This is a genomic window from Gracilibacillus lacisalsi DSM 19029 (assembly GCF_000377765.1).
GTDB lineage: Bacteria > Bacillota > Bacilli > Bacillales > Amphibacillaceae > Gracilibacillus > Gracilibacillus lacisalsi.
The window spans coordinates 1-57,671 of record NZ_KB898680.1 but is presented as its reverse complement, the minus strand read 5'-3'; the positions used below and the strand labels follow the sequence as shown (position 1 = coordinate 57,671).

Sequence of the window (57,671 nt, the reverse complement as noted above, 5' to 3'; positions counted from 1 at the left end):
ATCCTGTCGTACCAGCTGAACTATTAGATGAAGATACGAAATATTTCATAAATCCAACTGGCCGTTTTGTTATTGGAGGTCCTCAAGGGGATGCTGGTTTAACAGGCCGAAAAATTATCGTTGATACGTATGGTGGCTATGCTCGTCATGGCGGCGGAGCTTTCAGTGGTAAAGATGCAACAAAAGTTGACCGCTCAGCTGCATATGCTGCTCGTTACGTGGCGAAAAATATCGTGGCTGCAGGTTTAGCAGAAAATTGTGAAGTACAATTGGCATATGCGATCGGTGTAGCACAGCCTGTATCTATTTCAATTAATACTTTTGATACTGGAAAGTATTCAGAAGAAGAATTGGTTGCAGCAGTTCGTGAAAACTTCGATCTTCGACCAGCAGGGATTATTAAAATGTTAGATTTAAGAAGACCAATATACCGAAATACAGCTGCATACGGTCACTTTGGACGTACAGATGGAGATTTCCCATGGGAAAACACTGATAAAGTAGACGTATTAAAATCATTCTTGTCAAAAGCATAAAAAATAGATGAAAAATAACGAGCGAAAGGCCAAGTACTTACTTGTACTTGGCCTTTCGTGATTGAAATTTTAAAAATGTGTAACACTATGGAGTAATTCATCGTCAAATAAATGATAGAAAAAATGCTGGAGAGAAGGATGGAAGATGTGCGGTTATATTGGACTATTAAAAGCAGAACCAAAATGGTTAGATGACTCAGAGCGAAAAGAATTTGAGAATCGTAATAATATTATTCGTCATCGGGGTCCAGATGATGAGGGTTATTATGAAGATGAGCATATTATATTAGGTTTTAGAAGATTAAGTATAATTGATGTTGAATGTGGACACCAACCAATTACATATGATGATGATCGATATTGGATGGTATTCAATGGCGAAATATATAATTACCTGGAATTGAGAGAATCACTACAGAAACAAGGAATGACCTTTTCGACAGATTCTGATACTGAGGTCATCATCGCCATGTTTGCTAAAAAAGGCGTCGATACGTTTAGTGAACTTCGGGGGATGTTTTCGTTATTAATTTGGGATAAAGATGAGCAATGTTTATACGGAGCAAGGGATATGTTTGGTATCAAACCGTTTTTTTATAAGGATTCAGATGAGGGAATATATTTTGCTTCTGAAAAGAAAAGCTTACTTACTGAATCAGAGCAAATAGATCAGGAAGCGATGCAACATTACTTCACCTACCAGTATGTACCTGAGCCGATGACTATAAACAAACATGTTAGTAAGATAGAGCCAGGAAGTTATTTTATCAAAGAAAAAGGTATGCCATTAGCAAGCTATCATTATTTTCAACCAGAGTTTAATGTCAAACATTATGAAGATAAGGATTGGATCGAACGTATACAATCTACTTTAGATCAATCTGTTGCAATGCATATGCGCAGTGATGTTCCGGTAGGGTCTTTCTTATCTGGGGGGATTGACTCTTCGCTTATCGTCGCCTTAGCCAAAAGATATCATCCAGAAATAAAGACTTTTTCCGTTGGGTTTGAGCAAAATGATTATTCTGAAATTGATGTCGCAAAAGAAACAGCTGATAAGTTAGAAGTAGAGAACTACTCATATATTATTTCGCCAGAGGAATTTGTAGCGAAACTGCCGAAGATCATATGGTATTTGGATGATCCTTTAGCAGATCCAGCCTGCGTACCTCTCTATTTCGTTGCAAGAGAAGCGAAAAAACATGTGAAGGTAGTGTTATCAGGTGAAGGAGCGGACGAATTATTTGGTGGTTATAATATATACCGTGAACCAGAATCATTACGAATCTTTGAATCGATTCCAACACCAGCGAAAGATTTATTAGCACGTGTTGCCGATGTTCTGCCAGAAGGTGTAAAAGGAAAAAGCTTTTTAGAGAGAGGTACAACGCCATTAAGGCAACGGTATATTGGAAATGCTAAGATGTTTGAAGAGGAAGAGAAGCAAGGGTTGTTAAGGAATTATCGGAAAGAATACTACTATCAAAAAGTAACAGCTCCACTTTATGATCAAATCGAACAAGAGCATCCAGTACATCAAATGCAATATATTGATATGCAAACTTGGTTACAAGGTGATATTTTACTAAAAGCAGATAAAATGACGATGGCACATTCATTGGAATTACGCGTTCCTTTTTTAGATAAAGAAGTATTTAACGTTGCTAGAGAGATACCGGTATCCAAGAAAATAGCAAATGGCACCACGAAACATATTTTACGTGAAGCCGCAAGTGGCATAGTCCCTGACCATGTATTGAATCGTAAGAAGTTAGGTTTTCCTGTTCCCATTCGTCACTGGTTAAAGAATGAGTTATATGAATGGGCAATAAATCTTATCCAAGAGAGTGCAACAGATCATTTGCTAGAAAAACAGATTATTTTCAACTTGCTTGAGGAACATTGTAAAGGTAAAAAAGATAATAGTAGAAAATTATGGACTGTTTTCATGTTTATGTTATGGCACCAGATTTATATCGAGAAAAAATTTGCTATTTCAGAATTACAGGAAGAGGATAAAACAGAAAGCAAGCTTGTTCATTTATAATGAGCAAGCTTGTGTTTCTGTATCACAGATCCAAATCTGATGGCTGAGTCTTTTTATAGATTTGGCCCTTTTTCACATAATCTTCTTGAATGCGTTTCATTTCTTCAATGTCTTCTTTCGTTAATTCCCGAACTACTTTAGCAGGACTGCCAAAAGCAAGTGTACGTGGTGGAATTTTTTTGCCGGGAGGTACTAAACTGCCTGCACCGACAAATGCCCCTTCGCCAATTTCTGCTCCATCTAAAATGATCGATCCCATGCCGACTAACGCATGTTTACGAATCACAGCAGAATGTAACGTAACTTGATGTCCCACTGTAACTTGGTCTTCTACGATCAAGGGCATGTCCGGACTTTGATGGAGTAAGGATAAATCCTGAATATTGGAATAGGAACCTATTTTAACCGGTGCTACATCACCGCGAATCACTGTTTTAAACCAAATGCTGGAATATGCTCCGATTTCAACATCTCCTGTAATGACACAATCTGGTGCAACGTAAGCAGTCTGGTCAATCGAAGGTGTTTTTCCTTTATAACCATATAACATGTATGATAACCTCCTAGTATCTAGTTAAATATATGAAAGAATCAGAAACCGCACTGTTCATGGTGTTTAGAAGCTCTGTTTTAAAAAGTTCCCCCAAAAGCTTCCCCCAATTTGATTTAAACTATCGTTAAATGCGGTAACTGCTTCTCTTCCATTTCCTTAAACGTGTGTCCATAAATATCATACATCATTTGTGGGGTGTTACCCAACCTTTCAGCTATAACCTTTAATCCATGTACAGTAATTTTTTAAAGTCCAGCTTTTTTAATTACTCTATTCAAACTATCTGTACCAGTAACATTGGCGATCCCTTCTCCAGTTTTACAAAACGTATATTGAACTAAAAAGAATTCACCGTGAGTATAGCTACATCATTATGAAATTGATCCCTTCTTTGAAGCATACGAACATTACAAATCTCAATTAAAACAAGTCATTAAAACAATGATAAGAATACATCATGGTTGAGTGGTGCTTATGATATCAATTGATTGATAAAAAGAAAAATGTAAGTGGATTTGTAAATAATTATACTAAGAGTTCAATCAACAGTTCTGAACAAAATAAATAATATCGTCATAAACAATAGCCCCCTTTCAAAATGAAGTTTCGAACGACTTGGGGAGATAGGTAGGGGGGACTCAAACGCGCACCTCAGTTAAAATTTTGGAATTTTTTTATTGTAGTACTTTTCTTGTTGTGTGTACTGCAAATACAGTAATAGCAATTGGCGGAGGGGTGTCACACTTATGTAGTACTACATTTTATTTGTAGTACTACAAATAATGAAATACCTGGTACATAAACGGTTAAGTGAATTATTAATTTTAACTTGGTTAGAGAGGGATTATGTTGATCGAACCTACAAAATATAAATTTCGTCATTTTAAAATGGTGGACGGCAAGAAGGTGGGGTTTGATCCAAGGGAAGATGAATCCTTAGCAAATCGATGTAAGTTAGCAATGGCTTATATGTCAACTGGTAACAATATATTTTGGTTGAAAATAAGTTAAGAGGTTCTAATGATAATAATGAAAAGGAAGAAAATATCTGATCAATTATCAGACGGAAATTATTCTATGGTGCACAATTTGAGCACGAACGCACTTTATTTGATTGCTTCTATGCCAGAACAAGAACGATAAAAAACATGAACTTCTTTCTGACAAAACAAAATTAGTAGAAGAAAAACGGAGATATTTTAATCCGGCTATAAGGAAGAAGGTATTGGTGATAATAGAGGAATTATTTGAAAGTTGAAAACGGGCAACTAAGGTTGTCTTTTTTTATTGCAAAAACTTTTATAATTGATAGTATAACTAGAAAAAACAAACTAATGATAAAGGATAACTATCTAACAAAAGGAGGCGATATAAATGAATACACTACAACGTATTGCTTAGCATTAGTAATTATTGGTGGTATAAACTGGGGGTTGCATCTATATTTGGAGGACAAGATGCTGCACTTTCCAGACTAATCTACACATTAGTAGGAATCGGGGCTTTATGCTGTTTACCCTTATCGTTCGCAGAGGAAAATGAGCTGTCTGAATTTAACAATAAATTTTACTGGGAAATTTTTTTAAAAACACCCCTCTTCTTTTTCTAAAAAAATTTAAGAAGAAGGATGAAGCTTGGTTAGAAAAAGAACCCAAATAATCTTCGTACAAAATCTATTATTAAAAAGATAACTAATAGACCTAATACTATTTGTGAGAGTATAGCCCCTATTTTCGCAAACAGATGATCTTTAAATTTAATCCCAATTGTTGCAGCTAAAATGAGCAGGGTAATAGTGATTATACTCTCTGGTATATTAAGCTGAAGGAAATTAAATACATGTTCACCGAGAGGTTTTTTATTGATTATCGTATTCGACACTGCGATAGCTAAAATAAAGAAAAGTAATGATAGACTACCCACTCCTAATCTTCTATTTTTCTCCAAATTAATCACCTCCTAATAGAAAAAATTGGAAATGGTATTGATAAATGAAACCCTTCAAGTTATTACATACAATATAACATATATGTTATAAAATACCAATACTTAAAAAGGAGTGGTTCTCCTTAATTAAATGTGCTTTTTTCTTCCTGTAACGCAAGATTGCTAGTAAATTCCTATTTAAGCGGGCTGTCTACACTCCATTCGGATACGTAAATTAAATTTATATAAATTAGGACAACCATAGCTGCGACGTTTGATGGTTTTGATTAAATTATTGGTTCCTTCTAAGCGTGCTACTGAAATTGACATTTAACAATTGCGGTACCTTTTCCTTTACATAAGCCGCCCATGCTCATTTTAAAAAGTTTCCTCAACTTTCCCCAATTTAGCACAAAATTTCCCCAAAACACCTTCATTTTTATGCTTTATTATACATTCCTGTTATTTGTTAAATTCTACATAAACGTTGATACGACAGGTGTTTTGGTGTTTGTGAATGTTGGTTTTGCATGTTAAGATTAGTATCTAGTTAAATATATGATATCATATTGATATAGAAGTAATAACAGTAAAGTGAGGGAAAAAAGTTGTCCACAAACGTCCCAACAAATGCACCAATCTTAATGAAAAATGTCTATCAAAAAATATTTCCACAAGTAAAAAGTGAATTGAGATATTGGTCAAAGCGTGCCAAAGAAATACCTAATGAAGAACTTCGTACACAAGCTTTAGCTAGTATTAAGGATAAAAAATTCCACTGTCAGGGTGGCAGTGTATACAGCTTATTAGCTGGAGATATGTGGCGCGAGGCAATTCGATTTATTGTTGCGTATCAAACGATTAGTGATTATTTAGATAATTTATGTGATCGGAGTACGTCACTTGATCCAACCGATTTCCGTATGCTCCACCAATCGATGGAGGATGCATTATCACCGGGAAACGAAATCAAAAACTATTATCAATATCGTGAGGAACAAGCAGATGGTGATTATTTAGTTGATCTGGTCCAAACTTGTCAACAAGTATTACTTAAGATTCGTCATTACTCCATTTTTCAATCCCAGATGGTTCAATTAGAATCACTATACAGTGACTTGCAAGTACATAAACATGTCGTTCATAATGAGCGTATTCCACGGTTAGAAAGTTGGTTTCAGCAACACCAACAAAGATGGCCGATGTTAAGCTGGTATGAGTTTTCCGCTTGTACAGGTTCTACGCTAGGGATTTTTTGTATGGTTTCATATGGACTAAATGATCAAATGACAGAAGAATTGGCAGAAAAAATATTTGATAGTTATTTTCCTTTCTTACAAGGCTTACATATTATGTTGGATTATTTTATTGATCAACAGGAAGATGAGGAGGAAGGAGACTTAAACTTCTGTAATTACTATCAAACTCCACAGGAATTAGAACAACGTCTTGTCTATTTTGTAGAACAGACCAATTACCATGTTCAAACTTTACCGGACCGCGCTTTTCACGAAATGATCCAGCACGGCTTAGTCGGTCTTTATTTAGCGGACCCCAAAGTGAAAAAGATGAAACAATTTGAAACGATTGTCAAACGCTTAATTCGAGTAAGTGGGCGTAAGTCTCAATTCTTTCATTGGAATATTAAAATATACAATCGATTGGCAGGAAGAAATTAACCTGAGCAGATTAGCAGTACGCTCAAGTTGTCTGTTATTTGGTTTCAAAGGAAAGGCCAATTAATCTATTTTGTAACCTTTCTGTTTAAAAAACGACCTATTATATAAAGTGAGACGGCACTGATCATTAGGGAAACTTATCAGGGTGGTGTCTGCTATCTCTCATACTTATCATTATTGTGTTGCTTGACTGTGATAGACGATTGGAGGATGGTTAATGAGGTTAACATACTTTGTCGCTGGATCTATTTTATTCCTCATCGTTATATTATTGGTTTCGGCAAATTCCTCTTCCCTTAGCAATCCAAATGCACGAAATATCTTAAGTGAAAATCCTGATGCCGATATTATCCAATGGGATGGAGTGGTTTATCAAAATGTAACAGATAGAGAATGGCTACCGACAGGTTACCAGACAGGTGAAGTGATCGGCGAAATAGTCAAACAAACAGATCGCCAATGGTTTTATCAAGATCGCTTTGCTACTAAATTAGAAAAAGGTACGATCCTTTATGCCAATAAGAGTAGCGATTATCAGAGTAGTGAGTTTTTATCTACAATACTAGTCGAAAAAGATGGTCAATTACTTGTTTACCAAGCTCTGGTGGAAGGTTGATAAGATGAAGAAGTACTTGTATGTTTCTATTGCTTTAGTTTTCATCATGTTTGGACTATTTATAGGAAAACAGCAACAAGAACAAAGTGCTTTGATGGATGATCTTTTACTGCATCAGCCCATAGATATCGAAGCGGTTGAGGGAATGTATGTCAATCAAAAGGAAATCGATATAAATCAGAAGATTATTAAAGCTTTTAACGACTATCCTGCAACGAAAATTGCAGAAAAAAATATCGACGAGACTGAGGGAGAATTAGTGATCGAACTTCAGGGAAATATCGTAATTAAACTTTTGTTTTCTGATGATAATCTATTTGTGAAGCGAAATGATGTTGGTGAAGGAGAAATAGCGTATCAACTAAAAGAAACAATGGAGCCGGTTGAAGCGCTTTTTTCTAAACGATAGTATTTTGTTCTTTGAAAAAGTAACATTCTTCGTTGGATAAAGGCAGATATTCAAGGAAGACAACCAGTTATCCAACGAAGAGCGGTAATCACAGTAGCTTATTTATGTTTTATTCCACCTCAGCCTTTTTCAGCTGAGATCATTAAAAACATGGGTCTGCGTAGTTCATCCTGCATGTCTGGTAGCATCTCCTCAGATGGGGTGGATTCCTCGACTGCTTTAATACTAAAACCAGCTTCTATTAAACCATTGATATATGTCGAAATAGTCCGATGATATTTGATGACATTATCAGCAAGGAATGTGGTCTGCCGTATACCTTCTGTATGATAATGGTCAACAGGCCAATGTAATCGTTGGCCGTTCTGATCATAATACCAGTCCTGTTCTTCTCTTGCTGTGAAAATCGGGTGTTCAACAGAAAAAAGAAAAGTGCCACTAGGTTTGAGATAATCAAATACTTTGTTACAGATTGCTTGATAATCTTTTACATAATGTAGCGCTAATGAACTGAATACAACATCAAATGTAGCATTATTAAAACGGATGTTTTCTATCGGTTGTTTGATATAAGATATTGCTGAATCATTGGTCATCTCTATTGCTTCTTGCAACATTTTTTCTGAAATGTCTACACCGATGACTGAATTTGCCTTTAGCTCACGTGCATATCGACAATGCCATCCGAAACCACAACCTAAGTCGAGAACATCTTTATTTTGTAGGTTAGGGATTAACTCTTTAACCATATGCCATTCTCCCGCTGCCTCAAGACCAATAGTTGATCTAGGCATACTTTTATAAGCAGAAAAAAACTGATCATTGTCATATTTATTTTGCTTCATCAACTTTCAGCCCCTTACATTATTTAAGCTTTTCAATCGCAATTACAAACGGTGGATTATTTATTTGGTTAATAAATTGATATTGCAAGACTTGATATTGTTTTTGGTCCAATTCTGTGCAAAAGTTTAAGACATGATTTTTTTCTGTAGTACCACCTTTATGTCCATGATATATCACTAATACAATTCGTCCTTTAGATGTTAATAGTGACAGCATGGAGCGGATCGCTTGGATCGTTGTATCTGGTGTCGTAATAATCGAATGGTCTCCTTTAGGTAAATAACCTAAATTAAAAATGGCAGCTGAAATCAACTGTTCTTTTACATAAGAAGCTACGTGCTCATGACCATCATGAATGAGATCGACATTTTTTATTTGGTGATCTGATAACAAGCCTTTGGTTTGTTCAATAGCTTCTTTCTGAATATCAAATGCGTATACTTTTCCTGTGTCACCAACGAGCTTACTTAGCTTTAAGGTATCATTACCGTTTCCACAGGTTGCATCAATAACACTGTCTCCTTCTCTGACAATCTCTTCTAATAATTGATGAGAAAAAGGGATGATTGCTTTCATGTTGATTACTCCTCTGAAAAAAGTGTTCTGTGTTCTTCTGTATTTTAGCAAACAATTGTTGAAAAGTGTATGATATTTAGCGATTGTCATACAATAAATTTGAGGTGATCACGATGGCAACAAGAGATTCGATAGAAAATTTACTTATTGAAGGGCAACATATTATTCAACAAGCGGAAGAGCAGTTAGATATGTCTAATCGTAATCAGTTTTTGTTAAATGAAGATTATACAAACGCACATTTGGAATTAGAGAAATTATCACAGAGCATTGACCGGGTAATGGCAAGTGCGAATGCGCAACAAAGGGAGCAGCTTCATCGGTTTCAGTTAGTCGTAAATGAAAAGTTAAATGATATGATATTGGATGAAATTGATGTTACAAGATATGAATAAAATGGCTTGAGGTACAATCTTTTCTAGATTGGTACCTCTTTTTTGAATCTCTTTGGTGTACAATAAATGGGAGAGGTGATAATAAATGACATTAACTATTCGAAAGATGGAGTATAGAGATATTAAACAGGTACAGATGATTGCGAGAACAAGTTGGTATGCTACATATCAAGGAATTATTCCCATTGAAATACAAGAGAAATTTTTAGCTTCTGCATATAGTGAAGAAATGATGGAAAAAAGGCTGGAAAATTCGATGCTATTGGTTGCTGAAATGGAAGAACAACTTGTCGGTTTTGCCAACTTCTCAACGGTGAAAAATAACGGGGAGGTAGAGTTGCATGCTATCTATTTAATGCCTGCGTATCAAGGAAAGGGAATCGGTACATCATTACTAGACAAAGGCATCCAAAAACTAGATGGTGTCAAGGAAATATATGTGGATGTGGAAAAGGAAAACAGGATCGGACGGCATTTTTATGATGCTAAAGGGTTTAAGAAAGTGGAAGAATTTGATGATAACTTCGATGGACATATACTAGAAACAATACGAATGGTATTATTGCTGTAAAAAGTTCGGAGCGAACCGAGCTTTTTTTATATTGCATCCTTATATGTATTAGTGTACTATTTAGATAGTACACTAATACAAGGAGCGATGGAAGTGAGTATTTACAAAGGGTTATGGAAAAAAGAAATGATGATGATGAGAGGATTTCATGTTTTCATGCTGTTAGTATTTATCGCAGTGACTGGAATCACGATTTATCAAAGGGGACTTGCATTACTTGATGAAGTTACATTAATGGGATTATCGATGATGGGCATGATTCTTTTGCCAGCTACTTTATTATTCAGTCTTAATATGGAGGTTCATCAAATGTCCATATTTCTCTTTTTAAAGAAACAAATCTCCAAGCAAATTCATATAAAATTTTTACATGGAGTATTTTTGACTGGACTCTATTTATTAGTAATGGTTGTAATGTCGATAATATTAAAGCTTTTTGAGATGACTAACTATTCGTTTATTCAGCTTTTTAAATTATTAATGACCGCTTTTTTGTTTAACTTATTTATTGCGATATTGATAACCGTTTCAGTTTATGGTGCATGGGTGATGCACCAGTGGATGAAAGAAAACATTGGCTTTGTTTTTAGTATGTTCGCATTATTTTTGGTGTTTTTCTTAGTTATTAAAAGTTTTGAATGGATTTTGTCCATCCTGTCTTTTTTAGCAGATTGGTGGTTAATAGAAATACAAGCTATTGCCGATATTCCTTTAACTATTTTTATAGTAGATAATCAATTATCCCTCAGCTTAGTTATTGCTTTTGGACTGGTGTTATATGGCTTTTACCGCTTTTTTACATGGGTGCTTGTAAAAAGAGTGGAGGTGTAGCCAATGACTCAGCAATTTCAACGGGATAAGCCGATCTATTTACAGGTGGTCGATACTATTATTCAGGAAATAGTGAGTGGCATAAGGCAATCTGGAGAAAAATTGCCGTCAGTTCGTGAGTATGCGATCGAAGTAGGAGTTAACCCGAATACGATTCAAAGAGTTTATCGAGAATTGGATCAGCGTCAGATCACGATCACGAAGAGAGGACAGGGCACATTTGTCACAGAGGATAGCCGGTTAATTACTCAGGTTCGGGAAGAGTTGAAAAAGCAATATGTTGACCAATTTGTGGAGGATATGGAAGCCCTAGGGTTTAGTAAAGAGGAAATAATCTTAAGTTTAAAAGAGGGGGAGCATGATGCTTAAAGTACAGCATATCAGTAAAAGAAGGAAGTTTCGTAAAGTGTTGCAAGATTGTTCATTTGTGATAGAGACTGGCAAAATCATTGGAATAATCGGTGAAAATGGTAGTGGGAAAACAACCCTTTTAAAAGTGTTAGCTGGTATATTACGAGCTAATCAAGGGACTATTAATCTTGAAAATGACCGAAGTCAACAGATTTCTTATAGTCCGGACCAATCTTATTTCTATGATTATTTTTCCATTGAGGAGTTAATCGAATTTTATCAGTCACAATATCCAGATTTTAACCAGGAACGTGCTAATGCATTGATAGAGTTTTTTACATTAAATCGAAAAGAAAAGATCAAATATCTTTCCAAAGGGCAATTAGGCAGAGTCAAAATTGTAGTAACAATTGCAAGAGAAGCTCCTTTCTTAGTATTAGACGAACCGTTGGCAGGTCTTGATCCGCTAGTAAAAGAAAAAATAATTAAAGGTATTATTCAATTTATCGATTTAGAATCACAGTCATTAATTATAACTACTCATAAGTTATTGGAGGTAGAGCCCATTCTAGATGAAGTAATCGTTATGAAGAATGGAACTATTATCGAACAAAAGCAAGTGGAACAAATCAGGGAGGAGACGACGATTCAGCGTTGGCTTGAGCAACTATACTAAAATGCAATATTCTCACACCCTTTGAAATATGATATAATCTGATTCATTCCATATTGTGTATAATTTAGTATTTTCCGGAGGGTGTACATATGAAGTTTTTTGCTAGTTTAATTATGGTATTTGGAATTGGTTTTGCTGGAGCGGTGTTGTGGTTCGCTTCTTTTTCGACAAAGAGTCAAGCGTTTTATGGGAGATTTATTCCAATTGTGACAATTGGCTTCATCATAATTTCTATTCTACTTATTTATGAAAAATGGAAAAAACGTGCTGTGAAAATAATTAGCATTGCTTTTTTATTGTTAGCCGGAATTGCTGTTGGAAGTTATGAGGGTTATCAATATTATTTAAGAAGTCTAGAAATTGTCAGTACACAAGATGTTGACCTTAGCGATTATCAACCATTTGCAGAGAATACGCAAGCAGTTAAATTTGAGGAAGAGTCAACTTTACAAATAGAAGAGAATTTGCCTCGATTAGATGGAGCTACAGCACTATACCCCGTTTATGCTGCGTTTGCACAAGCCGTTTATCCGGATAAAGAGTATCGTGTAAACAACAGTGAAGTGATATCCAGTCAAACTTCTGGTGCTTTTGATAATCTAATAGACGGAGCGGTAGATATTGCATTTCTTGCCGAACCATCAGAAGAACAATATCAACAAGCAGAAAGAAAAAACGTAGATTTGTCACTCACACCAATTGGTAGAGAAGCATTTGTCTTTTTCGTTCATCATGATAATCCGGTCGAATCATTAACAGTAGAAGAAATTCAAGGAATCTATGCTGGAGAGATTACCAACTGGAAAGAGCTAGGGGGAAATGATGAGGAAATTCTCGCATTTCAACGTCCAGAAGGAAGTGGTAGTCAGTCTGCTTTAATTCGCTTTATGGATGGAAAATCGCTAATGGATCCACCAGCTGATGAGATTGTAACTGGTATGGCTGGTATTATCCGCGAAACGTTGGACTATCGAAATAAGGGAAATGCGATCGGTTATTCTTTCCGTTATTTTTCACAAGAAATGGTGGAGAGTGGTGATATTAAACATGTTGCCGTTAATGATGTAGCACCGACAAAAGAAAATATCCAAAACAATACATATCCAGTCGTTGCAGAATTTTATGCGATAACTGCGGGAAGTGATAATCCGAATGTATCACCATTTATTGAATGGATGCAGTCAGCGCCAGGCCAATCTCTTGTCGAACAAACTGGGTATGTTCCATTACCGTAGGAGGTGTGTTGATGATTACTATCCACGTAGTCGAGCTTCTATCTTATATTCCCGTATGGCTAGTGATTGTATTAGGGGCTATCTATTTTTATCGTAAGAATGAGGAAGAGATGGCGATTTGGAAAGTTGCCATCCTTATTTTTGTTGGAATGTTTACGTTTGATTTTCATTGGAATATAGAAAATGAATGGAGAATTCCTGTTTTACCTTTAGGTGTTTGGATTGTCTATTTTTTTATGCGTAAGGATTCAGAGCGTTGGCAGCGAGCACGTACGTTTGCCTGGTGGGGGTTCTTGTCTAGTTATTTATTTATCTTGTCAGGTCTAATAGCGATATTATTACAATCGATAATTTATCCAGATGATGAAGTGCAAACCTTTCTGGCAAATGTTGAAAATGCAGAGGTAAAGACAATTCATTCTTCGGGAGAATATAATATCTCATTGGACCCAGAAACATTTTCTGAAGCATTGGATACAGCTACAAGAAAAGAACTAGACTTTAACCAATGGCGTGATGAACAAATGAATGTGGAGCAAGAACATACTGAAGAATTCCCTTATTTAGTAGAAGGTGTCAAAGCTAAGTGGGGGAGCGGTTATATTCCTGTTGTATATGTAAGTAAAGATGGTTATCATCTGCTTATTTCTACTCTGGAGCAACAGTACTATTTTGAGACGGAGAAGAGATTGTGGGAGTGACTAACGAATGAAGCATAAAAAAACGGTCATCTTCATTAGTATTTTAATTCTACTTATAGTAGTTTCTAGCATTGGCTGGCATTACTATTTTTCAGAACCAGATCCCTTTTTATCGGAAGACATGATCATAGACCAAATTAATGAACATCATCAACTAGAGGTAGCGGAAATACAGGAAATTATTTTTTTAGATGAACAGCACGTTGTAGTTTTTTTCATCTCTACAGATGAAATGTATGCACAAGCATTTTGGGAATGGCAAAATAATGATTGGTTACTGATGGGACATAATGCGATGGGATCTTATACGGTATGGAATTTGAACGAAAGTGATCTGTATTTAATTTGGAATGTTCGTCCGGACCCCACGTTAAGTTATGTTGAAATAATTGGACAACGAGAGCGACAGTATGGCACAACGCAAGGAAACAATTATTATTACCCAGCATTACAATTAACGAAAAGAATCGATGTAGCAAGGGAAAAATACGGAGTGGAAGAGATCTCAGGTGTTTGGAAAGAAGTGATTGTTGATCTCCAACAAACCTCCGATCAAGTAGATGATTTTTTGACCATTTCATCTCCTCCAACAGAGGTAACGTTTGGTTGGGTACCATATGGATCAAATGAAAAAATATTGTCAGTTGATGACTATACGGTGAGTGAGTTTGGCTCAAGGTTTGGTGGAGGTATTAAGCCAATTCTTCGCCTAACTGAAGATGAATTACAATAAAAATTTGAAACTTTCCTTTCTTTCGTTCGTATTAATTAATAGTGAGAAGAGGAGGAATTTAGAATGATAGGTGTGTTAATTGCAACTGTTATTGCAATGCTTTTATATGTAGTAGGCTTAATCATTACCGTAAGCATTTCTTCGTTAAATGCTTCACGGATTATGAAACATGGTCTGATTATTTTCGTAATCGGTTATGTGATTACAGGTGTCATTTTCTATTTTATGATGCCGGCGATTACTGTACCAAACATGTTGATCGCTAATTTAATCGTAGCAGTAGTGTTATTGCCATTATTATTATATGTGATTCAACCAGGCGAAAAGGTAGAAACTAAGGTATTAAGTCCTCTTATTTTCTTTTTTGGCGTAGGATTAATTGGGGTAATTGTTGTAATTATTTTAGGATTTACGACACTAGATGAAGCCCATCAGAGTATTACCGTTCAAGAAGAAGAAGAGGCAGAACCGTTAACTAAAGATGAAACACCAATCACAGTAGCACCAGAATTTGCTCGAAATAAAATTCAGAAAGCAATGAGTGTTGTACCGAATCCGCAATTTTATGATCTAGGAAAGCTTCAAGTTCAAAAAGTTAAGGAAGAGATTGTTTATGTGGCACCTGTGGAATTTGCAGGCTTTTGGAAGTATCTTAGAGGAAAAGAAACAGCAGGTTATTTTACAATTTCAGCAACGAATGTAAATGCCCAACCAGAATTTCATGATAGCGCCATGCAATATACAAACTCAAGTTACTTTAATAAATATGTCCAACGGGTTATTTATAATAAGTATCCACACTATATTCAAAGTGGTGAAGCACAGATTGAAGTCGATGATGATGGGAAGCCTTGGTATGTACAAACCGTATACCGCCCAATGCATGTAACGAATAAACCGAATTTGGAAGACTTGAAAGTAGTGGTGATCGATCCTACTTCTGGAGATATGCAGATGTTTGATACAAATGAAGCGCCAGAATTTATAGAAGGCTCTGTCAGCTCTGAAATGGCTACTTTAGAGAATAATTACTTTGGTAAATATATTCATGGTTGGTTGAATAGTGTGTTTGGCAAAAGAGACGTTAAGATTCCTAATGAATCTGGTTCAGAATCTGGAGTAACACCAATATTTGATGAGAATGGTGACATGTTCTACTTTACTGATATGACATCACCAAAGGAAAATATCGATTCAGCTTTAGGCTATACGTTAGTAGATGCCAGAACGGGAGAACTCACCTATTATGGTGGAGAAAAGAACAATGGAATTATGGACAGTGAAGGTGCGAAACAAATAGTGAATAAAGAATTCCCTGAGAAAAAATGGGAAGGCTATATGCCAGTTCTTTATAATGTTGATGGTAACCCGACATGGGTGGTCAATGTCTTAGATCCAAATGGATTGCATAAGCAATACGCTTATATCAAGGCGAATGATTCTGATTTTGTTGTCTTTGGTGATACTGCCAATGAAACACTAGATGCCTATCGAATGGCCTTGTTACAAGACCCTGGCAATGTTGGTGCAACAGATGAAACAGTGACAGAGCAAGTAACAGGTGAAGTGGATCGCGTATTAGTTACATCATCTGAACAAGGGCAAATCGTACAATTTTTATTAACAGACGATTCGACCATTTATACAGTAAATGCGAGTAAATCACCACTAGCCATTTTCTTGGAAAAAGGAGACAGCATTGACGCTGAAGTTCAAATATTAGACAATGGAACAGCAACAGTCGAAGAATTAGTAATTGAAGAGTTAACTGAATAATAAAAAGTAAACAATTGCTATAAAGCATTAGCATTGCTTTAAAAAGACTATGCAAGAAAGGTGACTCCTGTGCTATACAGGGGTCACTTTTTTATATTATCAAAGCTCTTTTCCTTTGAATTCGACTAATTACAAACGAGAGCCATTTCGCAATAAAGGAGCAGGATTTCGCAATAAACAATTGCAATGATAATAAAAAAGCGAGCTCTTTAAATGAGTTAAGTTAATATATTTAGCATACACCGGACTAATGATAGACTTACTTTTTACGCGGAAAACTGTTCATTTGCATGGAAAGTTTTCCTCATGAAACGAACATTACCTCAGTAGATTATGAAGTTAAGCGGGTATGATAGGCTTTTTCTAATCAGTATGAACATTTAAATGGATTCAAGTGTCGATCAGCTATTCTTCTTGTTACCTATTCTTAAGTCCTAGATAAAAAGTTATAATTTTCATCTAAAAGTCCCATTACAATCTTCTTGATATGTTGTATAGTTGGAAATGGTGCGTAATGCCTGATTCTTTATATCTATAGAATGCCTGTTTAAGGATAAAACTCCTTATCTTTCACAACAATCAATCATACAGAAAAGGTGGATTATTATGAAATTTAAAATTGCCAATTTATCATTAAGAAACAAGATATCCCTCATTATCTTGCCTGTTGTTATTTTGTGTATAGTAGTATTGACTTGGCTCAGTGTTCAAAGTCTAGAAAGTAATGCACAGGATGACCTGGAACAGGAGTTGCGTAGTGTAGGTATATTAACTGCAATGCAACTGAATGGGGAAACAGTGAGTCAAATGCTTGAAGCTGATAGTGAAAATGATCCAGGCTTCATAGAAGCACAACAAATGCTGGAAGAGATTAAGAATGAACAAGGTATTATGGAGTGGAGTTACATTTGGGAGATGGAAAGTGAAGATAGTATTATTCCTGTAGCATATACAGAAAATTTAAATGAAATTTATAATGCAGGGGAGTCTTTTAATGATTTAGCAGATATTCACTTATTGCATGCTCATCAAGCTATGGAAACAGGAGAGCCGAGTGTAACAGATATTTTTGAAGATCCTTTTGGAACTTGGCGAACCGTTTTTGTCCCTTTAAAAGATGAATCAGGTAACCAGGTTGCCGTGCTAGGTATTGATTATTCAGCTGATTATATCTCTTCAGTTATTAATGGAGCGATCCTACTTCAATCCATTATAGGTGTAATTAGTGTAATTGTATTAAGTGTGCTTATTTACATCGTTATTCGTCAAATGACTAAACCTCTCGATAGGGTGGTTCAAGTAGCTACAGGCATAGCTCAAGGTGATTTGACTCATGAAAATTTAGAAGTCAATTCCAACGATGAAGTAGGTAAATTAACTGAAGCATTTAACAATATGTTAGTGAAGTTAAGAGAATTAATTTCAGGTATTTCTAATACAACGGTAGTGTTATCGAACCAAAGCGAAGAGTTAAATAAGTCGGCAAAAGAAGTACAAGTTGGTTCTGAACAAATTACAACCACTATGGAAGAGTTAGCAACAGGATCTGAGCAACAAGCAGAAAGTGTGGCAGAGCTTTCTTCCTTGATGGAAACATTTTCTGATAAAGTAAAAGATGCGAATAAGAATGGTGATTACATACTCCAATCATCCAATCAAGTACAAGAATTGACGGAAAATGGTAGTTCATTAATGGCATCGTCTAATCAACAAATGGTTAAAATTGATCAAATTGTACAAGATGCCGTTCAAAAAGTTCAAGGCTTAGATCAACAATCACAAGAAATTTCTAAGCTTGTCTCCGTTATTATGGATATTGCAGAACAAACGAACTTATTAGCATTAAATGCAGCAATAGAAGCTGCAAGAGCAGGTGAACATGGACAAGGTTTTGCGGTAGTTGCCGATGAAGTAAGAAAATTGGCTGAGCAAGTTTCCGTATCTGTTACTGACATTACCGGAATTGTTGATACTATTCAAGCAGAGTCTAGTAATGTAGCTCAATCATTACAAGGTGGATATAAAGAAGTAGAACATGGAACAAATCTCATCAAAAATACGGATGAAACCTTTAAAAACATTACAGGTTCTTTATCAGAAATGGCTAGCAACATTCAAACTGTTTCTAGTAATTTAGCAGACATATCTCAAAGTAGTAACACGATGAGCGTTTCAATTGAAAATATTGCCTCTACTTCGGAAGAAGCGGCAGCTGGAGTTGAGCAAACAACAGCTTCATCTCAACAAACTAGTAGTTCTATGGAAAGTGTTGCGGATAGCTCTGAGCAACTTGCTAAATTGTCTGAAGATCTGCGTAAATTAGTAGGTCAATTCAAGTTGTAATAGATTACAAGCAACCATAAAATCAACAGTGAAAAAAAGGAAATTATTCGCTGTTGATTTTTCCTCATGACAAGATAGACAACATCAAATTTTGAAAGAGAACATTACTACTTCGTACAGAGTAAAATATACAGACAGATTGGGGAAAAAGCGTATGATAATATCAATCTTTATTATTTTTATGATAGCAATCTATTATTTAGGGTTTAAAGGCTATAAACGTGTTAATTCCGCAGAGGATTTAATCGTTGCTAACTGGGACCTTCCATTGCCCCTAGTTACATGGAGTCTGACAGCAGCTTTACTTGCAGCACCTTTTTATCTTGGTGCAATTGATTCAGGTTACTTTCTAGGAGGTTGGGAAGCTTTTGCCACAATGGGTGGTTTAGGAACTTGTATGATAATTGGAGCATTTACTTGGGTAAAGCCTCTCAGAAGACTAAAAGGTTGGACAATAGGTGATTATTACGGTCTTCGATTTGCTGATAAAAAATTAGGGGCTTTTGCTGGAACGATTACCATTATCGCATTTGGTTTTTTTAATGCTGGAGCACTAACTGTCGGTGGTGCGTTAATAATTGAAACCATCTTTAATATACCACTTTGGGCAGCAGCTATTATTTTTGTTATTTTAACTTTAGTTTACTGTATTATGGGTGGTTTATGGTCACTAGCGTATGCTGACATTTTGAATGGAATTATATCGGTCATCGGCATTATTGCTGTCACAGTGGTGATAGCTGTCACATCAGATGGAACTATTTTTAACCCTGAGTGGTGGGACCCTAATAAATTGTTCCAAAAAGCAGGAGCAGAATTTTGGTCGTTATTTCTAGTACTAGCGATTGGTGACATAGCAGCAGCCGATTTAGGACAAAGAGTATGTGGAGCCAAAAGTCCTAAAGTCGCTTCTAAATCAATGGTCATTGCCGGTATCGTGGTTTTATTAATTGCGTGGACGCCCGGTATGATTGGGGAAGCTTTTAGGACAATATTTCCAGGTGTAGACAATGCAGAACCTTTATTATTAACTTACACCGTTACGTATTGGCATCCTATCTTTGCTGGTCTATTTCTGACAGCTATGGCAGGTATGGCGATGTCAACTCTTGCTGCGTGTTATATGGCAGCTGTCGGTGTATTCACTAAAAATATTTATTTAGATTTTATTGATTCGAAACCAAAACAAGACCGCTTTCTGCTTATTTCTCGAATTGCAATTGTTGTTTGTGGATTAGTTGCTCTAGTGTTATCAATTGCCTTTGAGGAAATCTTATCCTTAGCATACTTAGCATGGGATATCATTCTTGTAACATTAATTTGGCCACTAGTTATACCGCCATTTTGGAAAGGGGTAACTGGAAAAGCCGTGTGGTGGAGTATTGGTGTAGGGCTCATTGTTTACTTAGCAACAACGATGTTTGGTGTTCCTTTGCCAGGTGAAGGTGGCTTAATTTGGACGCTACTTCAAGTTCCCGGATTCTTTAGTTTTCTTATATCTGGTATTGTTATGTTTGCCGTTTCCTTCTTTACTACCCCTAGTGAAGCAGCTCTAGAGGCTCATAAAGTGGAGACGACACCTTCAAATGATGAAAATATCCCATTAGCTCATGGACAAAACGCTTAATCAATCATAGAAAGGGGCAATTATGATGAAGTTAAAAAATCAAGTTGCACTAATTACAGGAGGTAGTAAAGGGATAGGAAAGGGTATTGCTATTCAATTTGCTAAAGAAGGAGCAAATATCATTTTTACCCATTTGCCCAATGAAGAAAATGTCGATTCAGTTCTCCAGCAGATCCAATCATTCGGTGTAGAGTGTTTAGCTGTTCCAACAGATATTAGCAAGGAAGAAGATATCAATCAACTAGCTAAGTTGACAGAAGATAGATTTGGGAAAATTAATATACTAGTCAATAATGCTGGGACAATTGGAGAGGAAAAACCTCTAGTTGAGATGTCTACAGAGGAGTGGGACCATCTGATGAATATAGATCTTAGAGGGGTGTTTCTCATGTGTAAAAACTTTATCCCTATCATTGATCCGGAAAGTGTTGGAAAAATAATCAATATCTCATCTGAATTGTCGATTAAAGGCAGGGCAAATTATACCCATTATACTGCTGCTAAAGGCGCTGTAAATAGTTTAACGAGAAGTCTTGCTTTAGAATTGGCTCCGAATATTTTAGTAAACACTCTAGCACCTGGCCCAGTGGGTACTGATATGATCTTATCAGATATGGAACCTGAATGGATTGAAAAAGAGAAAGATATCCCGCTTCAAAGGTTAGGGAAAGTGGAAGAGATTGCTGCAACAGCACTTTTACTAGCTTCCAACGAGGGTGACTTTTTCTGTGGTCAGTTTATCAGCCCAAATGGTGGGGCAGTATTTATCTAGGAGGAACTGAGATCTTCCTACCTTTTGGAACTAATACTGTTGGTGAGATTAGAAGAACACATCTATCTCACCGACAGTATATAGTTCTGTATATGCTTTAAAGAAACAGATCGCATGAAAGAAACCACTCTATAAGACGTTTCCTTCTTTTCTCAATCTTCTATATATCTCTATCGTTGCAAGTCCACATAGTATCGCGGTCATGCTGATAAAGAAATAACCTGTTTGCATTCCGATTTTGTTACTCTCTGCAAATGTAGTACCGAAAGAGAGATTTGTTACCCATTCGATGATATAACCAATAATTAAATTGGTTATTACACCACCTATTCCAATAAGAACCACTGTAAACGTAATTGCTGTATCTGTTCCTTTTGTATATTTCCTTGCTAAGAGTGCCATCATTGTTGGGTAAATAGGGCCGATTCCGAAGCCAGCAATTGCAAAGAGAATAGCGAGACGATCACCAGTAAAAATAGGGATTAAACTTAACACACCTGCCAAAAAAGAAAAAACAATAATCGATATCGCATAACCAAATTTGTCGGTTACAGGGCCAAGTAAAAGCCTTGCTAACATAAAAGAAAAGAAGAAAATGGATAACATACCTGAAGCATCTGCAATGGTCCATTCACTAACTTTGACTAAATAGTTAACAAGCCAGGCTGCGATTCCTAATTCAGCTGTAACACCCATTGTTAAAGCAAATACAATCAGCCAAGCAATTGGATCTTTGGTTAATTTTTTGATAGATGTTCGGTCTTCTTCATCATCACCTTCCTCTTTCGGAAAACGACTTAACACAACTGGAATAATAGGCAAAACCGATAAGGAGAGCATGATTAAATACATACCTCGCCACCCTAAAACAGTGGCATTGATTTCCCACCCCATCATTTGTGCAGCAACAATTGGTGCAACTGTTGATCCAAGTCCGTAAAAGAAATGCGATAAATTCAGCATGGTTCCAGTATTTTGGGTGAATAATCGAGCAGCAATGATCGCAAGACTAATTTCAAGCATGCCATTTCCGATATATAGTAAGAAATAAGCTCCTACCAAAGAGGTGAAATTAGTAGAAAAATAGATAAATAGGCCAGAAATCGCCATTAATGCAAAGGTTAGTATACTCGTAGTTTTTGCTCCGATTTTGGCAATCAGCCAAGACGTATATGTACAAGCAAGTAAGAATCCAAAAGCGTTAATTGCTAATAAAGCACCCAATGTTCCATCAGATAATGATAATTCCTGTTGCATATCAGGAATTGCCGGACCTTTTATATTTTCGGAGACACCAAAAATTAAAAAACCTCCGAAAATCACAAATAATAATAAATAAAAATTTGTCTTCTTATTTAAATGCATATGTACAAGTCCTCTCATGTAAGCGTTAAATTTAATCATACAATAATAAAATAGATTTGTAATCTATTGTGATTCGTCCTTTTTTATCAGCAATAGGCGAGAAGACTCCCACCTCAAGGAATGAAAATGATTAGGTGGGAGATGAATTGCCTTCGGACAAGAGATGGCTCACTTGCCATCTCGATTGTTCGACTATTCAAGTGCTTGCATGCTTTCTTTTTTTCCTGAAATGACCGATCCACCATACAAAATATGGTATAATAGATGTATCGTGATACAGAGAGAGGTGAAAGCATTGCTTGTTAACAAAGCCTACAAATTTCGCATCTACCCAATGAAAGAACAGGAAAGACAAAATGCGAAAACCATTGGCTGTTCTCGTTTTGTCTTCAATCATTTTCTAGCAAAATGGAACGATACATACCAAGAAACAGGGAAAGGACTGACGTATAACGCTTGTTCTGCTCAACTACCTCATTTAAAAGAAGAATTGAGCTGGTTAAAAGAAGTAGACAGCATTGCGATCCAATCCTCCCTAAAAAACCTCTCCGATGCCTTCTCCAGATTCTTTAAACAGCAGAACAAAGCCCCACGATTCAAGTCCAAAAAGCATCCTGTTCAATCCTACACAACGAAGCAAACAAACGGAAATATCTCCATGGAAGGGAACCAAATTAAACTACCGAAACTCGGGCTCGTTCGCTTTGCCAAAAGTCGAGAAGTCGAAGGCCGGATCCTAAATGCCACCATCAGACGTAATCCAAGCGGAAAATATTTCATCTCTATTCTTGCAGAAACAGATGTCCAACCATTAGAAAAAACAGAATCAGCTATCGGCATCGACTTAGGTATGACAGACTTTGCGATTCTTTCGGATGGACAAAAGGTGGATAATCATCGTTTCACCACTAAAATGGAAAAGAAATTAAAACGAGAACAAAAAAAACTGTCCAGACGTGCCCAACATGCGAAAAACAATGGGATCGACTTACTCGATGCCAAAAACTATCAAAAACAAAAACGTAAAGTTGCGAGATTGTATGAAAAAGTAATGAATCAACGTGCGGACTTTCTGAGCAAGTTAAGTACAGACCTCATCCAAAACCACGATGTAATCTGTATCGAAGACTTGAACACGAAAGGAATGTTGCGCAACCATAAACTAGCAAAATCTATCGCTGACGTATCATGGTCGAGCTTTGTATCCAAACTAACATACAAAGCAGAATGGTACGGCAAAACGATCGTGAAAATAAGTAAATGGTTTCCATCAAGTCAAATATGTTCTGCTTGTGGATATCACGATGGCAAGAAGTCGCTTGAGATAAGGGAATGGACTTGTCCAGTTTGCCATACTCACCACGATCGAGATGTCAATGCGAGCAAAAATATTCTAGCCGAAGGATTACGAATGGTAGCTTCGGCTTAAACAACCAATAAAACCGTAGGGACTACGGGGATAGCTTGGTAAAGAAGAGAAACCACTGTTAGGGAAGAAATAAACTAATAAGTACGCTCTGTTCCCAAGAATCCCCCACTTCAAACATCCTGAAAGGAGGTTAAGTGGGGGTAGTTCAAATATAATTAATCTGATATTATTATGTACTTTCCCATTTCCCTTTTGAAATTATGTTATGATGGTCCTATAATCATTGCGTTTGTTTTGGTTTGAAATCTGGGAGGAAGATTATGATCGATTTTACTAAAAGACAAAAAGAAATTATGAATATTTTAACAAAGCATGAACCTATTACTGCAGAACAAATTGCAGAAATGCTTGGTGTAAGCAAGGGCACACTTCGTTCTGATTTAGCGGTGTTAGTAATGACAGGGCATATCGAAGCCAAACCGAAAGTAGGTTACTTTTTATCTAAGAATGTAAATCAGACGAATCAACATGATATTTGGAAACAAACGCTTGTCAAAGATATTCAAGGAGTTGCTGTTACTGTAAAGGGTACGACAACAGTGAATGATGCTGTTATATCACTTTTTTTAGAGGATGTTGGAACATTAATCGTTGTAGATGATAATAACCAATTAGAGGGAATTGTATCTCGTAAAGATCTACTAAAGGTTACTTTAGGAAATCCTAAAGCGGCGTCGATGCCAGTGCAATTAGTCATGACAAGGCAACCAAAAGTCTACACGATTTCCCCTGATCAAAGTGTTTACGAAGCAGCGAAAATGATGGTGTATTACGAAGTAGATAGTTTACCAGTTGTGAAACACACTGACAACAGCCGAGTTTATAAAGTGATTGGTCGAATAACCAAAACAAATATTGTAAAAGCATTAGTTAACATGGGATCTGAAGTACAGCATAAAGGGGAGTCTTAAAATGCAAGATAATCAGTCGTTTATTTTTGTGTGTTCTGATGCAGTTGGAGAAACTGCAGAAGCGGTTGTAAGAGCAACAGTTAGACAATTTACTAGTAGAGATGTGCAAGTAAAAAGATATAGTCACATCCAAACAGAAGAAGAAATTGAAGCAATTGTTCAAGAAGTAAGGTCAAACGATAGTTTTATTGCATATACACTTGTTCAACCTGAGTTGAGAGCTAAAATGCAACAAGATGCTATTCGTTATGATATACGAGCAGTAGATGTAATGGGTCCTATGATGCAAGCGTATATTGACACATTCAATGGTAATCCGAAACCAGAACCTGGTCAGCGCCAAGTGTTAGATGAAGAGTATTTTAAAAGAATAGAAGCAGTAGAATTCGCAGTCAAATATGATGATGGAAAAGATGTAAAAGGTTTATTACTAGCTGATGTAGTATTAATTGGAGTTTCAAGAACTTCTAAAACACCATTAAGCATATTTCTAGCACATAAAGGAATTAAAACAGCTAACCTTCCTATTTTACCAGATATGGAAGCTCCGGAAGAGTTATTTCAACCAGCTGATCGCATGATTGTCGGGCTGACCATTGATCCAGGTCACTTATTAAAAATTAGATCCGAAAGACTAAAAACGTTAGGATTACCTGCAGAGTCTAAGTATGCTTCCATGGATCAAATTAAGCGAGAATTAAAAACTGCTAATGAGTTGATGAAAAAACTCGATTGTCCTGTCATTAACGTTTCGGATAAGTCAATTGAAGAAACAGCAGGTGTCATCATGAAAATGCGTGCGGAAGGCTAAAGGGGTATACATAGATAAGCACCATGCATACTTCAAGAATAGTTTACACCAAATACTCAAGTGTGAAGTATAGTGATCACCGGGTGAAATTTAGCTGAGTGCGGACATTTGTTCCGTTATTTATAACAAAAGTGCTGTTTTTAGCGTGGTCGCGGACATCTATTCCGCTATTCATCGAAAATAGTGCTCATTTAAGCCAAAATGAACCAAATAAGGGATTCAATGTCCGCTAACATCGATAAAAGGGTGATTTTTAGTCAAATAACGTACTCAATGTCCGCTCAATAAATGTTAGCAAAAAACTTTCACAGTTTATATCTAATTTGAAAGTGTGACAGGGAGGACCGGCAGAGTTTGCCGGTTTTTCTTATCAGATAGGAAAGCATATAAACCGCGACATGATAGTATTTTTTTGTATCATAGGTGGTCATTTTGAAATGTTATGTAGACGGAAAGCATCGCTCCGGCTGCCAGCTTCCCTTTCCATGGGGTTTGACCTTCAGCTAACTTTTCCAAGCAATAACCGCTTGAAAAAGTGGATCTTCAGGTAAAACAGTTCCCACAGGAGTTGAAGCGGGCGCCCCTCGCTATAAAGCAGCTCTACAACTTAAGTGACAGCTAACTTTTTGAGGTTTTATACAATGTAAAATAAAATGTCCGTACGTAAAAAAATGTAGAACGTTATTTAGCGCAGGCGCCCACTTCGACTCCTGTGGGATCAGCGTGATCTGAAGATCCACTTTTGTAAAGCGATCTTCTTTACAAAAGTTAGCTGAAGACACGCCCCACGGAAAGCGAAGTGGGCAAGCCGTAGCGGTTGTTACGCCCAATATCCATCTCAAAATAACTACTTTATACTATCGTAGATATATTATTTTGGTCAATGAAAAGGACCGGGTGGGCTTCTTCCCGGTTTTTCTTATATGCGCATTTTTCGATTATTCAAACAGTTCGTGATATTATAAGATTAACTTGGTAAATTTAGGAGGTACATATGCGAAAAAGAGTATTAGTCACCGAACCAATTCCCGAGACAGTAAAAAATTATCTGCAAGAACATGTTGAATTAACAACATGGGATAGTCCAGAACAAATGCCTAGAGAAGAACTATTAAATACAATTGGCAACTTTCATGGATTGATAACAGCGAAAGACCGCATTGATAATGAATTACTAGAACAAGCAGGTCAACTGGAAGTAGTGAGTAATATTTCTGTTGGTTATGACAATTTTGATGTCGATGCATTAAAACGTTCAGAAGTCATAGCGACACACACACCATATGTATTAGATGAAACAGTGGCAGACCTTATTTTCGGGTTAATTCTTAGCAGCGCAAGAAGAATTACCGAGTTAGATCAATATGTCAAGCAAGGTAAATGGGATAAAGCAGTTGACGCCCCATTATTTGGTCACAATGTCCATCATAAACAACTAGGAATTATAGGGATGGGCAGAATCGGAGAGAAAGTGGCTAGAAGAGCAAAACTAGGCTTTGAAATGGAGGTTACATACTATAACCGATCTCGTAAAGAAACAGTGGAAAACGAGTTAGGGGTAGTATATCAGGAGCTTGATCCTTTGTTGCAAGAATCTGATTTTATATTACTGATGACTCCATTAACAAAAGAAACATTGCATTTAATTAATGCAGATGCATTTAAAAAAATGAAAACCTCTTGCTTTTTTATTAATGCATCGCGAGGTAAAGTTGTCGATGAAGCAGCGATGATTAAAGCTTTAGAAGGAAAGAAAATTGCTGGAGCAGGGCTGGATGTGTTTGAACAAGAACCTATAGAACCAGATAATCCACTATTGAAAATGGATAATGTCGTTACTTTACCGCACATAGGATCTGCAACCGCAGAGACACGAGAAGAAATGAAATTATTCGCGGCTAAAAATATGTTACAAGGTTTAAGTGGTAAACAACCGGAGGCCGTCATTAAAGAATTACAATAATAACGGAGGGATTATGATGGCGAATATTCAATTGGGTAACACAGATTTATATATCAATCCAATCGGTCTAGGAACTAATGCAGTTGGTGGTCATAATTTGTATCCTGATTTAAATGAAGAAACAGGAAAAGAGTTAATTCGTACAGCAATGAATGAAGGGATTAACTTTTTAGATACCGCCTATATTTATGGGCCGGGAAGGTCTGAAGAATTGATTGGTGAAGTATTAACTGAAACTGGTAAAAGAAATGAAATGATCATTGCCACAAAAGGTGCTCACCGTCCAAAAGGAAATGACATGGTTACGGACAATTCACCAGCTTTTCTAAAGCAGACGGTAGAAGAGAGTCTAAACCGGTTACAGACAGATTATATTGATTTGTTTTATATTCATTTTCCTGATGAGGAAACACCTAAAGATGAAGCGATTGGAGCGTTATTTGAATTAAAAGAGCAAGGAAAAATAAGATCAATCGGTGTATCGAATTTTTCACTTGAACAACTAAAAGAAGCTAATAAAGATGGATATGTTGATGTTTTTCAAGGGGAATATAACTTAATCAACCGTCAGGCAGAAGAAGAACTTTTCCCTTATTTGAAGGAGCATGGTATCTCATTTGTGCCTTATTTTCCACTCGCTGCCGGTCTATTAGCAGGTAAATATAAAAAAGGTGATCAGTTCCAAGATTTACGTCAAAATATGGAACACTTTAAAGGTGAGCGTTTTGAACGAGAATTAGATCGTTTGGAAGAAGTAAAACAAATCGCAGCAGTCAAAGGGGCAGAAACTGCTCATGTCGTACTAGCTTGGTATTTAAAAAATCCAGTCATTGATGCGATTATTCCAGGTGCAAAACGACCAAGTCAAGTTTCCGTTAATTTGAAAACATTAGATGTTCAGTTAACAGATGACGAGTATAACAAAATAGATCAGGTCTATCGTTAAGGTAAATATAAAATGGAAGCAGTAAAAACCCGGTTCAAATGAACCGGGTTTTTACTAATTAAGCACCATTAGTTTTTAACTTATTCATTTGCACGGTTTGCTTGTTCCATTACACGATTCGTTTCCTCAGCTGCTTGATCTAAAGCTTCTTGTGGATCAGTGCCTTGTAATACATTTTCCATGGCGGTAACAACTTGTTGTCTAGCTTCAGGGAAAACGGAAATTAATGCACCTTGTGTTGCATAAGAAGGTTTTGTTTCTTGTAATTGATCAACCGTAACTTTTAGTTGAGGAAACTCTTCCCATCTTTCTTGTACAATTTCTTCATCATACGCAGCAGGGTTAATAGCAAAATACCCTGTATCAATATGCCATTTTGCTTGGCTTTCCGGTGTTTGTAAGAATTTCATAAACTCCCAAGCTGCTTGTTGTTTTTCTTCTTCAATGCCATTAGACATCCAAAGGGAGGCACCACCGATAATAACGCCATTACGTTCAGCTTCTTCTGAATAAGGAATATAAGCAACGCCAACTTCAAACGGTGCATTTTCAACTGTGCCAGCAACACCAGCTGAAGAGTCTAAATACATAGCCGTATTTTCAGTTTGAAATGCTGCACGGATATCATCCCAATTAGATCCAAAGTTACCGTATGTACCAGCTTTGTTCATTTCGTCGATTAACTGGAATACTCGTAACCCTTCTTCACCATTGAATACGGCTTCCGTTGCTTCCTCACTACGACCATTATCATTGTTGACAAAGAGTCCGCCTTGTGTAGCAATTAATTCTTCAATAAACCATCCATAATTTAAAATCGAGAAACCGTATCTTTCTGTGTTATCACCGTCTTTAACTGTCAGTTTTTCAGCTGCTTCTTTGATTTCTTCAAAGGTTTGTGGCGGATTCTCGGGATCTAAACCTGCTTCCTCAAATGCATCTTTATTATATAACATGACTGGAGTAGAGGAGTTAAATGGCATCGAATATAGTTGATCATCGACAGTGTAATAGTTCAATATGTTTTCTTCTAATTGATTAATATCATATCCTTCTTGATCAATGAAAGATTGAACTGGTTCAATAAAACCACTATCAATCATATATTTTGTACCGACTTCAAAGGTCTGGATGATTGCCGGTGCATCTTCTGTTCCGCCAACACTGCGGAATTTGGTTAATGCCTCTTCATAAGAGCCTTGAAATTCAGGGATTATCGTATATTGGTCTTGCGATTGGTTGAAATTATCGACAATTGCTTCAATGGACTCTTGTCCACCACCGGACATCGCATGCCAAAAAACAGCTTCTACCTTTTCATCAGTTGCTTCTTCGTTTGTGTCTTCATTTTCACTACTATCATCAGTTTGTTGCTCTTCACCGGAAGTATCTTCTTCAGGTTCCTCTCCCTCCGCATCATTAGAACATGCCGAGATAAATACTAGTAAACATACTGTTAAAAACAATAGTAATAGCTTTTTCATTTGAATAATTCCCCCTTATTATTTAAGTGCACCTTGGGCAAGGCCTTTTTGCAATTGTTTTTGCCCTAAAAACAACAAGATTAATGTCGGAATGATGACGATAATGACTCCTGCCATAACCACCCCCCATTCTGATGCCATTTCCTGTGTTTGCAACTGCTTTAAACCGATTTGAACGGTTCTTACTTGATCATTGTTCGTCACAAGTAACGGCCATAAATACATATTCCACGTTGTCAAGAATCCATAAGCTCCTAATGTTACAAAGGATGTACGACAGTATGGAATGACAACCTTCCAAAAAAATTTAAAAGAGCGTAATCCGGCGATATCGCTAGCTTCTTTTAATTCTTTAGGTATTGTTAGGAAATGTTGTCGTAAAAGGAACGTTCCAAACGCAATAGCAAAGAAAGGTATCGTTAAACTTTGGTAATTATTAATCCAGTCTAGTTGCTGAATCGTGAGGAAGTTTGGAATCATGGTAGCTTCCCATGGAATCATCATCGTTGAGATAAAGATAAAAAAGACAATGTGTCTACCTTTAAAAGGAATGAATACAAAAGCATAAGCAGCTAACGCACTTACGAGTAATTGTCCTAGCATCACGACAGTTGAAATAAAAAAGCTATTCCATAAATAGTGGGCTAGTGGTAATCGTTCGAAAGCTTTCTGATAATTTTCTAGATGAAAGCTTTCCGGTATGAACTTTCCTTGTAATAGTTCCGCACCACTCATAAAGCTGATCAAGAACGCATATACTACCGGAAAAAAGACGATGACAGCTGTCAATATTAACAATAGATATGTAATGATAGGGCGAAGTATTTTCATTGATAGTGCACCTTCCTTTCTCCAAACTTAAATTGTAGAATCGTTACAATTAAAATACATATAAACAGGAAGATTGATTGTGCACTTGCTGTTCCAAACTGGTAATTAACAAAGGCTTCACGATAGATAGAATAAACGATCAGATTAGTAGATTCAGATGGACCGCCTTGTGTGAGAATATCAACTTGTCCAAACGTTTGAAACGCATTAATTAGTGAAACGGTAATAACAAAAAATAAAGTAGGTGATAGCATAGGAATCGTAATTCTTCGCAGTTGGTAGAAATAGCTTGCGCCTGAAATTTTGGCGCTTTCATAAAGGTGATCATCAATATTTTGTAAGCCACCTAATAAAATAAGAAAAGAGAATCCTATATTCATCCAAATCGTTGTGATAGAAACGGAAACTAATGCCCAATCTGGATGTAGCAACCAATCTATAGAAGTGCCACCTATGGAAGTAATGAGCTGGTTTAAAATCCCCATACTTGGGTGGAATATAAATAACCAGACTACCGCAGAGGCAGCGACGGAAATTCCCATTGTCGAGGAGTAAATGGTTCGAAAAATGCCGACACCTCTAATCTTTTCGTTTGCTAGTAAAGCTAGGAATAAAGAAATAATCACTCCAGTCGGTACCGTGTACAGCACAAACAAAATAGTTGCTTTAATACTTTTATGGAAACTTTCTGCCTGAAGAATATATTGAAAATTTTCTAAACCGACAAAAACATTTGCATTTCCTTGCTGATCCGTTAAAAAGAAACTTAAATACAAGGTTTTTCCAAGTGGATAAAATAAAAAGACACTAAAAAGAATGATGGATGGTAGTAAATATAAGATTGCTGATCTCCAATGTATAAATCGCCACTTTAAATCTATCTTATTAATGGACTTCTCTTGTATTTCTGCTGTGCTTTTCATATGATTCCCTCGCGAATATGCTGATGTTGAATATTTTTGGGACCTTGAAGTAATTTTTCCGTTTGTCCATCATAGATACAAAGCGAATCTGGATCCAGTGTCAATCTCACTGTCTGGCCAACGTGAATATCCCATTGGCCATACCACTTGGCATACCAAACAGAATCATCATTCCATTTAAATTTTAGTAAAGTTTCCGTCCCTAAAATTTCCACATGATCGATTGTTACGGCAAAAGACAGATCTAGGCTAGATGGTTCTTCCTGGATCTTGATGTTCTCGGGACGAATACCTACAAGGACTTGATCACTGTTTGTGTCATTTACAACTAAGCGATCAACAGGTATCGAAATTTCTTTACTAATTGTTATTTTAGAAGAATTTTTATCTACTAATCCAGTTGTCAAATTCATCGGTGGTGAACCAATAAATTTTGCCACAAATGGATTTGCAGGTGTATTGTAAACATCGATTGGTTTTCCAACTTGTTGAACCACACCTTCATTTAATACCATAATCCGATCTCCCATTGTCATTGCTTCCACCTGATCATGTGTAACATAAATTAAGGTAATCCCTAGTTTTCTCTGTAATTCACGAATTTCTGAACGCATATGTGCTCTTAATTTAGCATCTAAATTAGATAAAGGCTCATCCATCAAACAAATAGGGGAGTTAGTAATAATAGCTCTCGCTAAAGCAACACGTTGTCTTTGGCCACCTGATAAATGACGAGGCTTTCTTTTTAAATAATCTGTTAAACCTAGCATGGCAGCAATTTCATAACACTTTTCTTTCTTTTCTTTTTTTCGCATTTTTTTAACATCGAGACCAAATGTAATGTTATCTTCAACAGTCATATGAGGATAGAGCGCATAATTTTGAAAAACCATGGATAGTTGACGTTTGCTGGGTGGGAGATGATCTGCTTTTTTGCCATCAATTAATAGCGAACCTGAAGTTATGTCTTCCAATCCCGCTATCATTCGTAACAGTGTACTTTTTCCGCATCCTGAAGGTCCAACAAGTACAAAAAATTCTCCAGGTTCAATGGTTACGCTGACATCTTTGACAACAAGTTGCTCTTTGTCATAACTTTTATCGACTTGTTTGAGTTCGACAGAATACATGATAGATTCTCCTTTAATAGATTAGCTTGTATGTCACTGCCGATTATAGAGAAGTTTTATGAATGGAGTATTAATATAGTGTAAAAAAATATATACAAAAATTAACAAATATTATCACTAATTAATAAAATTCGAGAAAAAATACTTCCATAATAGACAGAATATTGTATGATAGTAATGGTAAAGAAATCTATAGATAAAAATGTTTATTGTTGTAATGAGGTGTAAATGTGGACATTATAAGAGAAGCAATGGCTTTGCCTGTAGATAATTTTTTAGGACTGCTGATTTATGCTGTGATTTTTATGTTTGTGGCAGGTCTTGTGTTTAGTTTAGCCTTGAAATTTATTCCTAATCGTTTACCATATGCCGTGAAAAGTTTAATCGTTTTTATTGCTATTATTATTAGTTTAATTATTTGGTGGCAAATGATTGTGGAACCAGGGTTGAACCTATGAAAAAATAGCCAGCTATAGTAGCTGGCTATTACTAGTTTTGCCCCGTTAATATGAAGTTTAAAAAGATACCACTTTTTCTGTTTTTGGTTTCTTTGCTTTTTCCGTCACCTCTTCCGTGTTTGGTTCCTCAAGGAAGAACATGCAGAGGAAGCAAACAACAGCTGATAGACCAATCAAGATAAAGAATATGGAAGGACTGACCATTGTAAAGATAGTAAGAAAAATAACAGACCCAATATTACCATATGCACCGACCATTCCAGAAATTTGGCCAGTAACCGGTTTTTTTATCATCGGAACCATAGCATATACTGCACCTTCACCAGCTTGCACAAAGAAAGAGCAGCACATGGTAATGATAACGGCTAACCAGATCGGCCAGCTAGACCCGATTAATGCCATACCGATGTAACCAATAGCTAATCCAGCCGTAAAGATCATAAGGGTTTTTTTACGGCCAAATTTATCACTTAGTAAACCACCGCTAGGTCGAGACATTAAATTCATAAATGCAAAGCTGCTTGCAATAAGTCCAGCTTGTGCTACTCCAAGTGAGAAAGTTTCTTCAAAAAACTGAGGTAGCATTGATACTACAGCTAGCTCGGATCCGAAAGTACAAAAGTAAGCAAAGTTTAGAATAGCTACTTGCTTAAAAGAATACTTTTCCTTTTCAGGTACTCCTTTTCGAAGGTGGTCTTTATTTACGTTCCAAATCTTTCGTAAATTGTATAAAAATAAGGCGATTAGTAAAACAACAATGATTACTAATACATAAGAACTAATGAAATTTAAGTTCCATAATCGGTAGCTCTGAAAGAAAAGGATACCGAAGACGGGGATACTCATCAGCATTAATCCTATTAAATCACGATAACTGGTAACTTCTAGTGCACCGCTTTTCTTTGGTTTTTTATAGGTAACTCCATCCGGTGTATCCTTAACTAATTTCAAAAATAGAATTCCGTAAACCAAACTGATCATTCCGGTTAAACCAACTGCATACCGCCATCCATCTTCTCCTCCAAAAAGGATTGCTAGTGTTGGAAGTGTCATGGCAGCTGCAGCAGAACCAAAATTACCCCAGCCACCATAAACGCCTTCAGCAAATCCAACATTTTTCTCGGTGAACCATTCCGATACTAATCGAATTCCGATTACAAAGCCAGCACCTATAAGTGCTAAAAAGATACGGGAAATCATCAATTGTGTAAATGAGTTTGATAAAGCAAAAGTAAAACAAGGAATACTTAAGATAATTAACAAGCCGGAATATACTCTTTTTGGTCCGAATCTATCAACCAACATTCCAATTAATACTCGGGCAGGAATGGTCAGTGTCACATTCGCAACGGCAAGTAAAGCAACTTCGTCATTTGATAACCCAAATTGACTTTTTAACGTTGTCATAAATGGAGCCATGTTAAACCATACAACAAACGTAATAAAAAAAGCTAAGGTAGTAAATCCTAGTGTTTTAATATTTCCTTGATAACCTGAATTCATTCCTTAAACCTCCTGTAGTGATGTTATGGTTTTATTATAGGAGTTTAGGAATAATAAACAATTAAGTGGTAAAATTCTCTAACAGGGAAAAAATAAAATACCGCAAATTGTTGTAATATTATCTAACAACAATTTGCGGTGATTTTAAATGGCTTTCTCTTTTAATTTCGTACCTTGTAACGCTTGCTTCGGCTGGTTGACATTTAGTTGAGTGGTTGCCAAGAAGCATAATAATAACATAATAGAAATAGTGATAAAAAAGACAATAGGGAAAAATAAGTTTAACACTGCTAGAAAGCAAAGGGAACCGATATTTCCGTAAGCGCCAACCATTCCAGCTATTTGCCCAGTTCGATTTTTTTTCACGAGTGATACCATGGAAAAAATCGCTCCTGAGGCTGCTTGGCTTATTAGTGAACAGCAGATCGTCAGGAACAGTGCCAGGTAAATGGGCCAGTTGTTATTAACAAAGGCCATCATGATATATAGAAGAGAAAGGCTGATTAATAGAAGCATTGTAACTTTCTTCCTTCCAAAACGGTCACTGAGCCACCCACCAGCCGGACGTGCAATTAAGTTCGTAAAAGCAAAGCTACTTGCGATAGCAGCTGCAAAAACGGCATTAACGGTAAACGTATTTTGGAAGAACATTGGTAACATTGAAATGATAGCAAGTTCTGATCCAAAAGTAGCAAAGTATCCAAAACTTAGAATGGCCACATTTTTCATCGAAAACTTTTCCTTATCTGCTAGTTTGTGCTGTAAATAACTTCGATTAGCCTTCCACCTTTTTATCATATTAATAATATAGTACAGTACAATTGCACTGTAGAGGAGTGTTGCTATTAGATTAGATAATATACCAGTTTGTTGTAGTGTCCATACTAGTATCGCCATACCACCATAAATCGGGACCGTAAGCAGTAGTAGAATTATGAAATCATTCTGACTTGTGGCTTTAATAGGATTGACTGTTTTCGTATACTGAAACGTTTTCCACTGTGGTGTGTTCTTTGCTTTTAAATAGAAAACGACACCATATATCAATGCTAGGAGACCTGTTAGACACATTGCATAACGCCAACCGTTTTCACCCCCGAATAAGACTGCCAATGTTGGCAGAGTCAAGGCAGCAAAAGCAGATCCGAAATTCCCCCAGCCGGCATAAATTCCTTGTGCAAATCCGGCTTGTTTTGTCGGAAACCATTCCGTAACCATTCTGATCCCAATTACAAAGCTAGCACCAATTGTTCCTAATATTAGTCTCGAGATGAGTAGTTGCATATACGTGGTTCCCAAAGCAAAAACAAAACAAGGGATACTCATTGTAATAAGTAAAATGGAGAATACATTTCTCGGACCATAACGGTCAACTAATCGACCGATTACAATACGTCCGGGAATACTTAAAGCTAAGTTTACGATCATTAATGCACCAATTTCATCAGTAGACAGTGATAATTGTTCTTGAATCGTTGATTGAAAAGGTGCCATATTGAACCAAACCATCACACTTACAAAAAACGCAAGTGTCGCGATTGTTAGCATTTGCTTTTGTCCATCATAGTCATGTTTACGTGTAGTCATTGTATAACTCCTTGTAAATGTAATCTTTAATTTGCTAATTTTAGGCCTATTCATATACGTTGCTGCTTTACAACAACGCTTTTCACATAAACTGCGAAGTAACTTCGACACGGATTTGCTCTCTTCCATTCTGCATTTTGATGAATGCTGCAATACGCTTCGGCAGAATACTGCGCTTTCCGTGGGCTCGGCTTCAGTTGACTTTGTAAAGGAGACCACTTTGCAAAGTGGATCTTCAGCTCTCGCTGTCCCACAGGAGTCTCCGTATTCTGCCTACGCTGTGTAGATAATTCTACCTTTTATAAGAGGAAATACTCGGAAACTAATACCCGTGTGTTCCTTCTTTCAATAATCAGAACATTACTCTAAGCGGAGGCAAGATACGTAGACTCCTACGACGCAGCGCGAGCCGAAGACCCCGTGATGCACCTGCGTCTTCTAGTAACGCTTCGAAGTGGCTTCCTCGGTGCAAGGGAGCAAAGAAGATAATTCCAAGTAGTTCCCTGGCTAAGGCCGTGCCCGTGGAAAGCGTAGTATCTTGCCGGAGCGTATGTAAGCCCTCAGTAAAAATCAGAATGGAGGAAAGCCTCACCACGGAAAATTTCATTACTTCGCAGTTTATATCTAATGATAATTTAGGTTTTTATTATTCAAAGACGGAGAAGTGTCCATTGTTTGCATGTTTTTTAATTCACTGGACTTAGTCGAACGACGCTCATCTTAAAGCCGGGCATTCGGCAATAGGGATCTAATTGATCAGATACAAGCCGATTGACATTTTGTTTTTCCGTCCAGTGAAAGGGAACAAAAACAGTGTCTTTGCGAATCGTGCTGGACAACCTACATCTCACGATAATCCACCCTTTTTCAGAAGTGACACGTACGAGTGAATCCGCTTCAATACCATACTTTTCCGCAGTTTGCGGATGAATTTCTAAAAACGCTTCAAAATCTCTGGCAGCTAAGGAAGGACTTTTTCTAGTTTGTTCACCTGTTAAATAGTGACTCATTACTCGACCAGTAGTTAAATATAATGGATATTCCTGTGTAATAGTCGGTTTATTATCTATACTTTGATAAGGGATGACAGCCATTTTTGCTTTTCCATTCTCATGGGCAAAAGAATCTTCAAACAGTCTGTTTGTTCCTGCATGGTCCTCTGACGGACAGGGCCAAAGAATTCCTTGTTCTTGACGTAATCTCTCATATGTGATACCAGAGTAATCGGCCTTGCCACCTTTACTGGCGATACGAAGTTCTTCGAAAATTTCTTCTGCCTGATCAAAATCAAAATATTTCCCTTTACCTAGTCTTTGGGCAATATCACAAAGAATCTGCCAGTCATGTTTTGCTTCACCTTGTATAGGATAACTAGCTTCTCTAAGCATTACTCGCCCTTCGACATTTGTTAATGTGCCTTCATCCTCTAAATAAGAGGTGGCTGGTAAAACTAAATCTGCTAGTTTGGCAGTTTCAGATAAGAATAGATCCGAAACAACGAGTAACTTTAGTTTTTGTAAGGCCTTTTTGATTAAATTGGCATTAGGATTGGAAACGATTGGATTGGAACACATAACAAACATACTAGTTATCTCGCCAGCCATAATTTTTTCAAACATTTCATAGGCAGAAACACCTTTTCTAGGCAGATTTTTTTCTTCAATTCCCCAGACATTTGCAATATATTGACGATCTTTTGGATTTTCGATTAAGCGATAACCAGGAAGCTGATCGGCTTTTTGTCCATGTTCTCTCGCTCCTTGACCATTTCCTTGACCGGTGATTGCACCATACCCAGAATTACGTTTACCAATCTTACCAGTAGCAAGTAGCAGGTTTAAAAAGCTTCGGACAGTTTCTGTTCCGTTGATTTGCTGTTCAATGCCTCGAGCGGTAAAGATCATTCCTGATGGTTCACGGCCAAATACAAGTGCGATTTGATATAATTCATCCAGGGAAACTCCTGCTGTTTTGGCAACATCATCTAATTTAATCGATTGGATATATTCTCTTACTTCCGTAAAATCTTCTGTTCGTTGTTCGATAAAAGCATGATCAATTAAGTCTAGGTCGATTAATATTTTTAAAACACCATTTGCGATTGCAACATCTGTTCCAGGTATATTTTTAATATGAAGATCTGCTAAATTGGTTGTACTAGTCTCCCGTGGATCGATGGCAATAATATAGGCGCCATTTTCCTTTGCTTTTTCAAAATATGGCATGATAGTAGGCTGGCAATCAGCAATGTTAGTACCTGCTAAAATAATACATCTGGTATGTGGCACTTCTTGAAGAGTGTTGGTAAAACCTCGATCGATTCCGAATGTCATGTTTGCACCTGTTGCAGCGGAAGCCATACAAAGTCTGCCGTTATAATCAATATGTTTGGTTTCCAGAGCAACACGCGCAAATTTCCCTAACAAGTAAGCTTCTTCATTCGTAACAGATGCACTTCCATAAACAGACAAGGCATCTTTTCCATCTTCTTTTTGAATCTGTTCAAAATTTTCTTGGATCAATTGGTATGCTTCTTCCCATGTAATAGGTTCGAATTCTCCATTGATTCGCTTTAGTGGTTGTTTTAAGCGATCATGATGGAGGGCATGTTGATGGGCGTTCATTCCTTTCACACACAATCTGCCTTGTGAGGTAGGGTTATCTTTACCAACCGTTTTGTGTTTCTTTCTTGATATGATTCGCTGCTCAATTAACTGCATTTTGCATTGCATGCTACAGTATGGACATTGTGTTTCATATATTTGTTCGGATTGCACTTTCTGTTGTTTATCTCGGAAATATTTGAGCATTAATTCGGTCATAAATATCTTCTTCCTTTCTCAAAATAAGGCTTATTATCACAGGCACTACCACCCTGATAAGTTTCGCTAACCTTCAGTGGGACAAAATGTCCCGCTGACGGAAGTCTCACTTTACAATTGGGGATGACGAATCATTAATTGTTTGCGATTTATTTGATCACTCTTTAAATCATCCAAGAGCATTTGTTGTGTTTCTGAATCAAAGAGAACCTCCCGAATATGGACGATCCCAACACGTTCAGTCCATTGTGCGATTTTTTCATTATAATTAGCGGAACGCCGATAATATTGAAGAAATGAAAGTAATACGTTTGTCATTTCCTGTGGGTTAATCGTTGCATATAAAATCCCTTGATCGGTTAAGAACTCCCATCCATTACCGGTTTGTAACAGTGCTAGATCAAAATAATGTTCTGCTAGCATATTCTTACAGCAAAATGCTTTTATGGTGAGAGATGTTGGCAAATTCAAAAATTCTGTTTGTTGTTCTATTTCTTGTACTAGTGTAGAAAGTTCTTCTTTCTCTCTTTTACAGTTACACTCTGGTATTTGTATACTTCGAAGTGATGAAGGATGATAACTGTGTAATGTCATATTTAAGGCGTTACAAACAGAAAGTAGGTCACTTTCCTGAATTCCGTTTATTATAAGGCGTTGATCAGATGATATGGATACAGTATCAATCTTAAAATCTATCAGCGCATCACTAATGCGTTTGAATTGTTCTGTTGTTATTTTTCCGCTGTATAACTGCGGTACAATGGTGTAAGTACCATCTTTCTCAAGAAAAGCATTTGTTTTATGATCTAGAAATAAAAAATCTTCATGCACATAATGTTCTGGATAAATCATTTCCAGATAATAATGAAGAGCAGGACGACACGAAGAACAACCTGTGGCGTTATTCCATTCCAGTGTTTCCATAATCATATTGATAGATGTTAAGTTATACTGTTGGATTGCCCGAACCACTTCATCTTCTGTTAAGGAAGTACATGAGCAAAAACGATTATCTTTTACTGTTTCATGAAAGAAATCGCTCTGTATATAGTCGAGCAATTCCTGTACAACTGGCTTGCATCCACCACATGAGCTAGAGGCTTTTGTGTGTGTTTTCACATCATGAACCGAGTTTAGGTTCTTATTTAACACATTCTCAATAATGCAAGATTTGGAAACACTGTTACAAGTGCATACATGTTCATTTCTAGGAAGGGTGGCTGCATAGGATTCTTCAATTTTAACTGGTTGTAACAGTTCCGCTTTTTGGTGATCTGGTATAAATTTTTGTTTTTTGATCATGTCCAACAAGCTGCCACCAAGTGAGGTGTCTCCGTATAAAACAGCGCCAACTGCCTTGTCTTCGTAAAATAAGACTTTTTTGTATGTTTCTCCAATTTCATCATAGGAATAAATCGCTTTGGTCTGATCGGTTTCGTCTATTTTACCGACAGAGAAAAGGTCGATCCCTGAAATTTTCAGCTGGGTATAAACAGTAGATCCTGTATATTGAGCTTGCTGATTTGCTAGATGTTGTCCAAGCACTTCTGCCTGTTCATATAAGGGTTTTACAAGTCCATATACCATACCGTTATGTTCTGTACATTCCCCGACTGCATAAATGTTCGGAGTACTTGTTTCCATTTGATCATTTACGACAATTCCTCGGTTGACTTCAATCCCAGATTTCTGAGCCAAGCCAATATTTGGTTTAATTCCAACTGCCATGACGACCAAATCTGCATTGATAGATGTATCATCCTTAAAACGCAAGCCTTCAACACTCATATCTCCATAAATTTCTGATGTTTCTTTCTCTAGATAGAAATGCATACCTTGTCGTTCTAGTTCTTTCTTTAATAAGAGACTTGCCTTAGCATCTAATTGATTATTCAAGAGCCGATCAGCAAGGTGAACGACATCAACTTCCATCCCTAAATTTAATAATCCCCGGGCTGCTTCCAATCCGAGCAGCCCACCTCCTATAACTGCTGCTTTTTTATAATGCTTGGCAGCTTCGATCATTTTTTTACAATCATCAATCGTTCTAAATGTCATAACTCCTTCTTTATCTATACCAGGAAGAGGCAAAATAAACGGATTTGAACCGGTGGCGATAATAAGCTTGTCGTAATTTATTTTTCTTTCTTTATCAGTAGCAATTAATTGCTGTTGATCATCTATTTCGATAACCGTTTCATTTGGATATAGGGTAATTTCATTATCTTCATACCATTTCCAATCATGAATCGTAATGTCATCGAACGTTACATCACCCTGTAAAACAGATGACAGCATGATACGACTATAGTTGGTGTAAGGTTCAGATCCGAAAATTGTTATATCGTATAATTGATTCGTTTCTTTTAACAAAGACTCGATTGTTTTTAATCCAGCCATACCGTTCCCTATCATAACGAGGTGCTGTTTTTTCATATAGATAGTTCCTCCCAACTTTGAAACTAGGTAATTCTAGCATCACATGCAGAATATCATGAGGTTTATTTGTTTTCCTTTTCTCTGTTAGAAAATGTTACGTTCTTTTTTGAAGAATAATTTTAATTTTTTGAAAAATGATGTTAGAAAAGTTAACAACAAAATAGAAACTTTTTTTTCAGAGGTGTACGATGAAGTCAAGTTAAATTTCCAAACTCAAATTGGGGGATTAAAAATGGAGAAGAAAAAGCTTGTACTAATTGGAAATGGGATGGCAGGTATTCGTGCCATTGAAGAGATTTTGAAACTTTTACCTGACCAGTTCGATATTATCGTATTTGGTAAAGAACCATATCCAAATTATAATCGTATTCAATTATCAAAAGTATTACAAGGAGATACCGAGATAAAAGATATTACGTTAAATGAATGGCAATGGTATGAAGATAATGGAATTTTACTTTATCCAGGTGAGACGGTGACAAAGATTGATAAAGATAATCAAATTGTATATACCGACAAAGGAAAAGAAACTCCTTATGACCATTTGATTATTGCAACTGGTTCCAATCCATTTATGTTGCCACTTCCAGGCGCGGATAAAGAAGGAGTAACAGCTTTCCGTGATATAGAAGATTGTGAAAAAATGATAGACGCCTCAAAAAACTATAAACGAGCTGCTGTTATCGGTGGTGGTTTACTAGGTTTGGAGGCAGCTCGTGGTTTACTGAATCTAGGTATGGAAGTAGATGTTATTCACTTGGCAGACTATTTAATGGAACGTCAATTAGATCGTCCAGCTGGTGAGTTACTACAGAAAGAACTAGAATCTCAAGGGATGAATTTTTATCTGGAGAAACAAACAGCTGAAATTACAGGTAAAAAACGTGTAACTGGTTTGAAATTTAAAGATGGTGGTGCCATTCCTGCAGATCTAGTCGTAATGGCAGTGGGGATCAAACCGAATGTAGCATTGGCACAGGAAACAGGAATTGAAGTTAACCGAGGAATTGTTGTAAGTGATCATATGGAGACCAACGTACCTAATATTTATGCAGTTGGTGAATGTGCGGAGCATAATGGCATGGTATATGGTCTGGTTGCTCCTTTGTATGAACAAGGCCAAGCTTTAGCAAAACATATTTGCGGTATGAATCATCAAGGATACAAAGGTTCTGTACTTTCTACACAATTGAAAGTATCTGGAGTAGATGTCTTTTCTACTGGATTAATTAATGAAACAGCGGAAACAAAATCAATCAAAGTTTTTGATGAATGGCAAAATACGTACAAGAAGATATTAGTGAAGGATAATAAGCTAACTGGTGCGGTATTGTTCGGTAATACAAAAGAAGGTACCAAATTAAAGAGTTTGATTACGAAAGGTGCTAATGTAGAAGAGTACTTAGAGAGTCAACAGGGTGCTGATGATGGGGAAAGTATTGTTGCTTCGATGAGTGATGATGAAATTATTTGTGGTTGTAATGGTGTATCAAAAGGTGCGATAGTCGATGCTATCAAAGTAGATGGTCTATCATCAGTGGAAGAAGTGAAAGGTGCTACCAATGCATCTCGTTCATGTGGTACTTGTAAAAACTTAGTATCGGAATTATTGACGGAAACGCTAGGTGACGAATATGAAGCAGATACGAAAGAATCGATTTGCGCTTGTACAGACCTTACCCGTGATGAAGTAGTAGCTGAAATTAAAGAAAAAGGTTTAACACATACAAAAGAAGTGATGAACGTATTAGAGTGGAAAACAGAGGAAGGCTGTTCCAAGTGTAAGCCAGCACTTAACTACTACTTAGGTATGATTTATCCGAAAGAACATGAAGATGAACGCGAATCACGTTTTGTCAATGAACGGTTACATGCCAACATTCAAAAGGATGGTACTTATTCCGTTGTGCCGAGAATGTATGGTGGTGTGACGAACGCAGAAGATTTGCGTACGATTGCAGATGTAGCAGAAAAATATGATGTCGGTATGATTAAACTAACTGGTGGTCAACGTATTGATTTACTGGGTGTAAAAAAAGAAGACTTACCAAATGTTTGGAAGGATTTAGGAATGCCTTCCGGTTATGCATATGGCAAATCAGTACGTACCGTTAAAACTTGTGTAGGCGCTGAGTTTTGTCGATTTGGAACGCAGGATTCTACAGGGATGGGAATTCAATTAGAGAAAAAATTTGAAGGGTTAAACACACCTCACAAAGTAAAAATGGGTGTATCCGCTTGTCCACGTAACTGTGCAGAAGGTGGAATTAAGGATGTAGGTGTTGTTGGTTTAGATGGTGTATGGGAAGTATATGTTGGCGGCAATGGTGGTACTGAGCTTAGAAAAGCTGAATTACTTGTAAAAGTTAAATCGCAAGAAGAAGTATTAGAGTATACTGCAGCCTTTTTACAATATTATCGTGAGAATGCTAGTTACCTAGAAAGAACATCACATTACGTAGAACGTGTTGGTATTGAACATATCCAAGAAGTTGTGAATGATGAAAAGCTACGTAAAGAATTGAACGAACGTATGGATGAGGCCCTAGGTATTTATAAGGAACCTTGGAGTGAAGTACTGGAAAGTGAAACGACACTTAAAGACTTATATGAAAAAGTAGCGACGAAATAATGGATGGGGGAAGCAGAATGGAACAAACAGTACGAAAAGTATTTATCGGAAATTATCAAGATTTACCAGTAAGTTTGGGAAAAGCAGTAGTTGTAGAGGATAAAGAAATTGCCGTATTTCGTTTATCTAACGGGAATGTGAAAGCAATCGAAAACAAATGTCCCCATCGCGGCGGGGTGCTGTCAGAAGGTATGGTAAGTGGAGAACATGTCTTTTGCCCGTTACATGATTGGAAAATTAACGTATCAGACGGATTAGTGCAAGCGCCTGACGAAGGCTGTGTTCAAACCTATAAAACTAGCATCGAAGATAACCAAGTATATGTAGAAATTCCAGAAAAATAACCAACGGAAAAGCCATGTATTTGTACATGGCTTTTCTTATAAATAAAGAGATGAGCAATAAACATAAACTACGCAGTAACGTACATGGAATTACTCACCTCCATTCTGATTCTAGTTGAGTGCTAAGTCACCGCTGCGGAAAAAATACTCGCTTTCCGTGGGGAACGCTTCAGCCTCCTCAACAAGCAAAAATCGCTTGTCTGCGGGGTCTTCAGACTGTTCCTTTCCCACAGGAGTCTCGCATTGGCGTTCTGATAAAAAGACAGGAAATCCAAAGAATAGAGTTCCTTAAGTTCCGTTCTTACCATAATCAGAACACTAAAATTAGCGCAGTATTCTGCCGGAGCGTATTTGAGCACTCATCATTAATCAGAATGGGAGAGAGTCTCACTTTTTCAACTTTCATTACTTCGAGGTATGTATCCACTAAAAATTTATTTACAAGAGATTATAAGCTACTAGTTTAGTAATCATGAATATGGAGGGAACAAACATGGGGAAGGTTTATTTGATTGGGGCAGGTCCTGGTGATCCGGACTTGATTACGGTGAAAGCATTAAAAGCTATTCAGCAGGCAGACATTATTTTATATGACCGACTTGTTAATCCGGAATTATTAAAAGAAGCTAAACCTGAGGCAGACCTTATATATTGTGGTAAATTACCAAAGCTGCATCTAATGAAGCAAGAAACGATCAATCATTTGCTCGTCAAATATGGCAAAAAGAAGAAAATTGTAGTACGCTTAAAGGGAGGAGATCCCTTTGTATTTGGTCGAGGTGCAGAAGAAGCAGAAGCATTGGCGAAAAGTGGAGTAGCCTATGAAGTTGTGCCAGGCATCACTTCAGGCATTGCAGCACCTGCATATGCAGATATCCCGATTACACATCGTGAATTAGGTCGTTCTTTTGCTGTCGTAACAGGTCATTGTAAGAACGGGGAACCTTCAGATATTCAATGGGATTATTTAGCTAAATCGGTAGATACGTTAGCTATTTATATGGGGATGAGTAATTTACCTTTTATTACGGAACAATTAATAAAATGTGGAAAATCAAGTCAAACGCCAATTGCAATTATTCAGGAAGGTACTACGCCCAATCAAAAAGTCGTTACAGGAACTTTACAGAATATTGTCCACCTTGTAGAACAACATCAGGTGAAAAACCCAGCAATGATTGTCATTGGTGAAGTAGTTAAAGTTGGTGAAAAACTACAATATTTAAAAGATAGATTTCAAGATCAAGAGACTATTGCTACATTAAAAGCATTTTAGGAGTGAGAAACAATGGAAGCTGTCATTTATATTTGCCATGGGAGTAGGTTAGAAGAAGCCAAACAAGAATCTTTCGCATTAATCGATAAAGTCAAGAAGAATATTAGTGCCCGAATCCAAGAGACTTGTTTTTTAGAATTACAAGAGCCTGATTTAACCGAAACAGTTCGTAAGGTAGTCGATCAAGGAGCGACGAAGGTTGTTATTATGCCGATTCTTTTATTGACAGCTGGCCATGCCAAAAAAGACATTCCAGACCTGATTGCCAAAGAGAAGCATCGCTTTCCGGAAGTGGAATTTGTTTATGGTCGAGCAATCGAAGTGGAACCGAAAATGGTAGATACTTTAGTAGATCGAATCAAAGCCTGTACCGACAACCTGGAAGAGATCGATATTTTACTTGTCGGTCGAGGAAGCAGTGATGTATCGGCAGTAAAGGATACCGAACGAATTGTCAGTATGCTAAGGAGCCATTTTCCTCAAAATCAGATAGAGAAATGCTTTTTAGCTGCGAGCCAGCCAAAGTTCGAGCCATTCTTATTGGATAAGGTGAAGCAAGGTAAATCAGTTCTTGTCCTGCCATATCTTCTTTTTACTGGTTTATTAGATAAGGGAATTAAAGAGCATATCGAGTCATTAGATTTAAAGAAAGGGCAAAAGGTATTGCTGGCTGATTATTTAGGGCACCATCCCAATGTTGTCGAAGTATTAGTAGAAAGAGTGGCAGAAGCGAGAGAAGGAGCGGACGGATATGCAACAATGGCTGAAAGAAGTAGCTAGAGGGAAAAAAGGATCAAAGGATCTAGATTATCAACAAACATTGCAAGTAGCAGAAAGTATTGTATCTGGTGAAGCAACCACTGCCCAAATTGCAGCATATTTGGTTGCAGAACGGATAAAGACGGAAACACATGAAGAGTTATTGGCATTTATTCATACATTACAACAACATACGAAAAGGTTACATTTACCAGATGAAGTCAGAGAGAAAGCAATCGACTTTGCTGGACCTTATAATGGTCGAAACTCTTTTGCTGCAACCATACCTGTATCATTATTGTTAGCAGATTATGGTGTACCGGTATTTCTATCAGCTAGTGATACATTACCACCAAAATATGGGACATCCTTAAAAACGGTTTTTTCCGAATTAGGAGTTGCAGTTGATAGTGATCGTGACGAAATAGAAAAGAAGATGAAGAAAATCAATATGGCTTTTGTGGATACAGAACAATACAGTCCATCACTCGCTAAGTTAAGATCCATTCGTAAAGAGATTGGCGTTCGTACCTTATTCAATACGGTGGAAAAACTTATCAATATTTCTCAAGCGAAAAATGTAATGTTAGGTGCATTTCATCGTACCGCAATTAACAAATTAGAAGGAGTCTTTAAACACCTGGACTATCAACATGTATATATCGTTCAAGGCTTAGAAGGATCTGAAGATGTACCAGTTCATCGTAATAGTTTTGTGTTTGATTGGACACCAGATGGGTTGAATTCTTTTATCGTCAAACCGAAAGATTACGGATTAGAATATAAAGATTTTGAAAAAAACGTCAAACTATCTGCTCAGGAACAAGCAAGTATTATTCATGCTATTTTTTCCGGTGATCAAAAACAGGAACACAGCTATTATTATCATCAAATATTATTAAATGCTGGCTTGCGCTACTATTTATTTAAGGTTACTCGTTCCATTGAAGAAGGGATTGAAATAGCGGAAGAGCAAATAAAATCCGGCAGAGCATTAAAGAAGTTAAAAGAATTGCAGAAAGACAAATGTGAGGCTTAGTCTTCCATCACATTTGTCTTTTTTATTTTTTCGATCCAAATTTGTTGTTCTTTTCGTGAATAGATTGGTTTTTCTACAACTTCATGTAACAGCTTTTTTCGAACGGAAGAAGAGATATTTAATTGCTTTATAAGTTGTCTCGCTTCAAATAAAAAATCAATATATTGTTCGTATTGATCTGGTAATTCTGCTTCTATCGATTTTTTTAATCTTTTTGCTAAGATCGGACTAGCTCCACCAGTCGAAATAGCAATTTGTAATTTACCTCTTTGAATGGTAATGGGAAAGTGCATATTGCCTGCTTCAGCTTGATGTGTAGCGTTTATCCAAGCAGATGATGGTGCATTCTGTACGACATATTGATTTGTCTCCACATCGTTAGTTGCAATAACAATAAGATTTGCTTGTTTAAAATGTTTTAGTTCACATTTTGTCTGGAGCAAATGGATGTTATGTAAACGAATAAGTTGATGTAGAGATTCGGTCAGTATAGGACTAATGATCGTAATATTTTCTTTAAATGGAAGCAGTCGTCTTAAACGTCTTTCTGCTACTTTTCCGCCTCCGATGATCACAATTTGCTTATTTTCTAGATTTAAGAAAAAAGGTAAATAGTTCATGTGTTTATCCCTCCTATTCTTTGTAACTACGTTATCTGCACATTAATGAAAGTCTCCCTTCATTGTAGTATTCGAAAGGTGTCAAGGCAAGCTGATTGACAGAAGATTGCGTAATTTCTTAAACTAAAGATAGCTTGATTATCTGAACGTATTTTGAAGTTGAGATATTCGGAAAGGATGTTTACATGAAACATATTTTTAAAGAAGGTAAAAGTCTACAAGGACCGACACTGTTACTGCTTCATGGTACTGGTGGGACAGAGAATGATTTGCTGCCATTAGCGAATATTATTGATCCTGATGCAAATGTTTTAAGTGTACGTGGGAGTGTCTCTGAAAATGGAATGCCACGTTTTTTTAAACGATTAGCTGAAGGTGTATTTGATGAAGAAGATCTAGTGTTACGAACACAAGAGTTGCATGAATTTTTGGATGAATCTGCTGAAGAGTATGGGTTCGATCGTAATTACGTCATTGCAATCGGTTATTCAAATGGGGCTAATATTGCTGGCAGTTTATTATTCCATTATCAAGATGCATTAAATGCTGCTGTTCTGCATCATCCAATGGTGCCTAGACGAGGTATTGAACTACCTGATCTTGCAGGTGTAAAAGTATTGATAACAGCTGGCCGAAATGATCCATTATGTACGGAACAAGAATCACTTGATCTGGAGGAAATTTTGAAAGAAAATGGGGCAGATGTAGAGGTTCACTGGGAAAATAATGGACATCAGTTAACCCAAACAGAAGCAGAAGCTGCAAAAGAGTGGTATCATAATAAAAATATTTAAGCGTGGAGCTATGTATCTTTTTTATAAGGTGCATAGCTTTTTTTGTAATATAGGAAAGTATAAATTTTGCGCAGATGTCTACGCAAACGCCCAGAAACTAGGCGACTTCACGAATTGCCCTACGATAAAGAAGACTTGCCGATTGGTGAAACCAGAGGCTTAGTCGCACTTATGTCCTTTAGGCGAAAGTCATCATCGGCTCGTAAACTCACCGTGATTCCTTTATCTCAGTTAATTCTGAAGTCGCTACGTTTCTAATCGGGCGCTCTGCGCTTTTCTTGTATGGCAAAATCGAAAAAGTGTATTCGAGAGACTCCCAAGAACAAAAAATACTTCTTGCATTTTCCAAAGTAAGGTATATAATATAACTGTACTAAATATATTAATACAGTTAATACAATTAATACAGTTCACACAGTGGAAAGGGAGGGTGTTATGTTTGAATTGGATTTGCGTAGTCGAAAGCCAATATATGAGCAGCTAGTAGATCGCCTGAAGCAGTTAATCATTAATAATGTCTTGGAAAAAGATGAGAAGTTGCCCTCTGTTCGTGTGCTCGCTCAGCAGCTGTCGATTAACCCTAATACTATTCAAAAAGCTTATCGTGAATTAGAGGCACAAGGCTATATATATTCAGTGAAAGGGAAGGGAAGCTTCGTGAATCATATCATGATGACAGATAATTCAGCTGAAATCAAAAAAGTGAAAGAGCAATTGAAAAAGCAAATAGCAGAGGCGCTTTTTTTAGGAATAACCATAGAAGAGTTAGAAAAATTGATTACAGAAGTGGAGCAATCGGTAACAAGGGGGGATGAAGATGATTCAAGTTCAGAACGTCGTTAAAAAATATGAAAAAGATTATGTATTGAATGACGTAAGTTTAAAAATCCAAAGAGGGTCGATCTACGGTTTGCTCGGGTCCAATGGTGCTGGTAAAACAACCTTATTAAAGACAATTGCAGGTATTATTAAGCAAAATGAAGGGGCTGTAGAACTGGAAAGAAAGCCGGTATTTGAAAATGTAGGACTAAAAGAACGGATGATATTCATTCCCGATTCATTGTTCTTTTTCTCCCACTACACCGTAGCACAAATGGCAACCTTTTATATGAATGTTTATCCCAATTGGAACCAAAAACGTTTTGATCAAATGCAACAGGCACTTGATTTAGATCCCAATCGCAAAATCCAACGTTTCTCAAAAGGGATGCAAAGGCAAGTAGCTTTTTGGCTCGCATTATGTGCAATGCCTGATTACTTAATTCTTGATGAGCCTTTTGACGGCTTAGATCCGGTAATACGTCGGAAAATTAAATCTTGGATTATTCAAGATGTTGCCGAACGAGAAATGACAGTTCTTGTTTCTTCTCATAATTTGGGAGAAGTAGAGGATATTTGTGATGCTGTTGGTATCATTCATCGTGGGAAACTGATGTTAGAAAAAGACTTAGATGAACTTAAGTCAGATATCCATAAAGTACAAATTGCTTTTAAAGATGAAGTAGATCAGACACTTTTTGAAGAGTTAGACATTCTCCATCAAGAGAAGCGTGGAAGTGTTTATATCTGTATTATCCGTGGTGATGACCAGGAAGTAGAGGAAATAATCGACCAGTTTAATCCAGTTGTGTTTGATATTTTACCATTAACACTAGAGGAAATTTTTATCTATGAAATGGAGGGTGTAGGTTATGCGATCGAAAACATCTTACTTTAAAAAAGAATTATGGAAGCAAGCTTTCCGTTCTTTTGGTTGGATTGGCATCGGTTATTTTCTTGCCCTTCTGTTCTTATTACCGTTACAAATTATTATGGTCAAAACAAAAAATGATCCGAATGATATCAACTATTACCGACAAAATATTGACAGTCTATTTGGTCTAAATGGTGAAATACAAGGTGTATTATTTCTTATTATTCCTGTATTAGCAGCTGTATTTACATCTCGGTACATGCATGTGAAAGGGTCAGCAGATTTTATTCATAGTTTACCGCTGAGACGTTCTCAACTTTTTGCTCATCAATTTTTAATAGGTTACATGATGATCCTTATTCCAGTTTGTATCACAGCTTGTGTTCTCTTTGTTTTGTCTGGCGTGATGGACGTTGAGTTTATTTATCAAAGTAAAGACATCTTAAATTGGTTTTATGAAACTTTAACTTTTACAACTTTCTTATATGCTATTGCATACTTTGTTGGTACATTAACAGGTATGTCGGTAGTTCAAGGTGGTTTAAGCTTTATATTTATTATTTTTCCTGCGGGGATCTCCATGCTAATTAACGAAAATTTAAATATGCTATTGGAAGGTTTTAGTGTTCATAATGCAAGTTTCTTTTCCTTTTCCAGCAATTTAACACCGATATGGTGGTTTATGGAACTGTCTAATAAAAGTAACCTCGAAATTGCTAATTGGATATATGGAATATATTGGTTACTTTCCGTTATCTTTATTGGCATATCCTTGATGTTATATCGAATTCGTCCGATAGAATCTGCCAACCAAACGATTGCCTTTCCTTTACTAAAGCCAATTTTTAAATTTGGTATTACGTTTTGTTTTATGTTACTTGGCGGAGTTTATTTTGGTGCAGTTCAGCAGCAGTCTGAAGGTTGGATGATATTTGGTTATATCTGTGGTGCTTTATTTGGTTATTTGTTAGCAAAAATGTTAATCCAGAAAACATGGCGAGTATTTGACCAATGGAAGGGGTTCATGATTTATATAGGAATTTCTATTGTGGTGATATTATCTGTTATGTTCGATTGGTATGGTTTTGAGAAGAATGTACCTGATGTTGGAGAAGTGGAAGGAATTTATTTTGTTGAACAAAACACATTTAATAATTGGTACGGTGGTAGATTAGATCAAAAATTAGAACAATCCAATATTACCAATCCGGATTTAATGGAAAAGGTCATTAACCTACATGACTTTATCCTAGTAAATGATCATATCGGACAGAACCAAGATAATACTTATATGGAGAAATCAACCGATATAGAAATTATCTATCATTTAAAAAATGGAAAAAGAATGGTAAGGCAATATTTTATTCCGTCCATTGATGAAGTAGAGGAATATGTAAAGCCAATTTTAGAATCGAAAGAATACAAACAATCCAGTTTAGATTGGTTAAATGACAAAAACAATCGTATAAGGTCTGTTGCTGTCTCTGGCTATGATTATAGACAGCAAGTAACTGATCAGCAAACCATTAATAAAATTACCGATGCTTTGAAGCAAGATTATTTGGAAACTTCTTATGAAGAAATGATTCAAAGCAGGAGGTATGGAGAAACGAAGTCTCTGGAATTTGAACTAGAATCCGAACGGACATACTTCTACCACTTACCTTTATTAGATAGTTACTCAAAAGTATTGAAAGTTTTAGAACAAGAAGAGTTAGATCGAGGCCTATCCATTCATTCGACTGATGTTTCCATGATTGCCATTACTAACTTACAGAAAAATGAGGAAATCTTTTATGAACTACCTCTTATGGAAGAAATCGATCTTAACGAATGGATGCTTGTGGAAGACCATGAGCAAATTGAAGAATTAATTAGTCTTAACAATGATGTGGGTGGTACTTGGAAAATTGCTTTTTACGGACCATACGATAAAAATTTGATCGATGCTTATCAAGTTAGTGAAGATCAGTTGCCAAGTTATGTAACAGACTATTTTGAATAAGGGAGAGGAGGTGAAATCCATGTTCGCGAACGACTTTTATCAATCATTAGTAGAACAATATCAGTCAATGATGTACTATACAGCATTAAAAATAGTGAAAGATCAGCAGATTGCAGAAGACGTTGTCCAGGAGTCATGGATGAAAGTGATGAAACAACACGCAGAAATGGAAGCTATTGATAAGTGGGGAGCATGGTTACGAACAGTCACCTCAAGAACCGCAATCGATATGTTAAGGAAGGAAAAGCGTCGTCACACATGTTTGTTCGACAATCCATACTTGATAGAAGAATTGACTCTCTGTTCTACAAATGAAGTAGATGATCAGATAAATTGGCAATCAACATTGGATGAATTAGAGCAATGCATAAATAAAAGCAAGAAGCTAAAACATGTTTTTCAGTTAAAATTTAAATTAGAATTAGACGATGATACCATAGCAAGAACGTTAAAGATTAGTCATTCAGCTGTTAAAACTCGCATATTTAGAACTAGACAATTGCTGAAAAAACATTATCAAGTTAATCAAGATTATTTGTTAAAATCAGGAGCTTAAATGTTTCTGGTTTTTTCTTTTATCAAATAGGTTTATAATAGGATTAGTATAGTATGGTTAATCAAAGGATGAATTACATGAGTTACATTATATATGTTGTCTTACCGTGGATATTTTTATGCTTATTTGTGATTGGTGCAGTGTACAGTTTATGGAAAAAGCTTGCCTATTGGTGGGGATTTGTAAGCTGTGCTGCTGGTGTAATCATTTATTTAATTGGCAATGAAGTAGTAGGTGGCTATAATGGTATGAGTCTTAGCTTAATCGGTGCCTTACCGTTCACCATTGGTTTATTTATTTTGTTCTTTCTTTTCGTCGGCAGCAAATTCCAGTAAAACCTACAATAATGCCGATTAGAATTATCTAAACGGAAAAGAATATAGGTGTACCCAATTGAATGGAGGGATACACATGAGAAGAGGAAACAGAATGCTACCTATGCTTGCTTCTATTGGAATAGGAGCATATGCATATTATCAAATGCGCAGAAACAGAACGATTTAATGATTTGGAAAACTTGGCAACTGCCAAGTTTTCTTTCATCTTTGATGTTTGCTATAATAAAATGAGTGGAAATTATGTAAAAAAGAAAGGATTTTGGATTATGGGGAAACAATACATAGGTTATATAGGTTCGTATACGAAGAAGGAAAGCCAAGGTGTTTATCGTTTTACCTTGGATACAGAAGAGAAACAAATAACGAATGTAGAAGTTGCGGCAAATCTAGATAATCCTACATACTTAACAATTAGTAACAATAATCAATATGTATATGCAGTTTCAAAAGAAGGAGAACAAGGTGGCATTACTGCTTTTACGATTAGCGATGAAACGGGAACTTTAGACAGAATAAACAGTCAAGCAACAGATGGTTCAGCCCCTTGTCATGTTAGTGTAGACAGTAAGAATCAGCTGGTCGTAACAGCCAATTATCATACGAAGCAAGTAGAGGCGTTTTTAACTAATGAAGATGGATCACTACAACCACCAAAAGCGATCGAACATGAGGGGAATGGACCACATGAGCGCCAAGAAAAGCCTCATCTTCACTTTGCAGGTTATACACCAGATGAACAATATGTAGTAGTGGTGGACTTAGGTAGTGACACGATAACCACTTACCGTCCTGATGGAGACGTTTTACAGGAAGTAAGTGTATTAACTGTAAAACCTGGAAGTGGTCCACGTCATATTGCATTTCATCCAAAGGCTTCCTATGCATATGTGATGACAGAGCTTAGTAATGAAGTGATCGTACTTAAGTACTATGAAAAAGAAGGAACGTTTGAAGAAGTTCAATATATTTCTACACTTCCAGAAGATTTTAATGAAAATAGTCAAGGAAGCGCCATTCATCTTTCTTCAGATGGAAAGTTTGTTTATGCAGGAAACAGGGGACACAATTCGATTGCGATCTATCGCATAAAGGAAGATTATACCGTTGAGTTTCTGGAATGGACGCACACAGAAGGGGATTGGCCACGTGATTTTGTATTAGATCCTACCGAACAATTTATCGTAGCAGCTAATCAAGAATCCGGCACACTGGTATTATTCGAAAGAGATCAAGAAAAAGGAACACTCACCTTGTTACAAAAAGACGTACAAGCTCCAGAAGCTGTCTGTGTAAAATTTTTAAATTACTGATGGAAAAAGGCCACAAATAACAAAGTGGCCTTTTTTCTATCTTATTCATTCAAGAGTCCTATTATTGAGGTCTACATCGATTAATTCCATATTTTCCTTCGATTCATAACGTGATATAAAGCCATCACCGTGGCATATCGAACAAGTATAACGCCACTCTTCATCATCCATCAATAACCCTGTACCTTCACAAGCTTTACATTTCATATGTTGAGAACCCATTGTTATACTTCCTTCCTATTTTATTTTTGTTTTTGCTTAATCCAGTTGATAATACCGCCTTGCAAAATAATATCGATATGACGTTTCGTTAAGTCATGTCGTACTGGAATGGTATGATCTTTTCCTTTCACCTTAATGTCAAATGTATCGGTTACCTGGATCGTTTCATGTATATCACGGAATTCTAAAATGTCGTCCTGCGTTAGATAATCATAGTCCGTTTCATTTACAAAAGTTAACGGAAGAATACCGAAATTAATTAAGTTTTGTAAGTGAATACGAGCAAAATCTTTTACAAGCACGACTTTTAATCCTAAATATCTAGGTGCTAATGCGGCATGTTCCCGGCTTGAACCTTGACCATAATTCACGCCAGCGACAAGCGCATGACCACCATTATCGCGTTTTTCCATTGCATTATCATAATAGTCATCATCAACGATTTCAAAGGCAAATGTACTGATTTTTTGAATGTTACTACGATATGGTAATACTCTGGAGCCACCAGCTAAAATTTCGTCAGTGGAAATATTGTCACTCATTTTTAACAAAATCGGTAGATCAAAATTATTTTTTATTGGTTCAAAATCTGGGATTGTCGTGATGTTTGGTCCCTTTTCTAACTCCACATCGGCATTGTTTTCCAGAGGGGCTTCCAGCATTCCTTCGGTTGTGAATTTTTTGGGCTCTTGTACTTTTGGGTACCTCATATCTAAAGTTCGTGGATCCGTAATTTTTCCAGTCAGAGCAGAAGCAGCTGCTGTTTCAGGACTACATAAGAACACGCTGTCCTCCCTAGTACCAGATCTGCCCGGAAAGTTCCTTGGCGTAGTCCGTAAACTATTTCTCCCCGTAGCAGGTGCTTGTCCCATTCCAATGCAACCATTACACCCAGCTTGGTGCATTCGTGCCCCAGCAGAAAGAAGGTTAGCGATATGTCCATTTTCCACCAACTGCTCTAATAATTGACGAGATGTAGGGTTAATATCAAAGGAAATACCGGATGCAATTTGTTTACCTTTTACAATTTCACTGGCAATCGCAAAATCACGATAGCCTGGGTTGGCAGATGAACCGATATAGGATTGGTAGATCGTTTCACCTGCTACTTCTGTAACTGGTACGACATTTCCGGGACTAGATGGCTTTGCTATTAAGGGTTCTAACTCTGACAAATCAATGTTTTCTTCTTCATCATATTGAGCACCACGATCAGCTGTCAGTTCCATCCAATCATTTTCCCGGCCTTGCTGTCTTAAAAAGTCTTTGATTTCATTATCTGATGGAAAGACTGTAGCTGTTGCTCCAAGTTCTGCTCCCATATTAGCAATAACATGTCGATCCATTGCAGACAAATTTTTAACACCAGGACCATAATATTCAATGATTTTGCCAACTCCACCTTTGACACCATGACGACGTAACATTTCAAGAATGACATCTTTAGCACTAACCCACTGTGGTAGTTTACCTGTTAATTTCACGCCCATGACTTTTGGCATTTTTACGTAATAAGTTTCTCCAGCCATCGCCATTGCAACATCAATACCACCCGCGCCAATAGCAAGCATTCCCATACAACCATTTGCACATGTATGACTATCAGAGCCTAGTAATGTTTTTCCTGGCTTGGCAAGCTGTTGCATATGGACAGGATGACTGACTCCATTACCTGGACGGCTATAGTAAATACCGAATTTACGTGCTGCACTACGTAAGAAAAGATGGTCGTCTGCATTACGGAAATCCTCTTGAATTAAATTATGATCCACATACTGTGCAGAAGCTTCCGTTTTAACACGATCAATCCCCATTGCTTCCAGTTCCAGCATTACCATTGTACCTGTAGCATCTTGTGTTAACGTTTGATCAATTTTCAAACCGATTTCTTTACCTGGTTGCATTTCCCCGGAAACTAGATGTTTACTAATTAACTTTTGAGCGACATTTTGTTTCATCTCATTTGTCCTCCTAAATTTTTTTCCGACATATTTAGAATGTACCTTACAGTTAATATTACACATTTTAGTTGTTTATAAACTTTCCACGACAAAAAATCAGAAGAGAAGTGCGCTCCTAATTTTTAATCACATACGGAGTATATATTATTAAAGGACCCGATAAATAAACCGATTACTCACAAAAAAAGTCGCAGTTTGGGAGAACTGCGACTTTTTTGTTATCAGACAAGAAAGTATAAAATTTGCGCAGATGTCTAGCTCCGAACGCCCAGAAACTAGGCGACTTCACGAATCGCCCTACGATAAGTCATCATCGGTTCG

At 36.8% G+C, this 57,671-nt stretch carries 55 protein-coding genes (1 of these 55 running past the window's edge); 38 read left to right on the top strand and 17 right to left on the bottom strand.

The features are described from left to right. Positions 1-536 carry the final stretch of a methionine adenosyltransferase gene (gene metK, locus D569_RS0119330; RefSeq protein WP_018934086.1) on the top strand. The gene continues 667 nt to the left of window position 1, outside the view, so only the last 536 of its 1,203 coding nucleotides appear in the window; its start codon lies beyond the left edge, outside the window; its stop codon occupies positions 534-536. Between the two features lie 145 nt (positions 537-681). Then, complete coding sequence (gene asnB, locus D569_RS0119325; RefSeq protein WP_018934085.1) at positions 682-2,583, top strand: asparagine synthase (glutamine-hydrolyzing); 1,902 nt, start codon at positions 682-684, stop codon at positions 2,581-2,583. Between the two features lie 22 nt (positions 2,584-2,605). On the opposite strand, the gene D569_RS0119320 is transcribed toward asnB, so the two are convergent. Further along, positions 2,606-3,133, bottom strand: a complete 528-nt coding sequence (locus D569_RS0119320) for a gamma carbonic anhydrase (RefSeq protein WP_018934084.1) — start codon at positions 3,131-3,133, stop codon at positions 2,606-2,608. Positions 3,134-3,982: 849 nt separating this feature from the next. Here D569_RS0119320 and D569_RS24500 point away from each other — a divergent pair. From D569_RS24500 to D569_RS25105, 3 genes are all read left to right on the top strand, one after another. After that, complete coding sequence (locus tag D569_RS24500; RefSeq protein ID WP_156823013.1) at positions 3,983-4,147, top strand: hypothetical protein; 165 nt, start codon at positions 3,983-3,985, stop codon at positions 4,145-4,147. Between the two features lie 9 nt (positions 4,148-4,156). Then, the gene (locus tag D569_RS25060; RefSeq protein ID WP_281169079.1) at positions 4,157-4,279 is read left to right on the top strand and encodes a hypothetical protein; all 123 of its coding nucleotides are present in this window, start codon (positions 4,157-4,159) and stop codon (positions 4,277-4,279) included. Positions 4,280-4,529: 250 nt separating this feature from the next. Next, a complete protein-coding gene (locus D569_RS25105; protein WP_342662701.1) occupies positions 4,530-4,745 on the top strand; it encodes a DUF378 domain-containing protein in 216 nt (71 codons plus the stop codon). 29 nt (positions 4,746-4,774) lie between these two features. On the opposite strand, the gene D569_RS0119300 is transcribed toward D569_RS25105, so the two are convergent. Next, positions 4,775-5,083 (bottom strand): hypothetical protein, encoded by a 309-nt coding sequence (locus tag D569_RS0119300; protein ID WP_018934081.1) that lies wholly within the window; start codon positions 5,081-5,083, stop codon positions 4,775-4,777. A 177-nt stretch (positions 5,084-5,260) separates the two neighbouring features. After that, positions 5,261-5,392 (bottom strand): transposase, encoded by a 132-nt coding sequence (locus tag D569_RS24495; protein ID WP_156823012.1) that lies wholly within the window; start codon positions 5,390-5,392, stop codon positions 5,261-5,263. A gap of 278 nt (positions 5,393-5,670) precedes the next feature. Between D569_RS24495 and D569_RS0119295 the strand changes: the two genes are divergently transcribed. From D569_RS0119295 to D569_RS0119285, 3 genes are all read left to right on the top strand, one after another. After that, positions 5,671-6,741, top strand: coding sequence for a tetraprenyl-beta-curcumene synthase family protein (locus D569_RS0119295; RefSeq protein ID WP_018934080.1), 1,071 nt, complete (start codon positions 5,671-5,673; stop codon positions 6,739-6,741). Positions 6,742-6,958: 217 nt separating this feature from the next. Further along, entirely contained in the window at positions 6,959-7,357 is a 399-nt protein-coding gene (locus tag D569_RS0119290; protein ID WP_018934079.1) for a hypothetical protein, read from the top strand. 4 nt (positions 7,358-7,361) lie between these two features. Then, positions 7,362-7,766, top strand: coding sequence for a hypothetical protein (locus D569_RS0119285; protein ID WP_018934078.1), 405 nt, complete (start codon positions 7,362-7,364; stop codon positions 7,764-7,766). A 119-nt stretch (positions 7,767-7,885) separates the two neighbouring features. Here the strand turns inward: D569_RS0119285 and D569_RS0119280 are convergent, their stop codons facing one another. Continuing rightward, the gene (locus D569_RS0119280; RefSeq protein ID WP_018934077.1) at positions 7,886-8,611 is read right to left on the bottom strand and encodes a class I SAM-dependent methyltransferase; all 726 of its coding nucleotides are present in this window, start codon (positions 8,609-8,611) and stop codon (positions 7,886-7,888) included. Positions 8,612-8,630: 19 nt separating this feature from the next. After that, on the bottom strand, positions 8,631-9,188 hold the full coding sequence (mnmM, locus tag D569_RS0119275; RefSeq protein ID WP_018934076.1) for a tRNA 5-(aminomethyl)-2-thiouridylate-methyltransferase MnmM: 558 nt from the start codon (positions 9,186-9,188) through the stop codon (positions 8,631-8,633). A gap of 113 nt (positions 9,189-9,301) precedes the next feature. Between mnmM and D569_RS0119270 the strand changes: the two genes are divergently transcribed. The 12 genes from D569_RS0119270 (at position 9,302) to D569_RS0119215 (ending at position 21,199) form a co-directional block, all read left to right on the top strand. Next, positions 9,302-9,583: a DUF2524 family protein gene (locus D569_RS0119270; RefSeq protein ID WP_018934075.1), complete on the top strand. Its 282-nt coding sequence runs from the start codon at positions 9,302-9,304 to the stop codon at positions 9,581-9,583. Between the two features lie 85 nt (positions 9,584-9,668). After that, positions 9,669-10,154, top strand: a complete 486-nt coding sequence (locus D569_RS0119265; RefSeq protein ID WP_018934074.1) for a GNAT family N-acetyltransferase — start codon at positions 9,669-9,671, stop codon at positions 10,152-10,154. A gap of 93 nt (positions 10,155-10,247) precedes the next feature. Then, positions 10,248-10,985 carry a hypothetical protein gene (locus D569_RS0119260; RefSeq protein ID WP_018934073.1) on the top strand — a complete coding sequence of 246 codons (738 nt, stop codon included), beginning with the start codon at positions 10,248-10,250 and terminating at the stop codon, positions 10,983-10,985. Between the two features lie 3 nt (positions 10,986-10,988). Next, positions 10,989-11,354, top strand: coding sequence for a GntR family transcriptional regulator (locus D569_RS0119255; RefSeq protein ID WP_018934072.1), 366 nt, complete (start codon positions 10,989-10,991; stop codon positions 11,352-11,354). After that, on the top strand, positions 11,344-12,012 hold the full coding sequence (locus tag D569_RS0119250) for an ATP-binding cassette domain-containing protein (RefSeq protein ID WP_245548528.1): 669 nt from the start codon (positions 11,344-11,346) through the stop codon (positions 12,010-12,012). The genes D569_RS0119255 and D569_RS0119250 overlap by 11 nt, the downstream gene beginning before the upstream one ends. A gap of 89 nt (positions 12,013-12,101) precedes the next feature. Next, a complete protein-coding gene (locus tag D569_RS0119245; RefSeq protein WP_018934070.1) occupies positions 12,102-13,247 on the top strand; it encodes a substrate-binding domain-containing protein in 1,146 nt (381 codons plus the stop codon). Between the two features lie 11 nt (positions 13,248-13,258). Further along, on the top strand, positions 13,259-13,948 hold the full coding sequence (locus D569_RS0119240; protein WP_018934069.1) for a hypothetical protein: 690 nt from the start codon (positions 13,259-13,261) through the stop codon (positions 13,946-13,948). A gap of 7 nt (positions 13,949-13,955) precedes the next feature. Continuing rightward, positions 13,956-14,681 carry a hypothetical protein gene (locus D569_RS0119235; protein WP_018934068.1) on the top strand — a complete coding sequence of 242 codons (726 nt, stop codon included), beginning with the start codon at positions 13,956-13,958 and terminating at the stop codon, positions 14,679-14,681. 63 nt (positions 14,682-14,744) lie between these two features. After that, complete coding sequence (locus tag D569_RS0119230) at positions 14,745-16,457, top strand: hypothetical protein (protein WP_018934067.1); 1,713 nt, start codon at positions 14,745-14,747, stop codon at positions 16,455-16,457. A gap of 606 nt (positions 16,458-17,063) precedes the next feature. After that, positions 17,064-18,800, top strand: a complete 1,737-nt coding sequence (locus tag D569_RS0119225; protein WP_018934066.1) for a methyl-accepting chemotaxis protein — start codon at positions 17,064-17,066, stop codon at positions 18,798-18,800. Between the two features lie 154 nt (positions 18,801-18,954). Then, complete coding sequence (locus D569_RS0119220; RefSeq protein ID WP_018934065.1) at positions 18,955-20,427, top strand: sodium:solute symporter family protein; 1,473 nt, start codon at positions 18,955-18,957, stop codon at positions 20,425-20,427. 22 nt (positions 20,428-20,449) lie between these two features. Then, a complete protein-coding gene (locus D569_RS0119215) occupies positions 20,450-21,199 on the top strand; it encodes an SDR family NAD(P)-dependent oxidoreductase (protein ID WP_026287395.1) in 750 nt (249 codons plus the stop codon). A gap of 129 nt (positions 21,200-21,328) precedes the next feature. Here the strand turns inward: D569_RS0119215 and D569_RS0119210 are convergent, their stop codons facing one another. After that, positions 21,329-22,564 carry an MFS transporter gene (locus tag D569_RS0119210; RefSeq protein ID WP_018934063.1) on the bottom strand — a complete coding sequence of 412 codons (1,236 nt, stop codon included), beginning with the start codon at positions 22,562-22,564 and terminating at the stop codon, positions 21,329-21,331. A gap of 295 nt (positions 22,565-22,859) precedes the next feature. On the opposite strand from D569_RS0119210, the gene tnpB reads away from it, so the two are divergent. The 5 genes from tnpB (at position 22,860) to D569_RS0119185 (ending at position 28,624) form a co-directional block, all read left to right on the top strand. Further along, on the top strand, positions 22,860-23,993 hold the full coding sequence (tnpB, locus tag D569_RS0119205) for an IS200/IS605 family element RNA-guided endonuclease TnpB (RefSeq protein WP_026287394.1): 1,134 nt from the start codon (positions 22,860-22,862) through the stop codon (positions 23,991-23,993). Positions 23,994-24,253: 260 nt separating this feature from the next. Further along, positions 24,254-24,904 carry a helix-turn-helix transcriptional regulator gene (locus D569_RS0119200; protein WP_018934061.1) on the top strand — a complete coding sequence of 217 codons (651 nt, stop codon included), beginning with the start codon at positions 24,254-24,256 and terminating at the stop codon, positions 24,902-24,904. Position 24,905: 1 nt separating this feature from the next. Then, positions 24,906-25,715, top strand: coding sequence for a pyruvate, water dikinase regulatory protein (locus D569_RS0119195; RefSeq protein ID WP_018934060.1), 810 nt, complete (start codon positions 24,906-24,908; stop codon positions 25,713-25,715). A 994-nt stretch (positions 25,716-26,709) separates the two neighbouring features. Then, positions 26,710-27,678 (top strand): 2-hydroxyacid dehydrogenase, encoded by a 969-nt coding sequence (locus D569_RS0119190; RefSeq protein ID WP_018934059.1) that lies wholly within the window; start codon positions 26,710-26,712, stop codon positions 27,676-27,678. Between the two features lie 13 nt (positions 27,679-27,691). Then, a complete protein-coding gene (locus tag D569_RS0119185; protein WP_026287392.1) occupies positions 27,692-28,624 on the top strand; it encodes an aldo/keto reductase in 933 nt (310 codons plus the stop codon). 80 nt (positions 28,625-28,704) lie between these two features. Here D569_RS0119185 and D569_RS0119180 read toward each other — a convergent pair whose 3' ends face one another. From D569_RS0119180 to D569_RS0119165, 4 genes are read right to left on the bottom strand one after another with little or no spacing between them, the layout of a single operon-like run. Further along, positions 28,705-30,108, bottom strand: coding sequence for an ABC transporter substrate-binding protein (locus D569_RS0119180; protein WP_018934057.1), 1,404 nt, complete (start codon positions 30,106-30,108; stop codon positions 28,705-28,707). Positions 30,109-30,126: 18 nt separating this feature from the next. Beyond that, on the bottom strand, positions 30,127-30,939 hold the full coding sequence (locus D569_RS0119175) for a carbohydrate ABC transporter permease (protein WP_018934056.1): 813 nt from the start codon (positions 30,937-30,939) through the stop codon (positions 30,127-30,129). Further along, the gene (locus D569_RS0119170) at positions 30,936-31,862 is read right to left on the bottom strand and encodes a carbohydrate ABC transporter permease (protein WP_018934055.1); all 927 of its coding nucleotides are present in this window, start codon (positions 31,860-31,862) and stop codon (positions 30,936-30,938) included. Before D569_RS0119170 ends, D569_RS0119175 begins: the two co-directional genes overlap by 4 nt. Next, a complete protein-coding gene (locus D569_RS0119165; RefSeq protein WP_018934054.1) occupies positions 31,859-32,992 on the bottom strand; it encodes an ABC transporter ATP-binding protein in 1,134 nt (377 codons plus the stop codon). Before D569_RS0119165 ends, D569_RS0119170 begins: the two co-directional genes overlap by 4 nt. 230 nt (positions 32,993-33,222) lie before the next feature. On the opposite strand from D569_RS0119165, the gene D569_RS0119160 reads away from it, so the two are divergent. Continuing rightward, positions 33,223-33,450: a hypothetical protein gene (locus tag D569_RS0119160; protein ID WP_018934053.1), complete on the top strand. Its 228-nt coding sequence runs from the start codon at positions 33,223-33,225 to the stop codon at positions 33,448-33,450. A gap of 57 nt (positions 33,451-33,507) precedes the next feature. On the opposite strand, the gene D569_RS0119155 is transcribed toward D569_RS0119160, so the two are convergent. From D569_RS0119155 to nirB (D569_RS0119140), 4 genes are all read right to left on the bottom strand, one after another. Beyond that, positions 33,508-34,953 carry a nitrate/nitrite transporter gene (locus tag D569_RS0119155; RefSeq protein WP_018934052.1) on the bottom strand — a complete coding sequence of 482 codons (1,446 nt, stop codon included), beginning with the start codon at positions 34,951-34,953 and terminating at the stop codon, positions 33,508-33,510. A 144-nt stretch (positions 34,954-35,097) separates the two neighbouring features. Beyond that, positions 35,098-36,540, bottom strand: a complete 1,443-nt coding sequence (locus D569_RS0119150) for an MFS transporter (protein WP_018934051.1) — start codon at positions 36,538-36,540, stop codon at positions 35,098-35,100. Positions 36,541-37,226: 686 nt separating this feature from the next. Then, a complete protein-coding gene (nasC, locus tag D569_RS0119145; RefSeq protein WP_018934050.1) occupies positions 37,227-39,362 on the bottom strand; it encodes an assimilatory nitrate reductase catalytic subunit NasC in 2,136 nt (711 codons plus the stop codon). A 111-nt stretch (positions 39,363-39,473) separates the two neighbouring features. Then, complete coding sequence (gene nirB / locus D569_RS0119140) at positions 39,474-41,798, bottom strand: nitrite reductase large subunit NirB (protein WP_018934049.1); 2,325 nt, start codon at positions 41,796-41,798, stop codon at positions 39,474-39,476. Between the two features lie 235 nt (positions 41,799-42,033). On the opposite strand from nirB (D569_RS0119140), the gene nirB (D569_RS0119135) reads away from it, so the two are divergent. From nirB (D569_RS0119135) to D569_RS0119115, 5 genes are all read left to right on the top strand, one after another. Further along, entirely contained in the window at positions 42,034-44,433 is a 2,400-nt protein-coding gene (nirB, locus tag D569_RS0119135; RefSeq protein WP_018934048.1) for a nitrite reductase large subunit NirB, read from the top strand. Between the two features lie 17 nt (positions 44,434-44,450). Continuing rightward, the gene (gene nirD, locus D569_RS0119130) at positions 44,451-44,777 is read left to right on the top strand and encodes a nitrite reductase small subunit NirD (protein ID WP_018934047.1); all 327 of its coding nucleotides are present in this window, start codon (positions 44,451-44,453) and stop codon (positions 44,775-44,777) included. Positions 44,778-45,270: 493 nt separating this feature from the next. After that, positions 45,271-46,053, top strand: coding sequence for a uroporphyrinogen-III C-methyltransferase (gene cobA / locus D569_RS0119125; RefSeq protein WP_018934046.1), 783 nt, complete (start codon positions 45,271-45,273; stop codon positions 46,051-46,053). Positions 46,054-46,065: 12 nt separating this feature from the next. Further along, positions 46,066-46,833 (top strand): sirohydrochlorin chelatase, encoded by a 768-nt coding sequence (locus tag D569_RS0119120; protein WP_018934045.1) that lies wholly within the window; start codon positions 46,066-46,068, stop codon positions 46,831-46,833. After that, positions 46,805-47,851 carry an anthranilate phosphoribosyltransferase gene (locus D569_RS0119115; RefSeq protein WP_018934044.1) on the top strand — a complete coding sequence of 349 codons (1,047 nt, stop codon included), beginning with the start codon at positions 46,805-46,807 and terminating at the stop codon, positions 47,849-47,851. Before D569_RS0119120 ends, D569_RS0119115 begins: the two co-directional genes overlap by 29 nt. On the opposite strand, the gene D569_RS0119110 is transcribed toward D569_RS0119115, so the two are convergent. Then, positions 47,848-48,471: a precorrin-2 dehydrogenase/sirohydrochlorin ferrochelatase family protein gene (locus D569_RS0119110; protein ID WP_018934043.1), complete on the bottom strand. Its 624-nt coding sequence runs from the start codon at positions 48,469-48,471 to the stop codon at positions 47,848-47,850. The two genes, D569_RS0119115 and D569_RS0119110, sit on opposite strands and share 4 nt — an antisense overlap. A 185-nt stretch (positions 48,472-48,656) precedes the next feature. Between D569_RS0119110 and D569_RS0119105 the strand changes: the two genes are divergently transcribed. From D569_RS0119105 to D569_RS0119075, 7 genes are all read left to right on the top strand, one after another. Then, positions 48,657-49,265 (top strand): alpha/beta hydrolase, encoded by a 609-nt coding sequence (locus D569_RS0119105; protein WP_018934042.1) that lies wholly within the window; start codon positions 48,657-48,659, stop codon positions 49,263-49,265. Between the two features lie 435 nt (positions 49,266-49,700). Next, entirely contained in the window at positions 49,701-50,108 is a 408-nt protein-coding gene (locus D569_RS0119100) for a GntR family transcriptional regulator (RefSeq protein ID WP_018934041.1), read from the top strand. Continuing rightward, positions 50,083-50,982, top strand: coding sequence for an ABC transporter ATP-binding protein (locus D569_RS0119095; RefSeq protein ID WP_018934040.1), 900 nt, complete (start codon positions 50,083-50,085; stop codon positions 50,980-50,982). The genes D569_RS0119100 and D569_RS0119095 overlap by 26 nt, the downstream gene beginning before the upstream one ends. Beyond that, the gene (locus tag D569_RS0119090; protein ID WP_018934039.1) at positions 50,957-52,963 is read left to right on the top strand and encodes a DUF6449 domain-containing protein; all 2,007 of its coding nucleotides are present in this window, start codon (positions 50,957-50,959) and stop codon (positions 52,961-52,963) included. The genes D569_RS0119095 and D569_RS0119090 overlap by 26 nt, the downstream gene beginning before the upstream one ends. A gap of 19 nt (positions 52,964-52,982) precedes the next feature. Continuing rightward, positions 52,983-53,519: an RNA polymerase sigma factor gene (locus tag D569_RS0119085; protein ID WP_018934038.1), complete on the top strand. Its 537-nt coding sequence runs from the start codon at positions 52,983-52,985 to the stop codon at positions 53,517-53,519. 77 nt (positions 53,520-53,596) lie between these two features. Beyond that, on the top strand, positions 53,597-53,854 hold the full coding sequence (locus tag D569_RS0119080; protein WP_018934037.1) for a hypothetical protein: 258 nt from the start codon (positions 53,597-53,599) through the stop codon (positions 53,852-53,854). A 269-nt stretch (positions 53,855-54,123) separates the two neighbouring features. Beyond that, positions 54,124-55,167 carry a lactonase family protein gene (locus D569_RS0119075; protein WP_026287391.1) on the top strand — a complete coding sequence of 348 codons (1,044 nt, stop codon included), beginning with the start codon at positions 54,124-54,126 and terminating at the stop codon, positions 55,165-55,167. Between the two features lie 45 nt (positions 55,168-55,212). Here the strand turns inward: D569_RS0119075 and D569_RS24665 are convergent, their stop codons facing one another. Beyond that, entirely contained in the window at positions 55,213-55,389 is a 177-nt protein-coding gene (locus D569_RS24665) for a hypothetical protein (RefSeq protein ID WP_018934035.1), read from the bottom strand. A 20-nt stretch (positions 55,390-55,409) separates the two neighbouring features. Further along, positions 55,410-57,347, bottom strand: coding sequence for an aconitate hydratase (locus D569_RS0119065; RefSeq protein ID WP_018934034.1), 1,938 nt, complete (start codon positions 57,345-57,347; stop codon positions 55,410-55,412). Positions 57,348-57,671 lie beyond the last annotated feature (324 nt).

What these genes read in the sequence shown, in the direction of transcription:
- asnB (WP_018934085.1), top strand. Translation starts at nt 682, where the DNA reads ATGTGCGGTTATATTGGACTATTAAAAGCAGAACCAAAATGGTTAGAT.
- D569_RS0119320 (WP_018934084.1), bottom strand. Translation starts at nt 3,133, where the DNA reads ATGTTATATGGTTATAAAGGAAAAACACCTTCGATTGACCAGACTGCT.
- D569_RS24500 (WP_156823013.1), top strand. Translation starts at nt 3,983, where the DNA reads ATGTTGATCGAACCTACAAAATATAAATTTCGTCATTTTAAAATGGTG.
- D569_RS25060 (WP_281169079.1), top strand. Translation starts at nt 4,157, where the DNA reads ATGATAATAATGAAAAGGAAGAAAATATCTGATCAATTATCAGACGGA.
- D569_RS24495 (WP_156823012.1), bottom strand. Translation starts at nt 5,392, where the DNA reads ATGTCAATTTCAGTAGCACGCTTAGAAGGAACCAATAATTTAATCAAA.
- D569_RS0119290 (WP_018934079.1), top strand. Translation starts at nt 6,959, where the DNA reads ATGAGGTTAACATACTTTGTCGCTGGATCTATTTTATTCCTCATCGTT.
- D569_RS0119285 (WP_018934078.1), top strand. Translation starts at nt 7,362, where the DNA reads ATGAAGAAGTACTTGTATGTTTCTATTGCTTTAGTTTTCATCATGTTT.
- D569_RS0119280 (WP_018934077.1), bottom strand. Translation starts at nt 8,611, where the DNA reads ATGAAGCAAAATAAATATGACAATGATCAGTTTTTTTCTGCTTATAAA.
- mnmM (WP_018934076.1), bottom strand. Translation starts at nt 9,188, where the DNA reads ATGAAAGCAATCATCCCTTTTTCTCATCAATTATTAGAAGAGATTGTC.
- D569_RS0119270 (WP_018934075.1), top strand. Translation starts at nt 9,302, where the DNA reads ATGGCAACAAGAGATTCGATAGAAAATTTACTTATTGAAGGGCAACAT.
- D569_RS0119265 (WP_018934074.1), top strand. Translation starts at nt 9,669, where the DNA reads ATGACATTAACTATTCGAAAGATGGAGTATAGAGATATTAAACAGGTA.
- D569_RS0119255 (WP_018934072.1), top strand. Translation starts at nt 10,989, where the DNA reads ATGACTCAGCAATTTCAACGGGATAAGCCGATCTATTTACAGGTGGTC.
- D569_RS0119250 (WP_245548528.1), top strand. Translation starts at nt 11,344, where the DNA reads ATGATGCTTAAAGTACAGCATATCAGTAAAAGAAGGAAGTTTCGTAAA.
- D569_RS0119245 (WP_018934070.1), top strand. Translation starts at nt 12,102, where the DNA reads ATGAAGTTTTTTGCTAGTTTAATTATGGTATTTGGAATTGGTTTTGCT.
- D569_RS0119240 (WP_018934069.1), top strand. Translation starts at nt 13,259, where the DNA reads ATGATTACTATCCACGTAGTCGAGCTTCTATCTTATATTCCCGTATGG.
- D569_RS0119235 (WP_018934068.1), top strand. Translation starts at nt 13,956, where the DNA reads ATGAAGCATAAAAAAACGGTCATCTTCATTAGTATTTTAATTCTACTT.
- D569_RS0119230 (WP_018934067.1), top strand. Translation starts at nt 14,745, where the DNA reads ATGATAGGTGTGTTAATTGCAACTGTTATTGCAATGCTTTTATATGTA.
- D569_RS0119225 (WP_018934066.1), top strand. Translation starts at nt 17,064, where the DNA reads ATGAAATTTAAAATTGCCAATTTATCATTAAGAAACAAGATATCCCTC.
- D569_RS0119220 (WP_018934065.1), top strand. Translation starts at nt 18,955, where the DNA reads ATGATAATATCAATCTTTATTATTTTTATGATAGCAATCTATTATTTA.
- D569_RS0119215 (WP_026287395.1), top strand. Translation starts at nt 20,450, where the DNA reads ATGATGAAGTTAAAAAATCAAGTTGCACTAATTACAGGAGGTAGTAAA.
- D569_RS0119210 (WP_018934063.1), bottom strand. Translation starts at nt 22,564, where the DNA reads ATGCATTTAAATAAGAAGACAAATTTTTATTTATTATTATTTGTGATT.
- D569_RS0119200 (WP_018934061.1), top strand. Translation starts at nt 24,254, where the DNA reads ATGATCGATTTTACTAAAAGACAAAAAGAAATTATGAATATTTTAACA.
- D569_RS0119195 (WP_018934060.1), top strand. Translation starts at nt 24,906, where the DNA reads ATGCAAGATAATCAGTCGTTTATTTTTGTGTGTTCTGATGCAGTTGGA.
- D569_RS0119190 (WP_018934059.1), top strand. Translation starts at nt 26,710, where the DNA reads ATGCGAAAAAGAGTATTAGTCACCGAACCAATTCCCGAGACAGTAAAA.
- D569_RS0119185 (WP_026287392.1), top strand. Translation starts at nt 27,692, where the DNA reads ATGATGGCGAATATTCAATTGGGTAACACAGATTTATATATCAATCCA.
- D569_RS0119180 (WP_018934057.1), bottom strand. Translation starts at nt 30,108, where the DNA reads ATGAAAAAGCTATTACTATTGTTTTTAACAGTATGTTTACTAGTATTT.
- D569_RS0119175 (WP_018934056.1), bottom strand. Translation starts at nt 30,939, where the DNA reads ATGAAAATACTTCGCCCTATCATTACATATCTATTGTTAATATTGACA.
- D569_RS0119170 (WP_018934055.1), bottom strand. Translation starts at nt 31,862, where the DNA reads ATGAAAAGCACAGCAGAAATACAAGAGAAGTCCATTAATAAGATAGAT.
- D569_RS0119165 (WP_018934054.1), bottom strand. Translation starts at nt 32,992, where the DNA reads ATGTATTCTGTCGAACTCAAACAAGTCGATAAAAGTTATGACAAAGAG.
- D569_RS0119155 (WP_018934052.1), bottom strand. Translation starts at nt 34,953, where the DNA reads ATGAATTCAGGTTATCAAGGAAATATTAAAACACTAGGATTTACTACC.
- D569_RS0119150 (WP_018934051.1), bottom strand. Translation starts at nt 36,540, where the DNA reads ATGACTACACGTAAACATGACTATGATGGACAAAAGCAAATGCTAACA.
- nasC (WP_018934050.1), bottom strand. Translation starts at nt 39,362, where the DNA reads ATGACCGAATTAATGCTCAAATATTTCCGAGATAAACAACAGAAAGTG.
- nirB (WP_018934049.1), bottom strand. Translation starts at nt 41,798, where the DNA reads ATGAAAAAACAGCACCTCGTTATGATAGGGAACGGTATGGCTGGATTA.
- nirB (WP_018934048.1), top strand. Translation starts at nt 42,034, where the DNA reads ATGGAGAAGAAAAAGCTTGTACTAATTGGAAATGGGATGGCAGGTATT.
- nirD (WP_018934047.1), top strand. Translation starts at nt 44,451, where the DNA reads ATGGAACAAACAGTACGAAAAGTATTTATCGGAAATTATCAAGATTTA.
- cobA (WP_018934046.1), top strand. Translation starts at nt 45,271, where the DNA reads ATGGGGAAGGTTTATTTGATTGGGGCAGGTCCTGGTGATCCGGACTTG.
- D569_RS0119120 (WP_018934045.1), top strand. Translation starts at nt 46,066, where the DNA reads ATGGAAGCTGTCATTTATATTTGCCATGGGAGTAGGTTAGAAGAAGCC.
- D569_RS0119115 (WP_018934044.1), top strand. Translation starts at nt 46,805, where the DNA reads ATGCAACAATGGCTGAAAGAAGTAGCTAGAGGGAAAAAAGGATCAAAG.
- D569_RS0119110 (WP_018934043.1), bottom strand. Translation starts at nt 48,471, where the DNA reads ATGAACTATTTACCTTTTTTCTTAAATCTAGAAAATAAGCAAATTGTG.
- D569_RS0119105 (WP_018934042.1), top strand. Translation starts at nt 48,657, where the DNA reads ATGAAACATATTTTTAAAGAAGGTAAAAGTCTACAAGGACCGACACTG.
- D569_RS0119100 (WP_018934041.1), top strand. Translation starts at nt 49,701, where the DNA reads ATGTTTGAATTGGATTTGCGTAGTCGAAAGCCAATATATGAGCAGCTA.
- D569_RS0119095 (WP_018934040.1), top strand. Translation starts at nt 50,083, where the DNA reads ATGATTCAAGTTCAGAACGTCGTTAAAAAATATGAAAAAGATTATGTA.
- D569_RS0119090 (WP_018934039.1), top strand. Translation starts at nt 50,957, where the DNA reads ATGCGATCGAAAACATCTTACTTTAAAAAAGAATTATGGAAGCAAGCT.
- D569_RS0119085 (WP_018934038.1), top strand. Translation starts at nt 52,983, where the DNA reads ATGTTCGCGAACGACTTTTATCAATCATTAGTAGAACAATATCAGTCA.
- D569_RS0119080 (WP_018934037.1), top strand. Translation starts at nt 53,597, where the DNA reads ATGAGTTACATTATATATGTTGTCTTACCGTGGATATTTTTATGCTTA.
- D569_RS0119075 (WP_026287391.1), top strand. Translation starts at nt 54,124, where the DNA reads ATGGGGAAACAATACATAGGTTATATAGGTTCGTATACGAAGAAGGAA.
- D569_RS24665 (WP_018934035.1), bottom strand. Translation starts at nt 55,389, where the DNA reads ATGGGTTCTCAACATATGAAATGTAAAGCTTGTGAAGGTACAGGGTTA.
- D569_RS0119065 (WP_018934034.1), bottom strand. Translation starts at nt 57,347, where the DNA reads ATGAAACAAAATGTCGCTCAAAAGTTAATTAGTAAACATCTAGTTTCC.